Raw genomic sequence first — 57,671 nt, forward strand, 5'->3', positions numbered from 1 at the left:
GCAAAGTCAACAATCAACCTTACATGCTTGCTTGCTCCAAACGCATCTGCGCACGAGCATGAGATGACTCCAGCGCAATCCAAAGCGCTTTCTAAAGCAGATTTAATGCTTGTTTCTGGAGTAGATCTTGAGCACTTCTTAGATCAGGCTGTAAAAGCTACTGGATTTAAGGGCACGATGGGAGTAACTTCGGGCATTCTTACCGCAGACGAAATCAAGGATTCAAAGGCAGAAGCTGCTAAAGAAAAGAATCTTCCTTACAAGATTGACCGCGGTATTGAAAAGGTTCATGCCGAAAAGTGGCCATTCCCACCAGAAGAAGGCGAGAAGGAGCCTGAATTCCAGTATGATCCACATATTTGGACCAGCACCAAGAACACTATGATTCAAGTCAAGAATATTGGTAACTTCCTTGGCAAAGCTCTTCCAGAAAGCAAGTCAATCTTCGATGAGCATGTTGAAAAGTTCGTTAAGTCGCTTACTGATTTGGACTCTTGGGCAACTGAAGCTTTGAACAGCGTACCGCAGGAACATCGCGTTCTATTTACTTCGCACGACGCATTCGGATACTTCTCACGCGACTACAATGTTAAGTTTATTGGAGCAGCGCTTTCCGACTTCAACAGTCAGCAAGATGCAACTGCAGACCATATTAAGGAGGCTGCAGAAGCTGTTAAAAAGTCTGGTGCCGTAGCAATCTTCGCCGAAAATTCCAACAATTCAAAGTCTATTAAGGCTGTGGCTGCTGCTGCAGGCGTAAAGGCGATTATTGGCGACGATGCGCTTTATGGCGATTCCCTTGGTCCTGTTGGCTCTGCTGGCGAGACTTATATTGGTTCCATTGTTCACAATGTTCAGACTCTTGTTAAGGCTTGGGATGGCAAAGTTCCAGACCTTCCAGAATCTGTAAAAACTGCTTTGAAAAAGTAGTTAATAGGTAGCTACATAAGTAGCTGAAAATAATAAATCACTACAAAAGTAGTTACAAGAAGGTTAATTTATAGTGAATAAGAGCGTCCTAGCAATGAAAGATTGCGACCTAGCATACGGTTATAAAACTGTTGTGACTGGGCTTAACGGAAGTGTAGAAGCTGGAGAGGCTTTAGCTTTAATAGGACCTAATGGTTCTGGAAAAACAACGTTTTTGCAGGCGATTATTGGTATTGTGCGCGTAAGCCATGGAAGCTTAACAATGCCAAAAACGGTTTCTATAGGCTACGTTCCTCAACAAGTTGATTTGGATTTGACTTTTCCAATCACCGCTCGTCAGGTTGTAGCAATGGGCTTAAGCAGGCAAACTGGATTCCTCGGTTTGCTTAAAAAAAGCCAGAAAAAATCTGTTGAGGACGCTCTTAATCATGTTGGTTTGCTAAATAGAGCAGATGTGCGATTTGGTGATCTTTCTGGAGGTCAGCGCCAGCGAATATTGCTTGCTAGAGCTATTGTTGCGCGCCCTACGTTAATTCTTTTAGACGAGCCTTTTAACGGATTAGACGAGCCGAATCGAAAAGAACTGCTCAATATTATGAAGTCCGCAAAAGAAGATGGGATTTCGTTTGTTGTCTCTACTCACGACTTGGTAATCGCGGACGCGATTTGCGAAAAAGCCTTGCTTTTGGCTGGTCGTCAAGTAGCTTTTGGGCCTCTTAGAAAAGTCATGACTAAAGAAAACATATCTTTGGCTTATGGTGGAAGTATGCCAGCTGCAAGTGCGGGTATTACTTTGAATCAATTAGCAAACAAAGATGATTCGTTAAATGCGGCGAGTGTCACAAGCACTTTTAGTGATTCAAGTATTTCGGGCACTGCTTTAGGAGACGAATCCAATGCTAGCTGAATTGGTTGAGTCTTTGCGCAAAATCCTCGAGCCTATACCAGGATTTGACTTTATTGCATCCGCTCCATACATTTTCAGACCTTTCTGTCTTCTTATTGTTCTTGCGATTGCTAGCGGAATAGTTGGCGTGTTTGTTAACTTAAGATGCGCCGAGTTTAATGCGGAGGCTTTGGTTCACGGGATTTTTCCTGGAATCGTAGTCGGAGCGTTATATGGTGGAATTGGGCAAATTATTCCAGGAGCTTCGATTTGCGCAATTTTTCTGGTTGCCGCTCTTGTGTGGGCATCTAGGTCTCAAAAAATCAACGAGTCAATAATAGCAACAGTTTTAACAACATTTTTTGCGCTTGGAATCGTAATATCTCTTAAAAAGGGAGATATGTCTGGTCAGCTTGAAGCACTTATGTTTGGACGTTTGCTAGATGTTACAGATGATAGAATGACTCAAGCAATGCTTATTTGTTTATTTGCAATCGCATTACTTGTTCTAACTTGGAAGAAGCAAATTGTTGTTGCGTTTGACCGCGCTAGTGCTCCTTTAATGGGTGTTAATACTTTACTTGTAGATATTGTGCTAAACGTTGCAATTGCGTCTGTTGTAGTTTCTGCATCTTCGGCTGTTGGCGTACTTCTTGTTATTGGATACCTTGTTATTCCTGGAGCTAGCGCAAGATTGGTTTCTCGCACTGTTGGGCGTATGGCGTTTGTTGGCGTTGCGGTTGGTATTTTTGGCGTTTTATTAGGCATGTACGCTATGAACTTGGAACTTGATCATCCAGTTTCTCCGCAAGCTGCAGTGGCACTAAGTATTTGCGCAATGTTCGTAGTCGTTTTGATTTTAAGATTCTTATACAGATTTACATACGCACTAGTGTTTTCTAAAAAGAAAAAGTCTAGCGCAATAGATGGTGGTGGAAAGTAATAATGGTAAGTATTTGGCAAATTATTGCTCTTCCGATTGTAGAAGCAATCGCTGTTGGAGCATTATGCGGTTTTGTTGGATCCTTGGCTTTGCTTAATCAGCGTATTTTCTTCACCGAGTCTATAACTCACGCTGCTTTTCCAGGAGCTGTTATTGGAGTTGTAGTTACATCTGTTTATACGATTGACCAAAACGTTTTGTCTATTGGTCTTTTTATTGGTGCTGCTTTGGCTTGTATTGTTTTGTCTTTTATGATGCATGTGCTTTCTAAACTAAAGGGCATATCTTCTCAAGCATCTGCTGGAATAACTCTTACTGTTGGTTTTGCAAGCGGCTACTTTTTAAACAAGTGGTTTGCTCCTCTTCCATTGCGAATTGAGGGTTTTTTAACAGGATCTTTGCTTAATTGCACTCCTGCAGACGTGATTTTTGCGATTATTGCATTCGCTCTTGCACTAGGATTGTGGAGTTTTAATAGTGCTAATTTGATTCACTGCTCTTTTGACTCCACTAATTACAAAGCTTTAGGAGGCAGAAGCGGATTAATGCAAGGAATTGTTCTTGCGCTAATAATCATTACAGTTTCGGTAATTATTCCAGCTGTTGGAACTGTTGTTTCGGTATCTTTAATCGCAGCTCCTGCAGCAGCACTAAAGAGCAGAATGCGTTCCATTAACAAATTTGTGTTTGCGTGCGTATTGTCTTCTATTTTTATAGCGCTTTTAGGACTTGCCTTAGCTGTGATTTTAAGACTTTCTGCTGGCGGAACTATTGCGATTTGCGCTGGATGCTTCTATTTAGTTGTAAAGCTTAGTGAAAGCATCTTTTTGAAAATACATGAGATTTATTCTGGTTTTTGCAAAAAATCATTGTTAAAAAGTCGCTCTGTTGTTCTAGAGTAACAGAGAATTGCGCGTGAAAAATGCGTGCGATTGACGTCGTTTTTTGCGCGTTTTATTTATGTTTTAATCGCGTAAGTTTATCGACGCCACACAAGTCCAGGTCTGCACATTAGTAACGCAAGACCCCGATAGAAAAGGACAATTATGGCTGAAAATACCATCTCCATCACAGTAAACAATGAGCGCAAGGAGGTGGATGCAAGCTTCACTGGCGTTGAACTTTTCGCGGAAGATAAGAATATTATTGCCGTGCGTTTAAATGGCGAGTTGCGTGATTTGTACACGCATCTTCATAACGGCGATACCGTGGAATCAGTAGCACTTGATAGTGAAGATGGCATCGCAATCATGCGTCATTCCGCTACACACGTGATGGCTCAAGCTGTTCAAGAAATTCGACCAGACGCAAAGTTGGGCGTAGGTCCTGTAATTAAAGACGGCTTCTACTACGATTTTGATGTTGATACTCCATTTACGCCAGACGATTTGAAGCAAATCGAAAAGCATATGCAGCGCATTATTAAAGAGTCTCAAAGCTTCCGCCGCCGCGTTGTAACAGAGGATGAAGCGCGCGAAGAAGAAGCAAATCAACCTTATAAGTTGGAGTTGATTGGGGATAAGGAAGCGGCTCTTGATCCGGCTGCTGCTGGCGAAATCAGCAAGCATGAGCTTAGCATGTACGACAATTTGGATCGCGAAGGCAATAAGGTCTGGAGTGATTTGTGCCGTGGACCTCATTTGCCAAATACGCGCTATATTAAGGCTTTTAAGCTTGAGCGTGTTGCTGCAGCTTACTGGCGCGGTTCGGAGCATAATCCTATGCTTCAGCGCATTTACGGAACTGCATGGCCTAGCAAAGAAGAGCTTAAAGCTTATACAACTCGCATGGAAGAAGCTGCTAAGCGCGATCATCGTAAGCTTGGCCAAGAAATGGATTTGTTCTCATTCCCAGACGAGATTGGTCCAGGCTTAGCAGTGTTCCATCCAAAGGGTGCTGCAATCATTAACGCAATGGAAGATTATTCGCGCGAACAGCACAGAAAGCATCACTACAGCTTCGTACAAACTCCGCATATTACTAAGGGCGGCTTGTATGAGACTTCCGGCCATTTGCAGTGGTACAAGGATGGCATGTATCCTCCAATGAAGCTTGACGAAGAGCGCGACGAGAATGGCAATGTAACCCGCCAGGGTGCTGACTACTACTTGAAGCCAATGAACTGCCCAATGCATAATTTGATCTTCAAGTCTCGCCAGCGTTCGTACCGCGAGCTTCCTTTGCGCTTGTTTGAGTTTGGTACTGTGTATCGCTACGAAAAGTCTGGCGTTGTGCATGGCTTAACTCGCGTTCGCGGATTGACTCAGGATGATTCGCATATTTACTGCACTCGCGAGCAGATGCGCGATGAGTTAAAGAGCTTGCTTAACTTTGTGCTTGGTCTTCTTAAAGACTTCGGTTTGAACGACTTCTACTTGGAGCTTTCCACTAAGGATGAGCACAAGTTCGTTGGTTCCGACGAGATTTGGGAAGAAGCAACTAACACTTTGGCAGAGGTTGCTAAAGAGTCTGGTTTGGAACTCGTGGACGATCCAGGTGGAGCTGCATTCTACGGCCCGAAGATTTCTGTGCAAGCTCGCGATGCAATCGGCCGCACTTGGCAGGTTTCTACTATTCAGCTTGACTTCAATTTGCCTGAGCGCTTTAAGTTGGAGTATATTGCAGCTGATGGTAGCCACCAGCGCCCAGTTATGATTCACCGCGCACTCTTCGGCTCTATTGAGCGCTTCTTTGCTATTTTGCTTGAGCATTATGCCGGCGCGTTCCCAGCATGGTTGGCTCCAGTTCAGGTGACTGGCGTTCCTGTTGCAGACGAGTTTGCTCCGCACTTGCAAAAGTTTATTAGCGATTTGGAAGAGAATATGGTTCGTTGCGAAATGGACAGCTCCGACGATCGCTTTGGCAAGAAGATTCGTAACGCTTCTAAGTCTAAGGTGCCTTTCACTTTGATTGCTGGCGAAGAGGATGTGAACAACAATGCTGTGAGCTTCCGCTTCCGCGATGGTAGCCAATTGAATGGTGTTCCAGTTGAGCAAGCTAAAGAGTGGATTTTGTCCATTATTAAGCAGCGCGTTCAAGTGAATACTGCAGAAGATTTTGAGCGCTACACAAAGTAGCATTCGCGATGCAACTTACGTAGCATAAATCAACGTAAGTCAATACAAAACAAACCCGCACTTCTTAACGTTGTGCGGGTTTATTCCTTTTATTCTTGATTTATTACGAGTGACTTAGTTACTTAAGCAGCGCACGAATTGCTTCGATTTGCTCGCTATTAACTTGACTTGCAGGCTCGCGAACAAGCGTGCTAATCGGCAATCCCTTAAGATTTACAGCAGCTTTAATAGCAGAAATAAACAAGTCGGTAGTGTTGTAAACTGCCATCAAATGGCTGATTCTTTTAGCACATTCAATAAGATGTGCAAAATCGCCAGCCTCATACGCCTTATGCAAAGATGCAAAAGTTTCTGGCTCTACATTTGTAAGACCACAAATTACGCCGTTTCCTCCAGCAATCCTGTTAGGAGTGTAATACTCATCAAAGCCAGAGAAAACAACGAAATCTGGGTTTACGCGTCTAGTGGCTTCAATCATTGCGCGAGTATGGCTTATAGTATCTACCGTATCTTTAATACCAACAATATTCGGGTATTTTTCAGCAAGACTTGCAACTAAGCTTGGTGTTAAATCGCTGCCAGTTCGAGCAGGGAAGTTGTATAGAATAACGGGCAAGCTAGTTGCGTTAGCAATTGCGCCAAAGTAGCGTTCTGCGGTTTGTTCGGTTGGTCCAAAGTAGTATGGAGATACAGCTACAACAGCGTCTGCTCCGCAATTTTCCGCAAACTTAGTAAAGTCAAGTACTTCGTTAAGATTTGTGTTTCCAACGCCTATAAGAACTGGAACTCTGTGATTAACGTGTTCAATAGCAAACTTAGCAGCTTCCTTTTTTACGCTAAGTGGATATGCGTAGAATTCGCCGATGCTGCCAAAAATCAATATGCCATTAATCCCAGCATCAATCAGATGGTCTAAGTGCTTTGCCCATAAGTTGTAGTCAATGCTTCCGTCATCTTTGCTTACAGTTATTGATGGGCAGAAAACGCCCTTAAAAGCATGCAAATCAAGCTTTGCGCTACTAGAAGTAGTCATAAAATTCGTCCTTTTATTTAATTATTTTGTGTATTGAATTATTTTGTGTATTGAATTATGGGGTATAAGACTTTAACTGGCAAAATCTTACACCCCATAAGCAATGATTATTCAAATCGATTATTCAAATAACTTAATTAATTACAGTTTAATACCATACGCCTTCTTTGCATTATTCATAAAGAAATCTTCGTCGTCGCCGAAAAGCTCAACCATTAAGTCAAGATGCTGCTTAAGTGAAGAATTCAACTTAACAACTGGCCAATTGGAGCTAAAGAGTAGGCGATCAGGGCTAAAGGTGTCTTTTACAAACTTAACAATATCTGGATTTACTGGATTATCTCCCGAAATCTTAATATAGCTGTGTGGAAGCTTTGCAAACGCACGCAAAGCATTGCAAGAATCGTCGTCTAATCCTGGAACATTGCCCAAATGGTTTAGAACAACAGTAACTTCTGGAACTTGCTCAAAAGCTTTAGCCATATCTCCAAGTTCTTCGCCACGATTGCAAAGCTCGAAAGGCATGCCCTTCTTCGCCATTGCCTTAAGACCACCAATAAACGAAGGCTCTAGGCAACGTCCGCGTGGCTCGCTTGGAATATGAAGAGGCTCGCGAATACCGGTTGCGTGAATTGGAACGCGCATAAACGGATCCAACGTGACTCTAAGCATTTTAGCTAGAATTTTAGGATTAGGATTTTCGCCAATAAGCCTATCTTCTAGCTCGTGGTCTGCAGCATCAACCTCAACGTATACGCCGCCGAGGAAGTCAACTCCTAAATCTGCATACTCTTTTTCTAGCTGCTCTAGAGTAAAAGTGTGGTTTAACTTGTCTAAGCCATCAAGCCAAGGCAAGACTTGCTTTGTTGGATCCCAAATATGAAAATGTGAATCCAAAATACGAAGTTGAGACATAATAAATTTTCCTTTCTAAAGACTTTCAAATAAAAACTTTGTAAAGACTTTGTAGTTATTCGCGAATTATTTAGCTTCTACAAGACCAATCTTTGAGCCCCAAAGAGCGTACCAAGCAACATACAAGAATCCTGGAACTGTGAGCAATACGGCGGCTTCGATTCCAGCAAAATCTTGTACCAAACCGAAAACTAACGGAATGATTGCAGCGCCAACAATGCTCATAACGAGTGCAGAAGAACCAGTCTTTGCTGCTGCTCCATGAATTCCCTTAAGAGTAAGAGAGAAGATTGTTGGGAAGCCAATGGAGATAAACAAGTACGCTACAATGTAGGCGATTACAGAAATCTGACCAAGTCCAAGGAATGCAACAAACATAAGCACTGCGCTTAAAGTCATGTACAATCCAAGAATCTTGCCACCATCAAACTTTGCCATCAAAGGAGTTGTAACAAAGCGGCCGATTGTAAACATTAAGGAAACGATTGCAAGCATAGAAGCAGCAACACCAGTGGTGATTCCAGTACCCCAATGCTTTAGAGCAAAGTCGGAGAACATTGCCATTCCAGCAACTTGAAGTCCAATAAAGATGAATTCTGCAATAATTCCAAGAGTAAAGTATGGCTTGCTCATAAGATGAATGAAGGAAGAATCACCCTTGCTTTCCTGGTCTGCCTCAACGTCTCCTGGAGGAGTAGGGAGTTTAAAGCAGAAGAAGATTGCAATAATCGCAATAAGAACAATGCCAATAACAATGTAAATCAAGCGAGTATCGCCAAGGAACTTTAGCTTAGCAACGTCGAAGCCTGGCTCGTTCTTTGCAACAGTTTTGCCTAAAATTTGACCAAGAATAAGAGGTCCAACAATGTTTCCAACTCCGTTGAAGCTCTGTGCCATGTTGATTCTAAAGGATTCGCCCTTCTCATCGCCAAGCTTAGTAATGTAAGGGTTGCAATTCGTTTCCAAAGTTGCTGCGCCCAACGCTATAACAAACATTGCAACTAGGAACATTGCGTAGCTTGCAGTAGATGTTGCAGGGATTACCGCAAATGCGCCAAGAGCAAAGAGTGCAAGACCGCTTATAACGCCGCCCTTGTATCCAAAACGCTTTGCGATTAAGCCTGCAGGAATTGCCATAACAAAGTATGCGCCAAAATATGCTACCTGCAGCAATGCTTTTTGAGTGTTATTCAGTTCAAGATAATTGCCAAATGGTGAATTCAGTGCATTGACCAAATTCATGGTCAAGCCCCATACAAAGAACAAGGATGTTACCAATACAATGGCAATCATAGCTTTTGAGCTACTTTTGTTATTGTTAACGACCACGTTGTCGTTCTCGTTTGTAATCATCGTCACTCCAATGTGAGAATAATTTTGAGAATAGTCTATAGAATACTTATGGAATTTTTTTAATATTGCTGTGCTAATGGTGCGTAAGCTTATTAATTCAGATTACGCACCATTAAACAGGTGATTTATTGCACTAGATCTTTAAATCTTAAAGCTGAAGTTTAGAACTTAAGACAAAGCGCGATCAAGATGCACGTAGCCGCCATCAACGAATACCCACTGACCTGTGGTGTGCGAAGAGCGATCCGAAAGCAGGAATGCAGCTTCGTTTCCAATCTCTTCCGTAGTAGTCATGCGGTTTTCCAGAGGAATCTTGTCGGTAATAACCTTCAAGCGAGCTTGCTGAGCAGCTTCGTCGCCAAATGTCTTAATCCAATCGGCATATAGTGGAGTCCAGCATTCCGAAACAACAATTGCGTTTACGCGCACGCGATCATGAACAAGAGCTGCAGCCCATTCACGAGTCAAGCCTAAGATTCCGCCCTTTGCAGCAGCATAAGCGCTAGTCTTACCCTGACCAGTTAGAGCAGTCTTAGAAGAAATATTCACAACAGCTCCGTGGCTTTCCTTCAAGTACTTTACAGCAGCATGAACAGTTTCGTAGTAGTGAGTGAGGTTTCCGTGAATCGACTTCTCGAAGTCGCGCCAAGAAGTGGATTCCAAATCCTTGTTGTCGTTAACGCCAGCGTTATTTACAATGCCGTCAATATGACCATACTTCTTATAGGTTTCTTCAATAATTGGTGCAATCTCGTCCGTGTCGTTCAAGTCGAGAAGATAAACATCGTAGTTCTTTGTGTATTGCTCAATATCTTTGCGGAATGTTTCTTCTGCAGCGTCCGCTCGGTTAATAACTACTGGAATTGCGCCTTCTCGAGCAAGTTGAAGCGTAATGCCTTTACCAATTCCCTTGAATCCACCTGTTACAATGAAAACCTTGCCTTCCAAATGCAAATCCATAATGAACTCCTTTGTTAAATGATGTGGTTTGCTTTTAGTTAATTTTTAAATTATAAAATTTTATGATTTATTTTTTACAAGTGGCTAATCGTTAATCACTATGCGACTAGCCACTTGTTTTTTTTACTATTTTTAGCCGCGATAAAGGTACTTTTCGGCTGTTTCCAGCGTCATCTCAGTGCCATTACCTGGTGCAGTTGGTGCAACGTAATTGCCATTCTTGATTTGTGTTGGATGTACAAAGTGCTCGTGCTGATTGTCTACGTATTCAATCATGCGACCTTCCTTTGTTCCAGAAACTGCAACATAATCAAACATTGCAAAGTGGCATACGGCTTCGCACAATCCAACTCCGCCTGCGTGTGGGCAAACTGGCTTGTTAAACTTACGAGCAAGCAAGTATTCGAGAACAACTTCTTGTGGACCTGCAACTCGAGTTGCGTCGATTTGCATGATTCCAAATGCGTTTGCTTGCAAGTATTGCTTGAACATGATTCTGCTTTGCATTTGCTCGCCAGTTGCAACTGGTATTGGGTTGATTGCGCGAGCGATTGTTGCGTGTCCAATAACGTCGTCTGGGCTTGTTGGCTCTTCTACCCAAGCCAAGTCAAAGTCGTGGAAGCGATTAATCCAAGTAATTGCTGTTGGAACATCCCACACTTGGTTTGCATCTACTGCAAGACGAACATCTGGACCGATTGCTTCGCGCGCGAGTGCGAGTCTTCGCAAATCGTCGTCTACATTTTGACCAACCTTAAGCTTAATTTGCTTAAAGCCTTTAACTTGCGATTCTTCCTTAGCGATTGCAACCATCTTCTCGTCACTGTAACCGAGCCAGCCTGCAGCAGTGGAGTAGCCTGGGTAGCCGTTTACAAGCAAGTCAGCAATTCGATCTTCCTTGCCTTTTTGCCCATCTTGCAAGAACTCGATTGCTTCTTCTGGTCTTAATGCATCGGTCATGTAGCGGAAGTCAAGAGTAGAAACTAATTCCTTTGGATCCATCTCGGCAAGCAAGCGCCACAATGGTTTCCCAGCTCGCTTTGCTTTAATATCCCACAATGCGCTTAAAATCGCGCCAATTGCCATGTGTTCTACGCCTTTTTCAGGACCTAGCCAGCGAAGTTGTGAGTCGTGAACGAAAAGATCCCATGCAAGTCGCATGTTGTCTAGCAATTCTTCCACGTTCCTGCCGATAAGCACTTGAGACATGGAGTCGATTGCTGCGCAAACAACATCGTTTCCGCGACCAATCGTAAATACAAATCCAACGCCTTTAATGCCATCGTCTAGACTTGTTTTGATTTCTACGTATGCGGATGAATAATCTGGATCTTTGTTCATTGCGTCGGACCCAGAGAGCGTTTGCGACGTAGGGAATCTAAAATCATAGGTTTTTACTGATGTAATTGTACTCATAACGATTTGTGCTCCTTTGCTTTAAGATCGTTGTGACCTACTCCTATATTCTATAACTAAATAATAGAAAAATGTTCTAATCATTAGGAAATTTTCGTAAATAATTTTTTGCGAATTTTTCCTAATCTCATATTTTGTGATAAATGTCATATTTCGGATTTTAAGAATATTGAAAAATTGAGCTTTTATCTTTTATAACTGTTAAAAAATGACCACTTTTGGCATCGATGTTATCTGTTAAATTCTGATTATTCGGCGTGTCATAAGAAAATTTCGCGACTTTGCATAGTCTGTAGCGAAATAACATATGATATTATTTCTATTAGGCTTGATATGTCAGGCAATAATGCGGTTTTTCTATTTTTTGAATTTTCGCATTGCTGAGAATTAATGCAAAATTAAGTAAGAAATTTTCTCTGCATTTGTTTGCGACTTAAGAAAATTTTGCGACTTATAAGCATATGAGCATAGGAATATAGGAATTAGGAGAGTGCATATGCCAACTCGTAGTCACGCAACTAGCATTGCTGAAAATGAATCTTCAAAACCTCGCATAACGGAGTTGGCTAAAAAGGCGGGGGTATCGCCTTCTACAATTTCAAAGGTTATTAACGGTAGAACTGGCGTTTCAGATGAGACTCGCAAAAAAGTAGAAGAAGTTCTTTTAAAAAGTGGGCGCGAGTATTCGCTTGTAAGCACTAAGGTATCTCCGACAATTGAATTATTAGTAGATTATGTGGCAAATAATGGCACTATTGAGATGATTACTTACGCATCTCGTTGGGCGCAAAGAGAAGGATTAGCTCTTACAGTCGCTCAAACCGATAATGGTAAGAAACGTGATGAGTGTTTGCGTGGAATTGTAGATAGAAATCCTCTTGGTGTTATATCTCAAATGTCTGATCTTACGCAGAAAGATAAGGAATTTTTGCGTATGCGAAATATTCCGTTGATTATAATTGATCCCGTGTCTCTTTCTAATGGGGAAGATCACACGATTTCAATCGATAATTGGACAGGAGCTTATGAGCTTACAAAACATCTGATTAATCTGGGGCATAAGAGAATAGGAGTTATAACTGGTCCTCTTAATGTTCAATCTGGTGTTGCGAGATTTGCTGGTTATAACGCTGCAATGGAGCAGTCTGGCTTGACGATTGATAAAGATTTGGTTAAAGAGGGGGATTATCTTCCTGAACGTGGCTATGAAATGGCTTGTAAGATTTTGGATTTGCCTGAAGAAAAGCGTCCTACTGCTATTTTCGCTTGCAACGATATTACAGCTGTAAATGTGTATCGCGCTGCTCGCGAACGCGGTATTAAGTTAGGATCTGAGCTTTCTGTAGCTGGGTTTGATGACGTGTATCCTGCACAGTATTTGATGCCATCTTTAACAACTGTTAATCAGCCTTTTGACTCAATAGCAAAGAATGCCATTAGAATGATTCTCGCGATTCGAGAAGGCAAGCAAATTGAAAATCAGCTAGTTCTTCCTGCACATGTTGTTATTCGAGACAGCACTCAGACTGTTGTCGATTGATAGAAGAGTTATTAGATATAGAATTTGACTTATGATTTATGGCTTATGACATAAATCAAATAAATGTGGACGCAGCCTAAATCAAGAGCTTAAATCAAGATAAGTTGCGTCCACAAATATTGCGTATTTATTTATTATTTTATTATTTTAGAAGACTACATCAAGCTTGTGTAAATCTTGCGAATGTCTTCCAAAGTTGCCTTGCGTGGGTTTCCTGGAGTGCAAACATCTGCCAAAGCGTCGTGGCTTAAGCCTTCAATATCTGCCTCACTAGCTCCAACCTCGCTAATCTTAGTAGGATTTCCAAGCTTAACAGTCAAGTCGTGAACAGCCTTTACAGCAGCATTACGCACGGTTTCAAGGTCGTCGGTGTATGCGTTTGGAACGTCGAATGCAGCAGCAATATCGCGATACTTTTCGCCACTGTAATCCTTGTTATATTCCATAACAGGAGCAAGCAAAATTCCGTTTGCAACGCCATGAGCAACGCCAAGGCGACCGCCGAGTGGGTGAGCCATGCCGTGAACCAAGCCCAAACCAACGTTGGAGTATGCCATGCCAGTTATATAGCTTGCGTAAGCCATTTGTTCGCCTGCTGGAACATCTCCATCTGCGCTCTTTGCAAGGTTTTGTGCAATCATGCGGATTGTTTGCAAAGACAAGCAATCCGAAAGGCTCCATGCGCCTGGAGTAATGAAACCTTCGATTGCGTGGGTGAGTGCGTCCAAACCAGTTGCAACTTTAAGCGCGCGTGGCATGGAATCGGTGAGGTCTGGGTCTACGAATGCAACGATTGGAATATCGTGAGGATCTACTGCAACGAACTTGCGAAGCTTTGCTGTATCGGTAACAACATAGTTGATTGTTGTTTCGGATGCGGTTCCTGCTGTTGTTGGTACGCCAAAGATTGGCACAGAAGGATTCTTTGTATCTGCAACGCCTTCTAGAGAAAGAACATCGCCAAACTCTGGGTTGGCTACAATAATTCCAATGCCCTTGCAGGTATCTTGTGGAGAGCCGCCGCCGAGACCAATAAGGAAGTCTGCGCCAGATGTCTTAAACTTTTCTACACCGTCTTGAATGCATTCAACAGGTGGATTTGGCTTTACATTGTCGAATACTTCGTATGGAAGACCAGCGGATTCTAGAACGTCTGTAACTCTTTTAACGGTTCCCGTCTTTACAAGAACTGGATCTGTTACTACAAATGCTTTTTTAAAGCCGTGTGCTTTAGCAACGTTTGGAATCTCTTTGATTGCTCCGCGGCCGAAGTAAGCAGTCTGGTTGAAAATCATTCTATAGACCATGCGAAAATCTCCTTTGAGTTTCATATTGGCATACGCCAAATTTTTGGTAGTCGACTAATATTTTACAATATTGCATGACATTTGGCGAGTGTGTTAAATAAGTGTTTTGTTACTAAAATTAACAAATAAACAATTAAAATGAACATAAACTAACTAATTTTATGCATTTTTATTTATTTTAGATATAAATAAGCACATTTATAAAAATTCGAGCACATGATTTGCAATGAATATGTTGAAAGAAAAATATTAATCACGTTAAGAAAAATTCTTTAATTGATTGGTGTTTTAGTTATCTAATTGATTTATTTTGAATTAAATAATCTATTTGGAATGCAAATTTAGATCTGTAATATTACGCCTGTGAATTTAAGCCTCTCATACTGGCTCTCATACTAAAGTATGACGATTTTATATAAGAGCATTTTTATATCAAAATTTAATATCAAAATTCCTATTATTTCAATGAGAATATCAGCCTTACGCACTATAGAGAATGCGTTTTTAATCCCGTAAATTGTAATTGTAAGGTAATTCCAATACTTGTAAGGAACTGCAAAAGTAAGCGAGGTGCAAAATGAGTGTTGAAAATAGTCAAGATACGCGTTTTACGCAAATGAATTATTCCGCTCAAGAAGGTTTGATTGGCGAGACTGCGGTTGCAGCTTTGCATGTTGTTAAAGATTTTGGCAAGGGTGCAGGCATTGTTCACGCTTTGCGAGATGTAAGCGTTAGTTTCGAGCGCGGCAAGTTTACTGCGATTATGGGTCCTTCGGGTTCTGGAAAGTCAACTTTAATGCATTCTTTGGCTGGTCTTGACAGCGTTAATTCTGGAAAAGTTTTGGTTGACGGCCTAGATATTACAGGCATGAGCGATAAGCAGCTTACGCTTATGCGCCGCGAGATGGTTGGTTTTATTTTCCAAAGTTTTAATCTTCTTCCAATGTTTAGCGCTGAGCAAAATATTCTTATGCCTCTTACTTTGGCAGGCAAAAAGCCAGATAAGCAATGGTTTAATACTTTGGTTAATACTCTTGGCTTGCAAGATCGTTTAAAGCATAGGCCTGCTGAGCTTTCTGGTGGTCAGCGTCAACGCGTTGCAATTGCTCGAGCTTTAATCTCTAAGCCTTCCGTAGTTTTTGCAGACGAGCCTACTGGCAATCTCGACTCTGCTTCCAGCTTGGAAGTTTTGCATTTCTTGAAGAAGTCTGTAACGGAGCTTGGTCAAACTGTGATTATGGTTACTCACGACGCTGTTGCAGCGTCTTACGCGGATCGAGCAATCGTGTTTGCAGATGGTCAAATCGTTGAAGACGTGCAAAATCCTACTGCAGAAGGAATGAGCAAGATGCTTATGGAGCGTAGCGAGGCTGGCGTTAATAATCAGCCTGCTCAATTGCAATAAAAGGTGGTGAACTTAGAATGTGGAAAATCGCACTAAAACTTATGCGTAAAAGCGTGCGCATGCTAATCGCCTCTGGAATTGCAATTCTTATAGGCAGCATGTTTATGAGCGCTACTTTGCTTTTTGCAAACAGCGTTGATGACTTGATGGTTCGAAACGCAACAAATGAATTCGGTAGCGCAAATTATGCAATCTCATTTAGAAATCCTAACAGTTCTCCGAGTAGTGAAATTCATTATAAAGATCTTCATTTAGACGAAATATCGAAGATGCCTGGTGTTAACGGTATTCGTAGTGACGATGCTACTGCGCTTGTAAGAGTAGAAAAAGGTGATAAATCAGTTACGAGTATTGCTTGGTCTAATGGTTTGTATGGAAATCTTCCTGTGTATAAATCAACAGAAGGTAGAGATCCGCAAGAAATAGGCGAAATCACGCTTATTAAAAGTATTGCTAAATCAATACATGCAAATATTGGCGATACTATAACTTTGGTTAAAGTAGATGACACTGGCGGAGATAAAGAAAAATCGTACGATGTTCGTGTGGTTGGTCTTGTTGACGATGGAGAACATTCTCAAATACCATTTTCAAATCGCGGCACGTATCTTGGTGGCATAACGAACGATTTTTGTGCAAAACTCGAAAATATTGAGAATTTTGACAATCAAGTTGTGCAAAGCAAAGTGTACATGAGTATTGATGAATCTAAAATAAACGATTTATCTCCTAAGATTAACGCTTTGCTTCCTTCGAGATTCTCTCTTATGTCTAGGCACGAAGTTGGTGTGAGATCTGTTCGAAATGTGTCTAACGGCACTAATTTTGTGACTATGTTTTTGCTATCTTTTGGTATTCTAGCGTTGCTTATTTCTTCGCTTGTTATAGCAAACACATTCCAAGTGCTGGTTGCTCAACGCAGACGAACTCTTGCGCTTTTGCGCGTAATTGGCGCACAATCTCACCAGCTTTATGCTGCAGTTTTGCTTGAAGCTGCAATACTTGGAGTTATTTCCGCGGCTGTTGGTGTGCTTTGCGCAATCGGATTTATGGGCGCAATTAGTAACGTGAATATTAATTCTGGACCGTTATCTAAGATTCCTTTGATTGTTTCACTTCCGGCAATTGTGTGGCCAATAGCAATTGGCACGATTGTAACAGTTCTTGCGTCTATGAGTGCTGCGCGATCTGCTACAAAAGTAACGCCTATGGAAGCGCTACGACCAATGGATTTGATTAAAGATAAGCGTGCAAGCATTATTCGCGCTGTTTTTGGCGTTCTGTTTATTGTTGTAGGTATTTTAGCTACTGCTTTAAGTGCTACTTCTTTAGCGAGTATGATTGCTGGGAAGTCACCTAATGCTGGTTCTGACTCTTGGATGACTTTGCTTGGAGCAATGTTTGGTTGTGCGCTTGTTTTCATCGGAATTATTATTACAGCAACATTCTGGATGCCGTTCGCTATGAAGGCAACTGGCGCGATCATGGCACTTTGTGGGCCTGCTTCTAAAGTTGCCAACGCAAACGTGCAACGAAACCCTAGAAGAGTTGCAGCAACTGGAACGGCTTTGCTTATTGGCGTAACGCTTGTTTCAACGGTAGTAACTGGCGCAATTTGCGGTAAAGCAACTCTTAAAGGTGTTGTTGATGACCGTTACAGTGTTGACATTATTATTCAAGGCAAGAATGTTGATGAATCTCTAGCTGCCGATATTTCAAAGATTAGTGGAATAAAGCATACTGAGTTGCTTCCTGCAGTTCCTATGACTTTTAAGAACGCTAAGGGCAAAACTGAGTATGCTATGGCAGTTGGAGTTGATAATGTAAATCAACTTAAAAATGTAATGCACACTGACCTTGATGGCGTTAATATAAACAAAGATTCTATACTTTTGCCTAAGTTTAATGAAGAAGGTGGAGAACCTTTTGAGCTTAAAAAAGGAAACCTTGATCTGCAAGCTTACGTAGAAAAGTACAGTTCTGGTGAAACAGACAGTGATAATATTACGCCATTTACTGGCACGAATACAGACTCTAGTAATAACGATAAGAGCATTACTGTAAAGCAAGTTCAGTTTAAGAAGTATAGAAATGTTAATATATATTCAAGGAATACTGCTTTTGTTAGCAAATCTTACTTCAATAACTACCTTAAGCCTACAACGCATATTCTGCTCATTTCGGTAGATTCTAGCAAAGCTAATCTTGTAGATATTGTTAAAAATATTAGAAATATTACATCTAGCTATGCGGAGGTTATGGCTGCTGGAAGCGTGTTTGAGCGAGCGCAGTGGGAGAGTGCTATCGACGTAATGATGATGTTGCTTGTTGGCTTAATAGCAGTAGCTGTTGTGATTGCTTTAATAGGCGTTGCAAACACATTAAGCTTGTCTGTTATTGAGAGAACCAAAGAATCTGCAACTTTGCGCGCAATAGGCATGACAAGAGGCCAGGTTAGAAGATCTCTTGCGTTGGAAGCAACGTTGATTTCCTTAACAAGCACCGTTTCTGGCTTGATTGTTGGAACAGTGTTTGGGTGGATTGGATCCTACATGGTGTTTAGCGTAATTGGCAAAGTTCCGTTTGTAGTTGATTGGGCTATTTACGCGGTTCTTGCTCTAATCGCTTTGCTTGCAGCGCTTCTTTCTAGCGTTCTTCCGGCTCGTAGAGCAGTGAAGTCTTCGCCAGTAGTTGCGCTCGCAGAAGAATAAACTATATGTTGTTATAACATATATTAAGTTAATTATAAAAACAGAAATAATGCTGGTGTAGTTGTGCATCAGCATTATTTTTTTCTACATAACGTGCGACACGCAGAAAAAATAATGTGATGTACATCAAAAAAATAAATAAATTTTATGCATAAAATACAATTGTTTAGATATTATTAATATGGATTTATATTTTTATCGGGAAAATCGAAAAAATTAAGTATTAAATATTTGTTATAACAAGTTAATCGAAAAATTTTTCGATTATTTGACGTTGGAATCTTATTTATTTCTCTGTTATGCTCTTTGGTTGACTGCTGACATAAGCATAAATTAAATATGAGGCCGCTACGAGCAAGGAGTAGAAGAATATGGTAACGGTCAATAAAAAATCTGCCGCAGTGATTGCAGGAATCGTGTTGTTATTAATGCAAAGCCCAATGCCAGCGTGGGCACAAGAAGCTGTAAGTGGATCAGAACCAAATAATGTTGTCGATGCTTCTGATAACAAATTCGGTAAATTAGAAGATTTAGATTTGGGTGCTAAAGATCCAGAGACACAAGATGAATTACTTTCTAGTCGTAAAAGTGCAAAAAATAATTTAAAGATTTATGAAAACAAGTTAAAAGAATTAGAAATAAAAGTTAAGACTTTAAATGAACTTGTAAAAAAAGAATTGGAAGATAGTAATAATAAAACTGATAAAATTGAAGAATTAGAACGCAGAATGGAATCTGCTTCTGAATCTGATTTTGATCGTCTTAATGGAGAGAAAATCAAGCTAGATGAAGATAGAAAAAATATAGAAAACAATCTTAGAGACAATACTAAAAAGTTGAATTCTGCTGAAGAGGATTTGAGAAAATATAATATATATTCACAAAATGCAAGGCAACAAGTAGCAGAATATGAACGAAAACTTAAGGATAATTTTGGTGTAGATATCAATGATCTTAATAAGGAAGAAAATAAGGTTCAAGAAGAAACAATGAAGCCGGATTCTCCTACACCAGCTCCACGTACAGAGTCAGATACTACAGTTGATACGTCAAATGACTCTACTAAGTCGAAGAAAGAAGTTGAGAAGTCCATTCCAGAAGTAAAATCTCCAGATACTAAAGTTATTGAAGAAAAAGCTGCACAAGAAAAAGATTCTGTGCAGACTCAGCCGAAGGATTCTAAAGTTGATTCGCGGTCTTCAGATAATAAATTTGCATCTTCTGAATATAGATCTTCGCAAGTAGAATCATTAGAATCTAAGAAATCTAAAGCGAAGAGTGTTGAAGTTGAATCGACTACTTCTTCATCTGTAGCAGCACGCCCAGCAGAATCCTCTGTAACACCATTTGCTCCAGTTTCTGAATCAAAGGTTATCCCACAGAATGCTACATCCAAGGAAATTCCTGCGGCTTCTGTTGGAAACTCACAAAATGCATCTGCTGTTTCTCCTGCGTCAGATGTTTCTGCTGCTTCCGCAAATGTGAGCACTACTGCATCAGTTGCAGCGCAGACAGCATCGCCAGTATCTCATCCAGCAGAATCCGAAGCAAATAACGCTTCTAGTAGCGAAAAAAGCGATTCTCAAAATACTGAAGAAGATAAAAAAGATGAAAATACGGAAAATGAAGAGGTAAAAGAAGATTCCAAAGCTGTTGAAGAAGCCGATAAGTTATCTGAAGCTAAAAGCGATAACGCAAAAGCACCATCGAACAACAATAATCTTGTAGTTGCTGGCGCTGTTGTAGGAACAATGGCAATAGGTGGTTCTGCAGCTGCAGGTATTTATATGAGTCGCGGTGGCAAAATTCGCTTTTCTAAATAAAACTTAGGATTGCTGATAATCAAATACAGATAGCTAAAATAGCTTAATGCGAATATAAATAGCACAAATAATATAAAAAAATTAAAATGCGGTTGCAATTCGATCGTTCAATGAAGAATAGATTAATTTTGCAGCCGCATTATTTTATAGAAAAGATTTATTGTTTATAAGAACAGCCGCATTATTTTTTATTTTTATAAGAATAATTAAACAAGACCATTTTCGTAAGCGAACACAACAGCTTGAACTCTGTCTCTTGCGTCGATTTTTCCCAAAATATGAGCAACATGCGTTTTAACTGTTGGCAAGCTAATAAACAGTTTATCAGCAATCTCTTGGTTAGACAGTCCGTGAGCAATTTCAATGAGTACTTCGCGCTCGCGATCTGTTAAATCATTTAAGTAAGAATTGTAAGCGTTTGCGTTTTGTTTGCTTCTAGACGCATTTTCTGTATTTTCTTCTTCCGATGCAATACTTTCGTTGCTCGGCTTAGAAATCATCGACTCAATTAAGCGCTTTGTAGCAGTTGGAGCAATAATTGCGTTTCCTTGATACACAGTTCGTATTGAATTAAGCAATGTTTCTGGCTCTGTATCTTTAAGCAAGAATCCAGATGCGCCCGTATGAATTGCAGCCATAACGTATTCGTCTAAATCAAAAGTTGTTAAAATAATAATGTGCGTGTTGCTATTAGCATCTTCTTGCAAAATTTTGCGAGTTGCTTCCAAGCCGTCCATGTTAGGCATGCGCACGTCCATCAAAATAACGTCTGGATTTTCCTTTGACGCAACTTCTACAATTTCATTGCCATTTGAAGCTTGCGCAACAACTTGCATGTCTTTTTGCGAGTTGATTACCATAGCAAATCCTGCGCGCACAAGCTCCTGATCGTCTGCTATTGCTACGCGAATTACTTCATTGTTTTCCATATGTTCCATAGTATCAACTTACTGTTGCTTATTTAATGTGTTGTGTTTAATGCGTTGTGTTGAATTTGCTCATCAAGTGGTGCAGCAGGGCGAACCGCAATCTCAGAAACATTTGCACTATTATTTGCTGAATTAACGCTTGATCCTGTTTCTCGCAAAATTCCAAGCAATTTTCGCATATATTTTAGTGCTGAACGACCTTCGTCACTAATATTTTTGAAAGCTTTACTAATTGCTTCACTTTGTTCTTGTAGTTGCTCAGGTTCTTTTGACTTTTGATTTTCTGCATTACTATTTGTTTTTTCGTATTTATTAAGCATATCAATTCCGCTATTTGCGGCATCAATTACTTTATGCAATGTAACTGCAACTTTTTGCTGAATATTTGCGCTAATACGCTGCCTTTCGGCATTTGCTGCAAGTACTTCTAGCTGTTTTTGTTCTTGTTCTAATTCTGTTCTGCGCGCTTTTAGAATCAGCAAATTATTGTCATCGTTTCTGCGGTAATAAGCAAATGCAATAGCAGCAAAACAAATTAATGCAACTATAAAACCAAAAATTAATCCTACGGACGCCATTTGCATAATGTCATAAAAATTAGTTGTGTACGCATTAGATGCAAAAAATCGTATTGGAGTTTCATTTTGTGGAATATTTTTTGATGCAACACCAATTTTTACAGCAAAAATAGCAGATTCGGCGAGCACTACTGCGCTAACCCATTGCCATGCGTGCTTTTTGCCATAGAGCACAGCCGCATAAACAATGGTTGGTATAAAGAAATTAGCAAATAAAATATTAGGCAAGCATATAAGTTGTATTGCAGAAAATGCTGCTGCAACAATTGCGCACGTAGTCGGAGCTTTTCTACGAAACATAAATGGAATCATAGTAGTAAGCGTAAGTATTCTATAAAGTATTTGTAATGAAAGCGAGCTTGAATATTGTGAAGTCATTCCAGTTCCAACAGTAAAATCGTAAGTTGGTATAAAAAGCATTAGAACAGTCCAAGGTGATGCATAAATAACATCGCCAATAAGCCAATGTTGTTCAAACCATTGTGATACTTTCTCAATCCTATTTTGTGAATTATTTGTCGCTGGCAAAACTTTTGATGAGGTTTTATCGCTTGTATTTTCTGGTTTTTCTTGCGTTGATAATGGATTATTAACTTTTACGTTTTTATAACTAACATTAGGAATACTATTTAGTGCAGAAGCAGTAGTGTTTGATTGGTCTGTGCTGTAAGAATATGGAATAAAAGCAACAATACTAAATGTTCCATCATTGAGTTTTCCATAATCAAGCGTTCCGTGAAGATTTTCAATGCGCTCTTTCATGCCAATCAAACCATAACCATTTTTATGTGGCACACCACTATTTTGCTCTTGATTAGCTTCAAGCTTGTGTACTTCGTTTGTGATTTTTAGTGTTAATCCTTGTTCGTTCCACTGTTCGTGAATGTTTATTTTAATGCCATTTCCTGCGTGCTTCCGAATATTAGTAAGAGATTCTTGAATAATGCGGTATGCAACGGTTTGTGCGTCCGTGTTAAGTCTATTTTGAGAATTTATGCCATCAACAGTGTGCCAAAAAATGTTATTAGGAGATGCAATTTTTGCTTGCTCAATAAGCGAAGGTATGTGATTAAAATCCAATTGAGCGGATGGAGCGTCTGTTAAAGCCTCTAGCAGTCGACGCATGTCGTGAACGGCGCGCTCTGCTTCGTTTTTAATAATATGCATTGTTTTTTTAGCAAGCGAAATATCTTTGGTTGCTGCATAACGACCACCATCTGCTTGAACAATAATAATAGAAAGCGTGTGAGCAACAATATCGTGCATATCTCTTGCGATTCTAGCGCGCTCTGCAGTAACAGCAATATTTTGAGCTTTCTTTCGGTACGCGCGAATAGCATTATTGTTCTCTTGTAAAAGTTGAATAGTATGCACGTGAGTGCGCTGCCAGTAGCCAATAATAACCGTAATTGTAGTAATAATAATCGCAAAAATTATGGAAGGAATTGCAAAATCAAGTACATTTGAAAAGCAGTTTCTTATGTTGCTGCTATTTATATTTTGTACACTACAAGAATAACTAGCTTTTAAATGATTGATGCCATATATTGGCCCCATTACAATATTCCACGATATTGCTGCGCAAGATAATACTGTTGTTACGTAAGCTGCAATAACAAAAGCTTTTGAATGTTCTGGATTTCCGCGAGCAATAGCATTAACAAGCAGCACAAAACCAAAGAAATCAGCAAAAAGTTGAGTAGGGCCAAATATTACTTGCAAAATGCATGCAACAATAAAAATAACAGCTGTGTGTTCGGGCCATATTCTTCGTACTGAAAGTAATGATGCAACAACAATATTTATAAGATAGGTTGTAATTAGTGAACTTTGCGTCAAGAATCCGTCAACATTGTTTATAGGATACCGATTGCTTGAAAGTGTAAAAAGAATAAGTGGAATAATGCCCCACAATATATCGTTTAGCGTAAGCTCAGTGCGTAAGCGTTGTATAGCTCTGTTAAACGTGTGAGATATTTTCATAATTACTAGGCTAGTACACAGCACTTTATAGAACAATCGAACTTTAGTATTATTTATATAAGAGTGTGTATTTTTGTATGTGATTTGTTATTGCAACGTTGCATGCGAGTGCAGAAAGGAATGTTTACAATGGCACTGCTAGCAAAGTATTACGTACCAGGATTGTATGTAGAAGAGCGCGCAATCGATGTTCCTTTAGACTGGGAGCAAAACACTCCAGGCGATTCTATTAAAGGGGAGACGATTCGCCTATTTTGCAGAGTTATTTGTGCTCCAGAACATGTGCATGACGATTTGCCTTTGCTAGTGTTTTTGCAAGGAGGCCCAGGGGGTCAGTGCCCTCGTCCGCTTTCGCCGTCTAGCGATGGTTGGATTCAAGAGGCAATTAAGCATTTTCGTGTTGTTCTTCCAGACCAGCGTGGCGTTGGGCGCTCTTCTAGAGTAGATGCTTCTACGATTAAGCGCATGGCAGACGACGGCGTGAGTGTAGAGAGGCAAGCATGGTATTTAAAGCGATTCTTAGCTGATTCTATTATTCGCGATTTTGAGCATTTGCGCTTAACTGAGTTTAATGCAAAGCCGTGGGTTTCTTTGGGTCAAAGTTATGGTGGATTCTTAACGCTTACGTATTTGTCTCTTTTCCCACAGGGCTTACTTGCAAGCTTTACAACGGGCGGTATTCCTCACATTCCAGCTAATGCTCTAGAAGTTTACGAGCACACGTTCCCGCGTATGGCTAGAAAAACTGAGCAATTCTACGAGCGTTATCCGCAGGATGTTGCGCGCGCTGCAGCTATTGCAGATAGGATTTCTCAAGGAGATGTTTTCTTGCCTAATGGCGAAAAGCTTACGGTTGAGCGCTTTCAGACTCTTGGTTCATCTTTTGGCATGAAGCCAAGTTTTGAAAGAGTTCATTGGCTTATTGACTCTGCATTTTCGGATGGAGATGGCTCTCTTAAGGCGTTTAAACATGGTGGTGGAACAGCAGATGGCTATTTAAGCGATGAGTTTCTTTATGGCGTTATGGATGCAACATCTTCTAGTCCGCTATATTGGCCACTACAAGAGTTCATTTATGCGGATGGCGAATTAGATCATCCAATTCGTTGGGCAGCTCAGCAAGTTCGAGAAACAATGCCAGAGTTTGCTGGCAGTGCGCGTCCGCTTTTGTTTACTGGCGAAGCTGTGTTTCCGTGGATGTTTGATCAGCAAAAAGCTTTGCAACCGTTCTTGCCAGCTGTTGATTGCATGATGAACGATATGCAATTTGGCAAGATTTACGACTTAGATCAACTCGCAAATAATGAAGTTCCTTTGCAAGCAGCGGTTTATTTCGATGACTTGTATGTTGATTCTGGTCTTCAGCTAGACACTTTGTCTCATATTTCTAACTCTCATTATTGGACTACTAACGAGTTTGAGCACGATGGTGTTCATGGCGACTTTGTGTTCCGTCATTTGCTAGAAGAGGCAAAGAATCGTGGAGATTTAGAGACTATATATAAGTGATATAAGTCGTAATATAAGTGATATAAGTCGTATAAGCAACTTTTGATTAAAGTACCTAACAAATGATTAGATATACAAGTTGTATGTACAAATGATTAGATGCTTAATAAAAAGTTAGTGTTTAGTTTATTGTTTACTTATTAGGGAGATTTGTTAATGAGTTCTAACTCAATTGGAACCGTTGGATTTATTGGCTTTGGAAACATGGCTCAAGCGATTGCGCAAGGCTTGATTCGCGCTAATGTTTTGCAAGGAAAAGATATGGTTGCATGCGCAGCCCACTTTGAAAAACTTGTTAATACTACGAGCAAATTTGGAGTAAAAGCGTTAAAAAGCGCGTGTGAAGTTTGTGATGCTAGTGATATTTTAATTCTGGCTGTAAAACCAAATCAGATTGAAGAAGTTCTGCAGCCTATTGCAAAAACTATTGTGGATAGAAAAATAGCAATTATATCCGTTGCAGCGGGCTGGACTATTAAGCATTACCAGAATCTACTTGGAAAAAATGTTCACGTGCAATGCATTATTCCAAACACGCCAATCGCAGTTTGCCAAGGAGTCACTTTAGCAGAAAATGAAAATACGCTAACAGATAGTCAACTAGAAGCTTTTAGCGCGATTTTTGAGCCTATATCTTTAGTTGAACGAGTAGATAGCGAGCACATGAATATTGCAATGTGTGTTTCTAGCTGCGCTCCAGCTTTTACAGCTATGTACATGGAAGCTTTAGCGGATGCTGGCGTAAAGTACGGTCTAAAGCGAGATTGCGCATATCGTTTGGCTGCAAAGATGATTGAGGGAGTCGGTGCTCTGTATATGGATACTCGCATTCATCCAGGCGTTATGAAAGACGCTGTATGTTCTCCTGGCGGCACTACAATTCGAGGTGTTTCAAAGCTAGAATCGTGTGGTTTTAGGGGAGATGTTATTAGCGCGGTTGATGCAATTCAACAAAAATAAAACAATACGAGTATAGTAGAGTCGTCAATTCCTCTAGCTGGTCTAAAGTAGGTAATTATGTCTTTAACAATTGGAATCGTAGGTTTACCTAACGTTGGTAAATCGACTATGTTTAATGCTCTAACAAGAAATAACGTTTTAGCAGAAAATTATCCGTTTGCAACAATCGAACCAAATACTGGTATTGTGCCTTTGCCAGACAAACGTTTGCCTGTTTTAGCGAAGCTTGTTAAAACCGAGAAAATAGTTCCAGCAACCGTTACATTTGTTGATATTGCAGGAATCGTTAAGGGTGCAAGCGAAGGCGAAGGCTTGGGCAACAAGTTTCTTGCTAATATTCGTGAAGCAGATGCCATTTGCGAAGTTGTTCGTGCATTTAACGATGATGACATTGTGCATGTTAATGGCAAGGTAGATCCAGCAGACGATATTGACACAATCAACACGGAGCTTATTCTTGCTGATTTGCAAACAATCGAGAATGCTTTGCCAAAGTTAGAAAAAGATTTACGTGGTAAAAAAGTTACTCAAGAATACGTGAATGCTGTAAATAAAGCTAAGGAAATTCTTGAATCTGGCAAGACAATTGATCAGGCTCATAATGAGAAGTTGATTAATAAAGACGACGTTTACGATTTGCACTTGCTTACTGCTAAGCCTTTTATTTACGTGTTTAACGTTGACGATTCGGAGCTTTCGGATGACTCTTTAAAGTCTAAGCTAGCTGCATCTGTAGCTCCTGCAAAGGCGATTTTCCTTAACGCACAATTTGAGTCGGAGCTTACTGAGCTTGATGAAGAAGATGCTCGAGAAATGTTAGCTGATGCGGGCTTGCAAGAATCTGGATTAGATCAGCTTGCTCGAGTCGGATTTGATATTCTAGGGCTTCAAACCTATTTGACGGCTGGCGTTAAAGAAGTTCATGCATGGCAAATTCATAAGGGTTGGGCAGCTCCGCAAGCTGCAGGCGTTATCCATACTGATTTTGAGCGTGGATTTATTAAAGCAGAAGTTGTTTCATACGATGATTTTGTTGAAGCTCAAGGCTCAATGGCTAAAATTAAGGAAGAAGGAAAGCTTCGTCTTGAAGGCCGCGATTATGTTATGCAAGACGGAGATATTGTTGAATTTAAGTTTAATGTGTGATTAGTTAAACAATTTGTCTAAACAATAATCATATTAATGTGTAACGGCGCTGCTTAGGTACTGTAGTATAGTATCAAAGTAGCGCCTTTTTATTTTGTTTATTTATGGAGATTTTATGAATATATTTTATTCTTTAAGAAGCGTTCTAAGGTCACTTATTGCGCGATTAGTGAAATATATTATTAGCTTAAAATCTCCAGAAAACCGCAAAATTTTCTATAAGCGCGTTTCTACTATTCTAGTTATTTTAATCTTTTTCAGCTTTGTTGGTTTTCAAGTATCTCATGTTATTGAAGAAGTAAATAGTCGAATCTCTAATAACACAAAATCTTATTATTCAAAACGCAAAAACAATAAGAGTAATAAAAACAATAAAAAATCTAAAACAAAGATAGATTATTCAAATAAGTCTTTAGATAATCCATTAATTAAATCTTCTGATTTATGGAAAATTCCTACAGGAGGTCAGTATCCGAATCTTTCTGGGGTTGATGCAAATCATTTACACGTAAAAGTAAATCTTAAAAAACAACGTGTTTATATTTATGCGAATAATAATCTTGTTTATACGATGATTGTTAGTGCTGGAATGGATGAATCAACTCCTAAAGGTGATTATAAAATTGGTGCGCGAGGTGACCATTTTTATAATGATAGAGAAAAGATGGGTGGCGACTACTGGGTTGGCTTTATAGGTTCCGAATATTTATTCCACTCTGTGCCAACCAGGTTTAATTTTGGTGATTATATTGTTCCAGAGGCTCAAAAGCTGGGTGTTCCTGCATCTCATGGATGTGTTCGATTAAGTGTGCCTGACTCTAAGTGGTTCTATTCGTATATTCCAGATGGAACTTCTGTACACATTGAATAACTGAAATATTTATTGATTATATATGCAAAGAGGATTCCCTTAAAGGGAATCCTCTTGTTTCTTTTATGATGTCTGTTCTATTAGAAGAACAAAATACTTGCACCACAAGCTAACACAACTAGCACTATAGAAGCCAAGAAGCTTGCCAAGAACGCTGCTTTTCCTTGCTTAAATATAACTCTAAAGTTTACGTTGATTCCAAGAGCAGCCATAGCCATTCCAAGGAAGACGTATCCTGCGTCAACAAGGAGGGATGCGTAAGACGAAACAAAAGGCACATACGTACCAATAACGGATGCTGCAATAAATCCAAGCATAAACCATGGGAAGTTGATTTTGCGCTTTCCGTTATCTTCTACTTGGCTGTGACGAGCATTCCACCAAATTGCAATAAAGATTGATGTAGGAACAAGCATAAGAACTCGTGTAAGCTTCATGATTGTTGCAACGTCAATACTCCCAAAAGCTCCGCCTGCTGCAACAGCGTGTGCAATTTCGTGAAGGGACGCTCCAGCAGCAATTCCAAGCTGCTGCTTAGTCATTCCAAAATGAGGAAGAATAAAGATTTCTGCCAAAGCATAAATTGTGCCCATTATTGCAACTGTTGCAACAGCCATAACTTCGTTTTGTTCTTTTTCATCCTCTTCTTGTGGAGGTACAGGCATGGAGCCAGAAAGACCCATAACAGCTGCCGCTCCGCAAATACTTGTTCCACCTGCTGTTAGCATTGCAAGCTGAGGACTTACTTTAAGAAGTTTTGCAATGTTATAAGTAACGCAAACCATAACAGCAACGAGTACAGCTGCGATTGGTAGGCACTTTAAACCTTGAGTAAATAGAACGTGCAAATTTAGCTTAAAGCCTAGCAAAATAATACCTAGTCGAAGTAGTTTATTTGCAATTAGACCAGCAGAAGATTTAACTCCAGCTCTTCTAGAATCATTATTCAACTTGTATACGTGCAAAGGCAGCTGCAGGGCCATGCCAATAAGCAACGCAATGATAAGTGCTCCCAAAAGGCTTAAGCCTGGGAACTGCTTGAGCCAGCTACCAATTAAGGAAGCTAGAAGAGTCAACACTGCTATAAGAGCCATGTTGATGGTGCAGATTTTCTTTTTCCATGTATCAAAGAAATTAACCATTTAGCTAAGTATTCTCTCATAATCGGACAAAAATGAACAAAAATTCAAAAAAATTTAAACATTTATTTGCATTTCGGCTTGATTACAAGCAACACGCTAAAAATAAAAATCACATAATAAAACATATTCGATAAAAATCTATCGTAGTTTTGTATTAGTTCCATTCGGATTGTGATTAATTAAATCTTGTTGAAAAAAATCATAATTGTGTAATCATTATATGTAGTTAAAGAGGTAATGAGGTAATTATGTGCAATATTAATATTCAAATTAAACGCATTTATGAATCATCTGATGAACATGATGGCTTGCGAGTATTAGTAGATAGATTGTGGCCTAGAGGGATAAGTAAAGAAAAGGCAAATCTTGATTTGTGGTGTAAAGATATTGCTCCATCAAGTGATTTGCGAAAATGGTTTGGGCATAAGTCTGAGCGTTTCGAAGAATTTGCTAATCGTTATATTGAAGAGTTGGACGAGAATCAAGATTGTGTAAACCAAATCGTAGATATATGTAGAAAAAATAAAAAAGTAACGTTTTTATATGGCGCGAAAGATCTGCGTATAAATCATGCAATTGTGTTAAAAGATTACATTCAAAATGTTTTGCAAAATTAAGATTGTAATAAGCAGATTTAATACGTAAGCAAAAGTTTATAAGTATAAACTTTTATTAGTATTAATTAGTTGTGTTTTATCTGTTTTCGACACACCGATTTTCCTTGATATTTCAATGAAAATCACATGTAAATTTGTTATTTTTAAAATTGCCTCGACACTTTATGATTAGTACATTAGAATGACCATTTGGCTAAGGGGCGGCGGTTGATGGCGACCTCTGCGGAAGCTGCCAAACCTGCGCTCGAGTAGTGCTTGTTTTTTTTTTTTTAAGCTGGCGCTTGTTTTTTGTAGTTGTTCGACTACAAACATATATACGAACTCGTTTTACACAAGGAGAAAACGATGAAATCGTTGTTTACATGGCAGCTTCATGGTGACGGAAAAACTTTGAAGCCAGGAGAAGTAGTAGAGCCAGATGAGCGTCTAACTTGGACTCGTACTGCTGGTATTGGCGCTCAGCATGTTATTGCTATGTTTGGCGCAACATTCTTAGTGCCAATTCTTACAGGCTTTGATCCGTCTACTACTTTAATGTTCACGGCTCTTTCCACAGCACTGTTCTTGTTGATTAACGCAAATAAGCTTCCTAGTTATTTAGGAAGCTCTTTTGGTCTTATAGCACCTGTTATGGCTGTAACTGCTGCGCATAAAGGTATTGCTGTAGCAAGCTTTGGCATTATGTGCACGGGTATTCTTCTTGCTTTAATCGGTGTGCTTGTGCATTTTGCAGGAGCAAAGTGGATCGACATTATTATGCCTCCTGTTGTTAACGGTGCAATCGTTGCAATCATTGGCTTTAACTTGGGTCCAGCTGTTTGGGGTAACTTCCAAAAGGCGCCAGATACTGCTTTAGTAACTTTGGTTGCAGTTATGCTTATTGCAGTAATTTTCCGCGGTCTTCTTGGACGTTTAAACATTTTGCTTGGTGTTCTTGTTGGCTACGCTTACGCATGCTTCCAGGGTCAAGTTGACTTTAGTAAGATTGAGCAAGCTTCTTGGATTGGATTCCCTAAGTTCCACACTCCGCAAGTTGACTTCTCTGTTTTGCTTATGTTCTTGCCAGTTGTGCTCGTTCTTATTGCAGAAAACGTTGGTCACGTTAAGTCTGTAGCTCAGATGACTGGCCGCGACTACGATTCCAAGATTGGTACCGCTTTGTTTGCAGACGGCTTAGGTACTGCAATTGCTGGGTGCTTTGGCGGCTGCGGTACTACAACATATGGCGAAAATATTGGCGTTATGGCTGCAACAAAAGTGTATTCTACTGCCGCTTATTGGTGCGCTGCATTCTTCGCATTCGTATTAAGCCTCTGCCCAAAGTTTGGTGCAATCGTAAACTCCATTCCAGCAGGCGTTTTGGGCGGCGTAACCACTTTGCTTTACGGCATGATTGGCATGATCGGCGTGCGCATTTGGGTAGAAAACAAAGTGAACTTCGATAAGCCAGTTAACATTATGATTGCTGCAATCGTTATGATTATTGGCATTGCCAACTTCCAATTTGCTATTTCTGGAATTCAGTTCAACGGTATTGCAATCGGCACTGTTGTTGTGTTGGTTGTGTACCACATTATGAAAGCAATTGGAAAGCTTACTGGAACAATCGCTAAAGACGATCCAGATGTTGCTTAGCATAAATGCTTCAATATGATTTAATTTAATCAAATTAGGCGCGTTCGCTACTTTGTGAGCGCGCTTTTTTGTAATTATTTTTGATTACACAACAAGTAGATTGGGAATAATTAATATAGTATTATTAACTTTATGTCGAAAGTCATCATAGAAATAATCATTGGCGTTGCACGGGCTGCTTTTGGCGCGTATATGGCTAAAAAACCTGAAAACACTAAGGTGTATAAGCGTTCTGATTATTCAAGCGATGGAAAGAAAAAGAGCAATCAAAATAATGATTTTGCCGATACTTCTGCAGATGATTCTATTGACCAAGATGTAGTTGTAGAAAGCATTGATGAAGATAATAGCAGTGTCAATGTTGTTGATAAAGATGCTTCTAAAGATGAGTCTAATAGTGAAAACAAAGATAAGACTTCTTCAAAGTTTGCAAAAAAAATAAAAGATTTGGCAGACTATTATAGTGACGATGATGACCTTGGTGACCTCTTTAGCGATATATTAGAAGCTAAGAAAAAACTAGAAAACGAAGGTGACTCGCCCAAAAATAGCGATACTAGCGATGCTAGCGAAGATAGTAAAGATAGTAAAAGCAATAAAAGCGATAATAAAAGCTCAAACAGTAAGGAGAATAATCGCTATATGAGAATAGATTTTGATGTAAATAAGTTTGTTGGAAAATCAAGAAAATGGCGTTGGATTATTGTTGCAATAGTAGTAGCAATAGCTTTTATATGCTCAATTATTTTTGGTTTTTCTACTTTTATTACAGATTGCATGTGGTATGCGCAACTTGGATTCGAGAGCGTAATCTGGATTCAACTAGCTGCTAAAATCGGCGTTTGGGCTTTGTACGCTCTGCTTATGGCTGCGTTTGGGTATTTGTCTGCATATATTGCGATTAAAAAACGCCCTGGAAGCGAAGATGGCGTATATGTTAAAGAAAAAGGCAATATTTTAGACACTAAAAAGGGAATAAGTTCTAAGCTTGCAATGCATGTTGCAGGAGTTGTGTCTTTGATTGTAGGCGCTGTGTTTGGAATGCAATTCTACAATCATTGGGTGCAAATTTTGCTTATGTTTAACTACCAATCATTTGGTATTAAAGATCCGCAATTTGGATTTGATAACGGTTTTTACGTGTTTGTTTTGCCAGGATTGCGTCTTTTTACTAGAGCGTTTATTGTTCTTCTTGCTGTTTCTTTGCTATTTAGCGTTATAACAAACGCTTTAATGGGAGCTGTAAGGATTACGCTGCCTGTAGGAGGCAAGGGCATTTTTAACATAACTAAAAGTGCAAGGCGCCAAATTTCTGCATGGTTTATGCTCGTTATTATTTTCTGGTCCGTTTTGCAAATATTAGATGTATTTGCGATTGTAAATTTGGATGGTTCTAAGATTACTGGCGGATCTTACACAGATATGAATGCTGGCGTTCCTTCCAGCATTGCAATGGCTGTAATAACACTAATTGTTGGAATTGTTATAACAGCGTGGTTGCTAAAGTCTCATGCTCTTAATGGAAATGTAAAAATCGGTACGCGTTTTGCTGTAGCTGTTAAAGCTTGGCGCACGCCTGCTATAGCTGTTGCGTCTTTAGTCGTATGCGCTATGGTTTTGTCTTTTGCTTGGCCTGCTCTTTTGCAACGTTTTAAGGTAGCACCGAATGCTCAAGAATTAGAAGCCACTTATATTCAGCGAAATATTGATGCAACTAAGTTTGCGTATGGCTTAAATAATGTTAAAAAAGAATCGTATAACGCTACTTCGGAAGGAAAGTCGGGAGCGCTTGCAAAAGAAGCGGAGTCTACTGCACAAATCAGGCTTTTAGACCCTCAAGTTACTTCTCCAACATTCCGCCAATTGCAGCAATCTAAGCAATACTATACTTTTGCAGATACTCTTTCTGTAGATAAGTATGACATTGATGGCGTGAGTCAAGACACGGTTATTGCTGCAAGAGAGCTTGATTTAGCTGGAAACGATAATCGAAATTGGGTTAATGACCATACTGTTTACACGCACGGATATGGCGTGGTTGCAGCATACGGAAATAAGGTTACTGCAGATGGTCAGCCGCAATTTATGGAGTATGGAATTCCAACTCAAGGAAAGCTTACAAAGTTGAAGAAGTATGAGCCGCGTATTTACTTCTCGCCAAATGCTCCAAAGTATTCTATTGTTGGTTCTCCAAAAGGCACTGCTTCTTGGGAATTTGATTATCCAACTGGTTCAAATGGTGCTTTAACAACGTTTAAGGGAAATGGTGGACCAAGAGTAGGAAACTTCTTCTCTAGGTTGTTGCACGCTATTCGTTTTGAGTCAGATCAGATTCTGTTCTCTGATAGAGTTACTTCTGATTCGCAGATTTTGTATGATCGTGATCCTAAGACTCGCGTTTCTAAAGTTGCTCCATACTTGACTTTAGATGGACGCGTTTATCCAGCGGTTGTTGACGGACGAGTTAAGTGGATTGTTGACGGATACACAACGTCCGATTCTTACCCATATTCGCAAATGACTGATTTTGGTCAGGTGACTCAGGATTCTACAACCACAACATCTCGTTCTATTAAAGGCTTAACGAATCAGCGAGCAAACTATATTCGCAATTCAGTTAAAGCTACTGTTGATGCTTACGACGGTTCGGTTGATTTGTATGTTTGGGATAAAAAGGACCCTGTGATTAAGGCTTGGAGATCAATATTCCCAGGTCATTATCACGATATTTCTAAGATTTCTGGCGATTTGATGAGTCATATTCGATATCCAGAAAGCTTGTTTAAAGTGCAAAGGCATTTGCTTGCAAAGTATCATGTTGACAGCGCAAGTCAGTTCTTCTCGGGAGAAGACTTCTGGCAGACTCCAGTAGATCCTACAGAATCTCAAAGTCTTCAGCGAGAAGATATTTTGCAACCTCCATACTATTTGACTTTGCAAACTAGAGGAGCAAACAAACCAGTATTTTCGCTTGTTTCCACATATATTCCTGCTGGAAAAATCACTCGAGAAATCCTAACTGGATTCTTGTCTGTAGATTCCGATGCTGGAAATGTTGCTGGAAAAGTAAGCGAAAATTATGGCAAACTAAGACTTCAAGAGTTACCTAAAGTTTCAAATGTTCCAGGACCTGGTCAAGCTCAAAACAACTTTAATGCTAATGCAAATGTTTCTAAAGAGTTGAATTTGCTTGAATCTGGCTCAACCAAAGTTAAGCGTGGAAACTTGCTTACATTGCCTCTTGGTGGAGGATTGGTTTACGTAGAGCCTGTTTACGTACAATCTAGCGGTTCTACGAGCTATCCATTGCTTAAGAAAGTATTGGTTGCTTTTGGAGATCAAGTTGGATTTGCTGACACTTTGGATGAAGCGTTAAACCAAGTGTTTGGAGGAAACTCCGGCGCAAACGCTGGCGATGCTTCCAATAATTCTGGCTCAAATGAAAATGTCTCCAATAAAAATAATGCAAATAATTCCAATAAGAGCGATGCTAAAAGTAGTGCAAATGCACCTGCAAAATCTAATTCTATTAGTGAAAAAGCTAGGATTGCACTTAAACGAGCAGCTCAAGCATTGAAGGATTCTGATTCTGCAATGAGATCAGGGAATTGGCAAGCATATGGAAAGGCTCAAAAAGAGCTTAGCGATGCTATTAATGATGCAATGAGTGAAGAAGCTGTTAAGTAGAATTAGAAGACAGTTTTGGAACAATAAAAATTAATGCCGAACATAATCGATTACATTATGCTCGGCATTAATTTTATATATCAGTTTTACAGTTGATTATCTGGATCTTCATCGTCTTCCACAGGACCTAGAAGAAGTTTTTCAGCTGTATTTATAACAAGCATTAGAAGAGCTGTAAGAATTATTATTGCTATAGTTGCTGAAAAAATAAGTGGAGTTCTAAAAGAGTTATATGCGGATTGAAGCCAAATACCTAAGCCGTTTCTAGCTCCTAAATATTCTGCTGTAGCAGCTGTTCCCAAAACATATGCTGCGCTAATTTTAATTCCTCCGAAAATTTGCCTAGCCGCTACGCGCAACTTAACATGCCACAAAGTCCAAGTAGCATTAGCTCCACAAGTTAATGCAACATCGGTATAAAAACTAGGAACTGCGTCTAATCCTCGAACAGTTTGAACAGCAATAGGAAACATACTAAAAATCATTACTATTACTATTTTTCCAGACATTTCAAATCCAAACCAAATCAAGAAAATTGGTGCAATAGAAATTAAAGGCATAGTTTGAGCCGCGCACAGTAGTGGGAATAAAGCAGACTTAACTAGCTTAGAAACATGGAAAAATACGCCCAGAAGAATTCCGCATATTATTGCTAGTGCAAAGCCAATAACTGTTTCTTGAGTTGTTATTAGTGCAGCAGGCAATAAAGTAGGGAATGATTCAATTGTGTCTTGAGCAATAGAAGTTGGTGCAGGAATAAGATTTGGCGATATCTTATAGTGTTGGCAAGCAAATTGCCATAGAATCAGCACAATTGCTATTGATATTACAGTTGGCAGACACTTTGCAAGCGTAGTCTTTAAACGCGATTGCGTCATTTATTTTCAATCCTTTTCTTGAATATTAAACTAGTGATATAAAAATAGCGACTGCTGCCCCAATCGCATAAATTCAGAAATAAGAATAGCACGTGTATTCTATCAGAATCTTATGTTTGTAACATGATTATTAATTTGTCGATTGAATCGTGCATAATCAAAATGTTTCGTGAGTCAATGTGTGGCAAACCTAGTCAAACTCTTAGCTTGATAGGGGGCATTGAACGGCGCGGGCTAGGCCCTTGATACCGTTTTCTGCCAAGTCTGTGCTGCATTTCCCAGAAAATGGTAAGTAAAAACAAAGTAGGGAACTCATGAATATGCGTGTTTTAAAGCGTGGTCTTGCGTTTATTCTTTCTGCATTTTGTGTATTATCTCTTTCTGCATGTGGATTTGAGGATAATAATCAAAATTCGAATCTTCGTAAAGTATCTTTTATGCTTTTTTGGGCACCAGATACTAATCATATTGGTGTCTATGTTGCAAAACATAAAGGTTGGTTTAAGGATGCAGGATTAGATGTGGATATGCTTGCTGTTGCTCCAACTGGTTCTGAACATGCTGTAGACAGTGGTGCAGCTGATTTTGCCCTTACTACATTAACTAATGTTGCTGATTCTTCTACAAAGGGAGCTAATCTTGAGCAGGTTATGCAAGTGCAGCAAAAACCAAGTGCAATTTGGTGTGCTCTTGCTAAAAACAATAAGATTCATTCTCCTAAAGATTTTGATGGAAAAACTTACGCGTCTTTTGGTGCTGCAGAAAGTGATGTTGTAATTAACAGAATGATTCAGCATGATGGTGGCAAGGGTAAATTCGATAAAGTTACTGTTGGAACCTCAACTTTCCGTACTCTTGAATCTGGAAAAGCAGATTTTGGTGGGTTTTATGCGACTTGGGAAGGTGTCCAAGCAGATATGTTCGGTCCTAAGCTTCGTTGTTTTAGGTCTAGAGATTATGGAGTTCCTGGTCAGCCAGATACGATTGGTATTATTACTAATAAGCGAACAATTAAACGTGATCCTAAGCTTGTTCGCGCATTCGTTAAAGCTGCAAAGCGTGGGTATGAATACGCGTATTCGCACCCAGATGAAGCATCTGACATTTTGGTTAAAGAAGCTAAAGACGCAAATCTTAATCCAAAATTTGTTAAACGCAGCATGAAACTGATCGTCGATGGTCAGTATTGGGGAAACCACGCAGATATTAAAAGTGGCAAGTTTGTGTTTGGCACAAGTGATGTTAAAGGTGCTCAAGACTACTTTAACTTCTTAAGCCAAGGAGGAGCTTACACTGATGCAAAAGGTAAGGTAACTCATAAAACTCCTCAAGCTAAAGAATTATCCACCGACGAATTCTTAAAGTAGTTTTTGCGAAAATTTTAAACAATAACCGCATTATTTAAACAATGACCGTCTTATTGGTAGAATAGTGCGCAGTATATGAGGGCGTATCGAGAGCCTACGTATTTAAGTAGTATTCAATCGGTACGCCCATTTTGTTGTTGAGTTTATGAGTTGGAGTGTGCGCTATGGCATCGGATTTTTGGCTGATTGTAGGACTTGGAAATCCTGGATCGAAGTATGAAGGTACACGTCATAATATGGGATTTATGGTTGCAGACGTGCTAAGTGAGCGTTGGTCAATATCTTTTTCCGACCATAAGGGCTTGTCAAAATTAGGCAAGGGAGTAATGAATTTAGACGGTAAATCGGCGAAGTTTTTCCTCGCTAAGCCGCTCACATTTATGAACGATTCTGGTGCTGCTGTTTCGTCAATAAGCTCGTATTATCAGATTGAAACTGACCATATTGTGATTATTCATGACGATATGGATTTGGATTTTGGTCGGATTAAAGTAAAATCTGGCGGTTCTGCTGGAGGTCATAATGGTATTCGTTCTATTGATCGCAGTCTTGGAACTCCGCAATATGCTCGTGTGAGAATGGGTGTGGGGCACGCTCAACGCGGAGCGCACGCGCATGATAATACTGTTAATTGGGTTTTGGGTGGTTTTGCTGGTGCGCAAAAATCTGAACTTCCTAATTTTTTGGCAGATGGTGCTGATGCAGTAGAAAGTGTGATCTTCCGCGGACTTAGCGCCACTCAGGAGCATTTCAATGGCAAATAAATCTGATTTTTTTGCTAACAATATGTCAGATTCTAAAGATTTTATAAATTCTAACGTTTCTTTTGAAAATATACTTAAAGATATTTTAGATAAAAATGAAGCGTTTAAATCTTTAGTTTCTAACGTGCTAGATTTTCCGAATCCGCTTACTGTAGCATCTCCTTTAGGTTCTAGACCTGCTATAGCAGCTGCAATATCAAAGAGTAGTCCTGTTGTTCTAATTACTCCATCTGGTAGAGATGCTAGTGACGCTGTTTCTTCAATACGCGATTGGTATGATGGAGATCCTCAGGATATTGCCGAACTCGAGGCTTGGGAGACTCTTCCTCATGAGCGTCTTTCTCCTAGAGCAGACACTGTGGCAAGTAGAATGTCGGTTTTTAGAAGATTAAAACATCCTCAAAGTGGCAAAAATAGAATGTTTAGCCAAATTCGTGTGCTTGTTATGCCAGTTCGTTCTATTATTCAGCCAGTTGTTGAAAATATTTCAGACGTGGAGCCTCTTGTTTTTGAATGTGGTAAAGAAGTTCCTATAGATTCTGCTGTAAAACGTCTTGTTGAAAACTCTTATAATCGCGTTGAGTTGGTTATGAATCGTGGAGAATTTGCGGTTAGAGGTGGAATAATAGATGTTTTTTCTCCAACGATGAATCATCCTGTTAGAATCGAATTTTTTGGAGACGAAATCGACACGATTAAGCAGTTTCATGCATCTGATCAGCGCACATACGGTGAGAATATTAATAGTATTTGGGCTACTGCTTGTAGAGAATTACAGCTTACAAAAGATATTCAAAATCGTGCAAAATCTTTGATTGGTAAAATTCAAAATGCTGACGAAATGTTGGAATCCATATCGAATGCAATACCTGTAGAAGGTATGGAGTCGTTGCTTCCAGCATTAGTTGACAAAATGGAACCAGTAGAAAATCTGCTTCCAAAAAATTCTATAATATTGATCTCTGACCCAGAAAAATGTAGGCGCGCAGCTCAAGATTTAAGTAGAACTGCTAATGAATTTTTGGCAGCAAGCTGGCATGTAGCTGCATCTGGTAGAGGAGCAGGTGCTCCAATCACATTCGATCAGGCGAGTTTTCTTGATTTTGATGAAACTTTAGCAAGCTTAGAAAATAAGAATCATCAGGTAATAAATTTAACGAGTTTTGGATCTGATAAGTCGCAAGCAACCGTAGGTCTTAAAGAATCTGACGAAAATAAAATTGTAAAAAATAGCCGTCTAGGATTGAGCATTAAATCTCCTCAAGAATTTAGAGGAGACAATGAAAAGATTTCTAGTGGAATATCTGGTCTTATAGCAAACGGATTTAAAGTTTACATAATTGCATCCGCATATGGAACCTTATCTAGACTAAGTCGCGCAATACAATCAACTGGAATTTTTGATTTTGTACCGATTCAATCGCAAATAGTGGACGGATTCATAGATGAACAAAGTAAAATCGCTATTCTTACAGAAAGAGATTTGACTGGAAAAACATCTTCTGCAAGCGCGCTTAAAACTCCTAGGAGAAGACGAAAATCAATAGACCTTCTAGATCTTAAACCAGGCGATTTTGTTGTTCACGATCAGCATGGAATCGGCAAATTTATAGGCATGAGGCAGCGAAATATAAAAACCTCAAGTGGAGAAGCTACTCGTGAATACTTGGAAATTGAATACGCACCAAGTAAACGTAATGCGCCTGCCGACAAGCTTTTTATTCCAACCGATCAACTCGACTTGGTTAGCAAATATATTGGGGCTGAAATTCCAAAGTTAAACAAACTTGGAGGATCAGATTGGGCTGCTACAAAGGCAAAAGCTAGAAAGCATGTTCAAGAAGTTGCAGAAGATTTAATCAAGTTATATTCAGCCAGAGCATCTACTAAAGGTTTTGCCTTCAGCTCTGACACTCCGTGGCAAAAAGAGCTGGAAGATGCATTTCCGTATCAAGAAACGCCAGATCAGCTTACTACTATTGACGAAGTTAAACAAGATATGCAGAAGCCAATTCCAATGGATAGGTTGATTTGCGGAGATGTTGGGTTTGGCAAAACGGAAATTGCTGTTCGAGCTGCATTTAAAGCTGTTCAAGACGGTAAACAAGTAGTTGTTCTAGCGCCAACCACTCTTTTGGTTCAGCAGCATTACGAGACTTTTACTAACCGTTTTTCTGGCTTCCCTGTAACAGTTGCCGCAATGAGCAGATTCCAGAGTGCAAAAGAAATAGACGCTACAATGCAAGGAATAGAATCAGGGCAAGTAGATGTTGTTGTTGGAACTCATAAACTTTTAAATCCAAATATAAAATTTAAAGATTTAGGATTAGTGATTATAGACGAAGAACAACGTTTTGGTGTTGAACATAAAGAAACTTTAAAAGCTCTACGAACAAATGTAGATGTGCTTAGCCTTTCTGCAACGCCTATTCCTAGAACGCTTGAAATGGCTGTTACGGGTATTCGTGAAATGTCTACGCTTGCTACGCCTCCAGAAGATCGTCTACCAGTCTTGACTTATGTTGGAGCATATGAAGATGCACAAGTTGCAGCCTGTGTTAAACGTGAATTATTGCGTGGAGGACAAGTATTTTACGTTCATAATCGCGTAGAAGATATTAGTAAAATTGCCTCTAATATTCAAAAACTTGTGCCAGATGCTCGAGTGGCGATTGCGCACGGAAAAATGGGCGAGAAACAACTTGACACTATTATTCGTGATTTTTGGCATAGGGATATTGATGTTCTTGTTTGCACTACGATTATTGAAACAGGATTAGATATTTCTAATGCAAATACGCTTATTGTAGATCACGCTGACAGATTCGGCTTAAGTCAGCTTCATCAATTACGAGGACGAGTTGGCAGAGGTCGTGAGCGCGCATACGCATACTTTTTGTACGATCCTACTAAGCCTATGACTCAGCAGGCTCACGACAGGCTTGCAACAATCGCTCAATATACTGCTCTTGGCTCTGGTTTTGATGTTGCTATGAAGGATTTGGAATTGCGCGGAACTGGCAATTTGCTTGGAGATGCTCAGAGTGGGCATATTGAAGGAGTCGGATTCGATTTATATGTTCGGATGGTATCTGAAGCTGTTGAAAAATATAAGGAACCAGATCATAAAGAGTCCATATCTGTTTCTATTGATTTGCCAATAGAAGCCTCAATTCCAGTATCTTATATTGATTCAGATAAATTACGTTTGGAAGCTTATAGGAAGCTTGCTGAGGCTCAGAATGATGAAGACTTAAAAGAGATTTTCAATGAGTTAAGCGATAGATATGGAAATCCTCCTAAATCCTTACAAACATTATTTGATGTTGCAAGATTACGTTTTAAAGCTAAACAAATGGGTATTAATCAAATAAGCATGCAAGGTAAAACTGTGCGCGTTATTGGCGTAGATCCAGCTCAATCTGTTTGGATGCGTTTGAGTAGGATCTACAGGGGAGCACAGTTTAAGCCTGTAACCCACACAATGATTTTTCCATCTCCTTTTGCGTCTGTTTTAGGGGATTCATCGTCTATGAGTGAAAAAGAGATAGTCGAATGGGCTAAGCAACTTTTAGAAGACATTGATTGGTAAAAATTAATAGGTGAATTTTAAATAGTGGACATGTCACTTTAAGGCAAGTCTTAAATCATCTTCAATAGAAACATGATTTGTAGGTCTTCCTTGCGAATCAACACTGCTCCTATCGATATTCCATTGCCTTGATATTACGCCATTTTGAAGCATTAGAATACGATCTGATAATCTTACAGCTTCCGCAATATCGTGAGTAACCATGATTGTGCTCCAGCCGTTTTGTGTTCTTAGCTTAGCTAGAAGATCTTGCATGTCTAGTCTTGTTAAAGCATCTAATGCGCCGAAAGGTTCGTCTAAAAGCAATAGCTCTGGGTTTCTTACTAATGCTCTAGCTAAAGAGACGCGTTGAGCTTGACCGCCAGAAAGTTGAGAAGGCCATTTATTGGCGTATTCTTCTAATTGCATTTTGCTAAGAGCATTATTTGCAAGTTTTTTAAGATTGTTTTTACTGTCTGAAAGACCAAAAACAACGTTTTCACCAATTTTTAGCCATGGGATTAATCTTGCATCTTGGAATCCTATAGCCTGCATGTCTGTAACGTTTATACTGCCGCTTGTAGGTTTTAATAAACCAGATATTACTTTAAGAAGCGTTGTTTTTCCGCAACCTGATCTGCCAATAAGTGAGACAAACTCGCCTTGCTTAATGTTTAAATTAATATCTTTCAAAACCTTATAAGTGTCGTCAAATGCTACTTCAATATGCGTTAAAGAAACACAGTAGGAATTGTTGACATTATTAGCATTATTTTCATTGTTTTGAATGTTCATATTAACTCCTACTGTGTTTTGATTTTGAAAATTATTTAGCGTATTTTAAAGATTTAGGTTACTTGCTGCAATCCATTACGGAATCATCCAAGTTTGTTGGAGCTTGCTTAATTAAACCATATTTTACGTATTCTTTTGCCTGAACCTTCATCATTTCTAAGCCTTTCTTATCGATTGGCTTAATTGTTGGATTATCGAATTTTTCAATCTGCTTAATGATTGTATCGCTTGCTCCAAGTTGCTTATAAGCATTCCCAATAACATTCTTTTCTTTATGCGACTTATTAGCTTCGCGAACAAGGGCGTTATACATTTTTTTAACGAGCTCAGGATGCTTCTTAGCAAATTTTCTAGAAACAATGTGAATGGTAACATTCATGTTGCCATACTTTTTAGCGTTAACAAGTAATTTTGACCCAGGGGTTGTCATCGCTGCAGCAAGATTCTGATCGAATGAGGAAATTGCATCAATCTGTCCAGATGTAAATGCTGCCTGGAAGTTCTTAGGGCTCATCTCTACTTTATGCACTTTAGAAACGTCTAATCCGCTTTTATCGAATGCGCGGTGAAGCATGTAATCGCCAGTATCACCGTTGTGAATAATAGCAACTTTCTTTCCATATAAGTCTTTTAGTGTTTTTGCGCCGCTTTTTGCGGATGCAACGATTCCTTGAGAATCACCATTGTAATATTCGAGCGCAAATGCAACCCAAGGTTGACCTTCTGCAATCAAATCAATAAATCGTCCAGTTCCAGTAGTTGTTGCATCAGCGCTTCCGCTCATAACTGCGGTAAGACCATCAACTGGAGTGTATGGTCCAGTATAGGTGACTTTTGCTTTTCCAAATTCTTCCTGAAGGAATTTTTCATTTTTTAACGTTGTTAAATAGTTTGCTGTAGAAAGATAAGCAACCCTCATTATTCCCGTATCTTTGCTAGAAGATTGGGAGTTATTTGCAGGTTTTTGAGCTCCGCCGCAAGATGCAAGGGCGATAGTTGCGCAAAAAGCGCATATTGCTGCAATAGAGCGTTTGCTAGCAATTTGTATTTTGAAATTAGCCATGATTTGGCTCCTTTACCTTTATTTTGTGTTTTTCTTATTTGGTTTATTTGGTTGTTGATTAAATTTTGTTGATTAAATTTTTATAAAAATTGACTTATTTTTAAAAGTATCGTTAAAAGTATCTCTAAAATTCACAGAGGATTTTATAAATTCTTTATTTACGTGAATTTCTAAAATCAACTCTTTGTTAAGATTCTCTATTTACTCTGCGTTCTGGCATAAGCCAATATTCGAATATGTTTGCAGTAACTTCTGATCCAAGTCCTGCAATCGCATATAAAATAATGCATGCCATCATTTGATCTGGTCTAAAGAATTGTTGAGCTCTAGAAAGAATATATCCGATTCCTATTGAAGAATTAACTGTTTCACAAGTAACTAAAGCAACCCATGCTACGGAAATTGAAAATCGCAATCCTGTCATAAAATTAGCTAGTGTTCCTCGCATAAAAATTGTTGTAAAAACAGTCGATTTTTTAACGTTATAAGCCTTTGCAAGTTCTATTAGTTTAGGGTCAATGTTCCTTACTCCATCTCGAATATTGACATACATTGGTCCAAAAACACCAAGCGCTATAAGCATTATTTTCATCATTTCGTCCACACCGAGAAAAATGATCAATAAAGGTGCTAATGCTGGGAATGGGATGGATCTGAGCATATGACTTGGTTTATTTATTACTGATTCTCCTATTTTGCTTCCGCCAGAAATGATTCCAGATGGCAAAGCAAAAGCAATTCCTAAAAGAAGACCAGCTACAACTCTAAATATGCTTATTGCAAGAGACGGTAGTAATATTCCTTCGTTGTTTAAGTCAACAAATGCTTTTATTACCTCGCTTGGAGATGGCAAAGCGCGATTTTCGGCAGGAGTTAAGGTTGTTAAAAACCATAAAAAAAGAATCGCTATAGTAGAAAGCCAAGCTTTTAAAGAAATAAAAGCTTTATGATGCAGTTTTGCAATCGCGCTAAAAAGGTTATTCATAACGACATTCCCTTCGATAGTTTTAGCTATATCAGGTTCGACGGGTATAATCTCAGCAATTACAATTAAATAATTGCACCCCGTGTCAGTTTGTTATTATCGTATAAAGGCATGGACAAATCGCGAAACGCTTAGATTATATAGGCTTGTATCTTTAACGACTTACGCTACGAAATAACGTCCATAAAACGCATTAATCTTGAATATGTTACACAACCAACAAAATGAATAAGGAGTAGTTGTGGCAGCTATTGAAAGCGTATATGCACGCGAAATTTTGGATTCTCGTGGAAATCCTACCGTTCAGGTTTATTTGGAGACCGAAGATGGCGCTCAGGGTATTGGCTTAGTGCCTTCTGGTGCTTCGACTGGTGAGGCTGAGGCTTGGGAGCGTCGTGATGGCGACAAGTCCCGTTATCAGGGCAAGGGTACTTTGGAAGCAGTTAAGGCTGTTAATGAAGTAATTGCTCCAAAGGTTATTGGCATGGATGCCTCTGACCAGCGTGCTCTTGATGAAACCATGATTGAGCTTGATGGCACTCCAAACAAGGGTAAGCTTGGCGCAAATGCTATTCTTGGCGTTTCTCTTGCTGCTCTTTATGCAGCTGCTGAATCTGCAGAGCTTCCATTGTATCGTTACATCGGCGGAACTAACGGACATATTCTTCCAGTTCCAAACATGAACATCATGAACGGTGGCGCTCACGCTGATTTTGCAACTGATATTCAGGAATACATGATTTCTCCATACGGTTTCGCAACTTACAGCGATGCTTTGCGCGCTGGTGTTGAGGTTTATCACACCTTAAAGAACGTTTTGAAGAAGGAAGGCTTGGCTACTGGTCTTGGTGACGAAGGTGGCTTCGCTCCAAAGATGAAGTCCAACGAAGATTCCTTGAAGTACATCATGGATGCAATCGAAGCTGCAGGTTACGAGCCAGGAAAGCAGATTGGTATTTCCCTCGATGTTGCTTCTTCTGAGTTCTACAACAAGGAAACTGGCAAGTATCGTTTCGACGGCGAAGAGCGCGAATCTGCTTACATGCTTGATTACTACGAGAAGCTCATCAACGAGTATCCAATCGTTTCCATCGAAGATCCATTCCAGGAAGAAGGCTGGGATGATTGGGCAGCAATCACCAAGCGTCTTGGTGATCGTTTGCAGTTCGTTGGCGATGACTTGCTCGTCACCAATCCAAAGCGTTTGGCTAAGGGTATTGAGCTTGGAGCAGCTAATTCCTTGCTCGTAAAGTTGAACCAGATTGGTTCCGTTACCGAAACCCTCGACGCTATTGAGCTTGCAACCAAGAATGGCTTTACTTCTATGGTTTCCCACCGCTCTGGTGAAACCCCAGATACAACCATTTCTGATCTTGCTGTTGCTAAGAACACTGGTCAGATTAAGACTGGTGCTCCTGCTCGTGGTGAGCGTATCGCTAAGTACAACCGCTTGCTTGAGATTGAGGAAGAGCTTGGCTCTACCGCTCAGTACGCTGGTTACAGCGCATTCAAGGCTTGCAAGAAGTATATGAAGTAATATACTAGGGCTTTTATAAGTTATTCATAAGACTTGTTTAAGCTTTTTAAGCTTTGAGCTGAAGCTTATTTTCGGTCAGTCGCAATAAAATGCGGCTGGCCGTTTTTGTATATTTTCAATGATTTCTTAAAATTTTAAAAAAATTTTTCTAAAATTACTTTCATTATCTCCAGAATAGTGCTATTTTTATGAAAAACTAAAAACAGAAGGAGATGTTTCATATGAGAAAAGTCGCTGTTATAGGCATGGGTAATGTTGGTGCTGCAGTAGCCCATCAGCTCATTATTGGTGGTCACGTTGACGATTTGTATCTTTATGATTCAAATGAAGCAAAAGTTAAGGCTGATGCTCTTGATTTTGAAGATTCAATGGATAATGTGCCTTTTAACGTTAATATTACAGTAAATGATTATGAAGCATTAAAAGACGTAGAAGTAATCGTAAGCGCCTTGGGTCATATAAAACTTTTGGATGTTCCTCATCCAGATCGTTTTGCGGAGCTTAAGTATAACCGTAAAGAGGTTGCAGAAGTTGGTGCAAAAATTAAAGCTTCTGGATTCCATGGCGTTTTGATAGATATCACTAATCCTTGTGATGCTATTTGCCAGCTCTACAAGGAAGCTACTGGACTTCCATACGAAAGAGTTATTGGTACTGGCACTCTTCTTGATTCTGCCCGTTTGCATCGTGCTGTAGGAAAGTTCTTCGGAGTTCATCCTAAGGCAGTTAAGGGTTATAGTTTAGGCGAGCACGGCGATTCACAGTTCGTTGCATGGTCTACGGTAAAAGTGTTAGAGCAGCCAATTACTGATCTTGCTGAGGAAAAGAACATTGACTTGGATGCTGTTGATGATGAAACTCGCGAAGGCGGTTTCACTGTGTTCTATGGAAAGAAATATACCAACTACGGTATTGCTGCAGCAGCTGTTCGTTTAGTGAATGCTGTAATGACGGATTCTAGAGAACAGATGCCTGTATCCAATTATCGTGAAGAATATCATTCTTATCTTTCTTATCCAGCGATTGTTGGTCGAGATGGCATTATTGAGCAGTGCAAGCTTGATTTGACTGAAGAAGAGTTGCAAAAGTTGCAGCATTCTGCAGATACGATTTTGAGCAAGGCTCAAATGGAATAGTTGGGAATCTAAGTTTTAAAAGAATTTTGAGTATGATTTTGTGACCAGCTCCTATATATGGATAGCTGGTCACAATTTTTGTATTTTGGCGTGTATTTTGTTCATATTGTGTAATAATGATTTTTTAGGCTAAAAGTAAATATAAGGTGTATTTACACGTCGAATATTTAAAGTAACTTAGAAGTATGGTTTTGAGAAATCGCCGCACGGCAACAAGTACAGTTGATGAATCAAATCAGCCAAAGAAAAAAAGGCTGTTTTCTGGTTCGTTCGTATTTGTTTTTATGATAGTAGTGGCGTTTCTTTGTTCTATAGAATTTGTTTCAACAATTCGAAATTATGCGTTAAGCTTGGCTGAATTACACGCTTTGCAAAGAGATGAGTCTGCTCTAAAAGACAAAAAACAGGAGTTGGATAATAATATTGATCGTTGGAAAGATAAAGCGTATGTTACTGCACAAGCTAGGGATAGGCTAGGATTCATATTCCCTGGAGAGCAGGCTGTTAGAGTTGAACACCCAGAAGCTGTTACAGGAGTTGTGCCAGAATCATTTAATAAAGATGAATCACAGTATGAGGAAAGAAAAGCTCTTCCTTGGTATAGTGATTTGTTCTATTCACTTCATAAAGCAGATAAGCCAGATGATATGAGTATGAAATCTCAAGACGATGACGTTAACGATTCTAATAAGGATAAGACTTCTAAGCATAATAAAATGGATAAAAGTCGCCAGCAAAATAAACATCAGAAAAATAAATCGTCAAAATCTACAGATAAGAAACAGAGTAATACAAGTAGACAGTAGTAAGAAAATATTAAAGTACTTTATTTTAAAATCATGCAAATGCATAGGGGAGTTAAAAACATGGATTTGAATATACAATCCTTAGTGGATAGTTTGTTGGAAAACCCTGCAAGTGATGCAGATAAAGACATTGTTAAACGTCAATTGGGAAGATTCCCAAGGGGAATGGTTGCAGTTGGAGCTAGATGCGCTTGTGGACGTCCTCTTGCTGTTATTACAAGGCCATGCTTAGAAGATGGAACTCCTTTTCCAACTACATGCTACTTAACAAGTCCAGAAGCGGTTAAAGCGGCTTCGCATCTTGAAGCACAAGGTTTTATGAAGGAATGCAACAATTTATTGAATAATGACAATGATATTGTTAAAAAATATGAGCAGGCACATAAATACTATTTAGAGTTTCGTCACGAATTAGCTATTCGATTAGAAGATAGTGAAGAACATATTAAAGATATGAGTGCTGGGGGTATGCCTGTTCGTGTTAAGTGTTTGCATGCCTTGCTTGCGCAAAGTCTTGTAATGGGCAAAGGTGTGAATCCTATTGGCGATATGGTGTTAAGCAAGGTAAAAAATGAATTTGACCCTAATGTTTGTAAGTGCACTACTCCTTGGAGTGATGATGCTAATGAAATTGAAACTGAGAAATTATTAAATACAAAATCTTTTAACACCAATACAATCGTTGGAACTAATAAATCGGTTTGCGTAGCAGCAATTGACTGTGGCACGAATTCGATTAGATTAAAAATTGCAAAAGTTAATGCTAATGGTATGCGCGATGTTGTTCCTAGAATGCTTAGAGTTGTAAGACTTGGTCAGGGAATTGATGAAACGCATATGTTTGCTGAAGATGCCTTGCAGAGAGTTAAATCTGCTGCCAAAGAATTTGCAAAAGTGCTTAGCGAACACAAAATAGATGCTATTCGTTTTGTAGCAACATCTGCAACTAGGGATGCGCTAAATAGAGACATTTTTGAACAGATGATGTTTGATGAGCTTGGCGTACGCCCTGAAGTTATTAGCGGAACAGAAGAAGCTGCTTTGAGCTTTTTGGGAGCAACAAGTGTTGTTTCTAGAAAAGATTTGCAAGCCCCTTATGTTGTTGTAGATTTAGGTGGTGGGTCTACTGAGATTGTTCTTGGTGGAGACGGCGTGAATATTGCGGAAGATAAAGTGGATTCCGCGTATTCAATGAATATTGGTTCCGTTAGAATGACTGAGAGACACTTGCATACAGACCCTCCAACAGAAGAAGAAATTTCTTGTGCTATAAAAGATATTGACAAAAATATAGACGAAGCTTTTAAGCATGTTAACGCTGGTAAAGCTCGCACGATTATTGGTGTTTCTGGCACTGTTACAACTATGGCAGCCCTTGCTATTGGATTAAAGCATTATGACCATAAGGCTGTTGATGGAGTAAAAATCGCGTTGGATCAGGCGTATACAGTTAATGACAGGTTCTTGCATATGACAAGAGAACGTAGACGTACTTATGCCACTATTCATCCTGGAAGAATTGATGTTGTTGGTGGAGGTGCAGTTGTGTTGAGTCGTGTACTTGAACGACTTGCAAAAGCGGCGTATGAAGACCATGGTGGAGTTCTAGATACTTTTGTTGCTAGTGAGCATGGTTTACTAGATGGAATCACGTTAGATTTGGGTCGTAGAATTCTCGCCACACGCTGAGTTGTTTTTAATTGTATTATATGGCATAATAATTGTCTGTTGCCTCCGTGGCGGAATTGGCATACGCATCAGACTTAAAATCTGACGCCCTTACGGGCTTGTGGGTTCGAGTCCCACCAGAGGCACAAATGTTACGCTGCGAGTTTATTTTTTACGTATTTAATGTTAATTTTTTGTTGCAATTCGTAAGATTTTTGGTTTAATTAGTCTTTTTTCTATAAAAATATCTGTTTACAGTCTTGCGTTAATCGAGAATCGTACTAATCTATACCATTAATTGCAATAAAAGCAATAATAAAAATACAAGTAATATCGCAAATTAGGAAAAGAGACATAATGGCTGATTTAGAGGTTGCTCCAGACTTTAAAAATGCCTATGATTCTTACGATCATAGTGATTCTGATCTGTTGAACAAACTGGCTGGCAATTTTACTGTTTTGCCTAACGATAATCCTGTTTCGGATGCAAAGCGAGCAGAGCTGATTGATAAGCCTGCTTTTGGTCAGATTTTCTCCGACAATATGGTCCATATGTCTTGGACCAAGGGAGAAGGCTGGTCGGATAGACGTGTTGAGCCTTATGGGCCATTAAAAATGGATCCAGGTGCTTCTGTGTTGCATTATGCCCAAGAATGCTTTGAAGGTTTAAAAGCATACAAGCGAACTGATGGATCCATCTGGCTTTTCCGTCCAGATATTAATGCGGCACGATTCCAGAATTCTGCGAAGCGTTTGTATTTGCCAGATCTTTCTATCGACGATTTTATTGGATCTGTTGCAGCCTTAGTTAAGCGAGATAAAGAGTGGGTTCCAAGCCGACGCGAATATACTCTTTATATGCGTCCGTTCATGTTTGCTTCCGAGCCGTTCCTAGGTGTGCGAGAAGCTCATGAGGTTGAATATTGTGTTATTGCTTCTCCGTCAGGACCATATTTTAAAGGTGGCTTGAAGCCAGTTAGTATTTGGGTTGAAGATCAGTGGTTCCGCACTGGCCCTGGTGGTACTGGTTTTGCTAAGTGTGGTGGAAATTATGCGGCTTCCTTGCTCGGTGAATACAAGGGTATTGAACACGGTTGCGAACAGGTTTGCTTCGTTGATGCAGCAACTAAGACCTATTTGGAAGAGCTTGGTGGAATGAACGTGTTTGTTTTGCACAAGGATGGTCATTTGGAAACTCCATCTCTTACTGGTAGCATTCTTCCAGGTGTTACACGTCGTTCTATTATTCAGCTTGCAGAAGAAGCGGGTCACAAGGTTGTTGAAACTATGATTCCACTTCAGGGATTGCTTGACGATATTCGCTCTGGTGAGGTCACTGAAGTCTTTGCCTGCGGAACTGCTGCGATTATTACGCCTATTGGTCGCTTTAAGTCAGATGACTTCGATCTTAAGGTTGCTGATGGTGGAGTTGGTGAGTTGACTCAGGCTTTGCGTGATGAATTGCTTGGTATTCAGCTTGGAGATGTTGAAGATACTCACAACTGGATGTGGAAGGTGTGCGACTAGTTAAAAGCTGTTTAAGAGCTATTTAAAAGTCGTTTTAAATCCGTTAGAGTTTTTAGTATTTGGCGCGTCATTTTTTATATCTTATAAAAGGTGGCGCGCTAATTGTATGCTTAATTGGTTATAGGCTTATTAGGCGGATTTTGTTTTTTAAGTGTTTAACTAACCTTGGAAAGGAAATATTGTGGAAGGGGCTTTAGGAGATAACATTTTCTTCCTTGTTGTTGAATACATTGCTATGGGTTGCTGCGGAATGGTTGGCGGAATGTGGGCTATTCGCAAGAATTATGATATCTTTGCAATAATCACAACGTCATGGCTTACAGCATTGGGTGGCGGAATTGTTAGAGACGTTCTGCTTGGAGCTTTGCCGCCAGTTGGAATTGCAGATAGGGGATTTGTTTTTACTGGTCTTGCTTCGGGTGTTATTGTTGCTTTCGCTCATCTAGAAATTGATGAGTGGAAATGGCTTATGTTAACTCTTGACGCTTTAGCATTGGGGCTTTTTGCTGTAAATGGTACCGCTAAAGGCTTGGATTTTCACATGTCTGGAATGGCGTCTGTGTTTTTAGGCATGGCTACAGCTCTTGGTGGTGGATTAATTCGAGATATGGTTTTGAATCAAGTTCCTGTAATTGTTCGAGATAAGCATTGGTATGCGCTTCCTGCTGCAGTTGGGTGTGTTTTGACGGTATTTGTTGTAAAAGCACAACGTGCAGGATGTTTTGACGTTATTACAGAGATGATTTTAGATACTCTTATTGTTGTGCTAGTAGTTGCGATGCGATTAATGTCTGTAAAGTTTGATTTAACGCTTTTTGGTGCAATGAACCGCAAATCGCCAATAAAAATAAGTAAATATCGCAGACATAATGCATATAGTCGTAAAATTTCCGATAAAGCCATAAAAAATACAGAAAAAAATAATCAAAATAAATAGAAAATATAGTCTAATCTGAATAAATATCGGTTAGTGTCTAGAGTTTGTCTTTGCCTATCTCAATAATGAAACACATCGACCAGAGGTCGCGCTCAACAAGAGTAGCAATCATTAGCCAGAAAGAGGCGTTAAGTGATTTGCAAAAGGGGAGAGCGCCGAAGTTTGTAGGTTATTCTTTCTAGCTTACAAGCTGGGACTTGGCTTAATAAGCCAAGGACTGTCGCAGCAATTTTGGCAATTTGCTGCGGAGTGCTATCGACATGCATACTGTTGCCTGTTTGCCTCTGTTTGAATATTGTCAAAAGGAGGAAACAATGAATAACGACAGTTCATCAACTACTGAATCTCAAACTGTGCATCGCAGTTTAAAAACACGCCACATTTCCATGATTGCTTTGGGTGGAAGCATTGGAACAGGCTTATTTGTAGCTAGTGGCGCAACAATCCACATGGCAGGACCTGGTGGCGCGCTTTTGGCATACGCTGCAATCGGTATCATGGTTTATTTTCTTATGACATCTCTAGGAGAGATGGCAACATATATGCCAATTAGCGGGTCTTTTGCATCATATTCTGGAAAGTTTATTGATCCTGCTTTAGGATTTGCAATGGGTTGGAATTATTGGTTTAACTGGGCAATCACGGTTGCTGTAGATATAAGTACGGCAGCAATTGTTTTGCAATATTGGCTTCCTAATGTTCCAATATGGGTATTTTCGCTAACAGTTCTTGTTGTTATTCTTTTGATTAACATTCTTACGGTTAAGTGCTTTGGAGAAACAGAGTACTGGCTTTCGATTATTAAAGTTGTAACCGTTATTATATTCCTTGCTATTGGTTTGCTTACGATTGTTGGAATTTTAGGCGGAAAAGCGCCATTTCTAAGCAACTTTACACATAAAAATGCTCCATTTGCTGGCGGAATCCCAGCTGTTTTAGGTGCGTTTGCAATTGCAGGATTCTCGTTCCAAGGAACAGAGCTTATTGGCATTACAGCAGGTGAATCTGCAACACCAGATAAGAGTATTCCAAAGGCTGTAAAGCAAGTGTTTTGGCGTATTGTTTTGTTCTACATTCTTGCAATCTTTGTAATCGCATGCATTATTCCATACACAAGCCCAAGTTTGCTTGGATCGGAAGCTAGCGATATTTCTATAAGCCCATTCACTCTTGTGTTCCAGCGTGCAGGATTGGCGATTGCAGCAACAATCATGAATGCCGTTGTGCTTACATCTGTTATCTCGGCAGCAAACTCTGGAATGTATGCTTCTACTAGAATGCTTTACGCTCTTGCAAAAGATAATCACGCTCCAAAGATGTTTGGAAACGTAGATAGAAGAGGTGTTCCAATGCAATCTTTGGTTGCAACGTTTGTTGTAGCTCTTTTAACATTCTTGATGAGTATTTTTGGAACTCAAATTTACATGTTCTTAGTTGCTGCAAGTGGTTTGACTGGATTTATTGCATGGGCAGGAATCGCAGCTGCGCACTACAGGTTCCGCAAAGCGTATATTGCTCAAGGAAAGTCTTTGGACGATCTTGTTTATAAAGCTAAGTGGTATCCATTCGGTCCTATCGTGGCTCTTGTATTGTGCATTTTGGTTATTGTTGGCCAAGATCTTGAATCATTCCACACGCTTAATTGGCAAGCAATTGGCATAACTTATATGTCTGTGCCGCTGTTCATTGTGCTTTATGTTGGATACAAGATTAAGTACCACACTAAGGTTATTCCTTTAGATCAAGTTGATTTAACAAAGTGATTAGAATATAAAAAATGCGCTCAGTGATTTTGCTGAGCGCATTTTTATATTGATTAACAGAGGTTATTATTTGTCTCCGTCGTTAGAAATTTTAGGATCTGGCTGTTCCTTCTTTTTCTCTTCCTCTTCCGTCTGCTTTCTTTCTTCTTCCTTCTTTTTCTCTTCCTCTTCAGCTTGCTTCCTAGCTTGTTCTTCAGCTTGCTTCTTAGCTTGTTCTTCTAGCTGCTTCTGTAGATTTTCGGCAGCATCCCTAATTCGCTTTCTTCTTTCTAATTCTAAACGTCTCTTTTCTGCATCAGCCTTTGCATTTGCTTTAGCTTTAGCAGCTTGCTCGTCAGCTTGACGCTTTGCTTCTTCAATCTTTTTCTGCATGGCGTTATCTGCTTGAACTTTTTCTTCTTGAGTAGGAGGAATATTTTGAATAATAATATTCGGCTTACGCTTTACCTTAGGAGCTATACGAATAACAGGAGCAGTAATCTTCTGCAGTTCCTTCTGGCTTTCTTCAGCCTTCTGCTTCTCCTGTGCATTCGCTGTAGTATCTGTAGATGCTGCAGAAAGCTTATCAATCATTGCAGAAGTCACTCCACGAATACGCTGAGCATTGTCAGAATACCATTGAGTTGCAGCTATAGCTTGAGCTCCCTGAGAGCCTAACTCTTCTGGAGAATTAGCATTGCATACAACCGTTTCTGGCAAACGCTGCTTCAAAAGCTTAGCAAGTAATTTGCCATTTTCTGAGTTATCTTGAGCAAAAGAGATAAGAAGAGAATTTTTAGTAAGTTTTTTCCATGACTGGCTTGCTTTGCTAACTTGTGCAACCTTAATTTCGCACTGTTTTCTAGCTTCTTTCATACGAGACGAGTGCTGAATGCTCCAGCAAATACCACCAACGCCTAATACTAAAGCTAATACAATGACGCCAGCAACGAGAATTATCATCTTCTTTTTATGGCCATTATTTGTGGCTTCGGAGATGTTTTCTAACATGTATCATCCTCTGTTTTATCAATCTTCGCCAAGAATTGCTTTTTGCAAAACAACACTTGTAGTTTACGCCAAACTAAGTACGTGATCCTTGTAGTTTGTAGCATTTTTGATGATTTGCAGGACAAGCAATATTATTTGCGATTCATTAGAATACAATATTCAAATAAATTCAAAACAAAAAACCACCAGGTTCGCTGGTGGTTTTCTTGGCTCCTGCGGCTGGGCTTGAACCAGCGACCATTCGATTAACAGTCGAACGCTCTGCCAACTGAGCTACGCAGGAATATCCTCTGTGCTTGGCTGTGTGCCGTGCACAAGACATTTATATTACACGTAATTTTATAATATGCAAATATAGCGTGTTTGGGCGTGTCGAAAACTCGTAATCGTTGGAATACCAATGATTTGCATGCTTTAACCACATTGATAAAAAAGTGTTCCTAAAAAAAGAATTTTGTGAAAAACTTTCAAATATAAGTAAAAACCTTTAAATAATGCAGATTTTCGCTGTTGAAGCATAAAACAAATTTGATTTATGAAAGGAGAAAAATAAAATATCATGAGAAAAATATTTGATTTAAAAATGCTTAAGCCCAGAATCTTAAAAGTCAAAAAATTTATATTAAAACAAAAATCACAGTTTGTTAGAATACTGATTTTTATGATTCTGATTGTAATCATGTTGATTATTCATAGTTGCATAAATCCTACAATAAACAAAAGTATTGAGTATGAATATTTGCAATCGAATCAAACTGATTATAGTGTGTCTTCATTTGACTCTGGTTGCATAGAAAAATCTTTTGTAGGTAAAAATCAAAAAATAGTCGCGAATACAGTTAGTCAGGCTTCAACAGCTTCAACACTAGAAGAAACTACAAATTGTAAATCAAGGATGGTATGGCCAGTAAAAAATGTAAATATTATTGAAGATTTTGATGCTCCAGCAAAGCCATGGCTCGCTGGTCATAGAGGAGTTGATTTGCGAGCAGAGGAAGGAACTGAGCTATATGCTCCATCAGATGGAATAATAAATTTTGCTGGACTTGTGGCTGGAAAATCTGTTGTAACAATCAAACATGGAGTTTTGTCTTCCACATTTGAGCCAGCATATACAGATTTACCAGTTGGAACAGTTGTTAGAAAAGGTCAATTTTTTGGTTACGTAACAGTTGGATCAGATCATTGTGACAATTTGTGTATTCAATGGGGTTTAAAACGAAGAGACAGGACTTATGCAAATCCAAGGAAAATGGTAGCGAAAAAACGAATAATTTTAAAGCCCAAAGAAGAGACAAAAGAAGAAAAAAATAGTCTGTAAAATGTGTGTCGTATAGTGTAATAAGAGTCTTGGGCTTAAGACATTGACCTAAGATTATTACATAAGATTTTCTTAAACATATTAGGGAGCGAATATGCAAAAGTATTCTCGTAATCTCGATGAGAAAATTGATTACAATGCAAACATTTTTTCGCTTCTTGAAAGTCGCGTAGAACGTAAGCCGAACGATTCATTGGTTGAGTATGTAGGACGCGACGGGGAATGGAATTCCTACAGTGCTAAAGACTTTAAAGATTTGGTTATATCGGTAGCAAAAGGATTCATAGCACACGGTGTGATGCCGGGAGATACTATATCGATAATAGCGCATACTTCATGGCAGTGGACTGTGCTTGATATGGCAATAATGTCTATAGGCGCGTTAACAGTGCCAATTTATGAAACAAGTTCTGCAGTGCAAATAGAAAATATTATTAACGATTCTAGAGTAAGCATGATTTTTGTTGAAGATGAAAATATGCGTGAAACTGTGGAAATATCAAAGAAGTCATGTCCAAGCCTTAACGATGTCTATGTATTAAGCAGAGACGCAATAGATGCGCTAATTGAGTATGGAAAAACAGTTACAGACTCAGAGTTTTATGAAAGAGAAAAAGCTGTTAAAGGCGATGATCTAGCTACAATCGTTTACACATCTGGATCTACAGGAGACCCGAAAGGTATAGAACTTTCGCACGGAAATTTTGTGTTTATAGCGAAATCTGGAATGCTTTCCATGCCAGATATAGCATTAAAAGGCAAACCAAGACTTCTTTTATTCCTTCCTTTAGCACATGTATTTGCAAGATTTATGCAGTTCTTCTGTTTTGCGGGAAATGTAACACTTGGATTGTCAAGCAACCTTAAAACAATACTAAGTGATTTTAAAAGTTTTAAACCAACTTTCATACTTGGTGTACCTAGAATATTTGAAAAAATCTACAATGCTGCCTCTCAAAAAGCTGGTAGAGGAGTAAAAGGATTTATATTTGCTCAAAGCGTAAAAGTGGCAAAAGAATGGTCAAAAGCTCAACAATCGGGGAGAATGATTTCGCCAATGCTGGCTATAAGCCACTCCTTATGTAAAAAGCTCGTTTACAACTCAATTTTGCAAGTTTTTGGAGGAGACGTTGAATATGGTGTTTCAGGAGGAGCACCATTAGACAAATCGATTTCGCATTTCTTCAATGGCATGGGATTGCCAATT

General features: G+C 39.4%; 42 protein-coding genes, 2 tRNA genes and 2 riboswitches (2 of these 46 running past the window's edge). Of the genes, 29 read left to right on the forward strand and 15 right to left on the reverse strand.

Going from position 1 to position 57,671, the window contains the following annotated elements; genetic code table 11:
* The 5 genes from HXT19_RS02645 to thrS all read left to right on the forward strand — a co-directional run.
* Positions 1–930, forward strand: the 3' portion of a protein-coding gene (locus tag HXT19_RS02645) for a metal ABC transporter solute-binding protein, Zn/Mn family (RefSeq protein WP_004117940.1). The gene continues 255 nt to the left of window position 1, outside the view; only the last 930 of its 1,185 coding nucleotides appear in the window; its start codon lies beyond the left edge, outside the window; the stop codon is at positions 928–930.
* Positions 931–1,024: 94 nt separating this feature from the next.
* Entirely contained in the window at positions 1,025–1,837 is an 813-nt protein-coding gene (locus HXT19_RS02650; protein ID WP_013399558.1) for a metal ABC transporter ATP-binding protein, read from the forward strand.
* On the forward strand, positions 1,827–2,759 hold the full coding sequence (locus tag HXT19_RS02655) for a metal ABC transporter permease (RefSeq protein WP_422119744.1): 933 nt from the start codon (positions 1,827–1,829) through the stop codon (positions 2,757–2,759). The genes HXT19_RS02650 and HXT19_RS02655 overlap by 11 nt, the downstream gene beginning before the upstream one ends.
* Before the next feature lie 2 nt (positions 2,760–2,761).
* Positions 2,762–3,661, forward strand: a complete 900-nt coding sequence (locus HXT19_RS02660; protein WP_004111893.1) for a metal ABC transporter permease — start codon at positions 2,762–2,764, stop codon at positions 3,659–3,661.
* A 144-nt stretch (positions 3,662–3,805) separates the two neighbouring features.
* Entirely contained in the window at positions 3,806–5,836 is a 2,031-nt protein-coding gene (thrS, locus tag HXT19_RS02665) for a threonine--tRNA ligase (RefSeq protein ID WP_174191072.1), read from the forward strand.
* 118 nt (positions 5,837–5,954) lie between these two features.
* Here the strand turns inward: thrS and HXT19_RS02670 are convergent, their stop codons facing one another.
* The 5 genes from HXT19_RS02670 to HXT19_RS02690 all read right to left on the reverse strand — a co-directional run bounded on the left by HXT19_RS02670 (position 5,955) and on the right by HXT19_RS02690 (position 11,513).
* A complete protein-coding gene (locus tag HXT19_RS02670; RefSeq protein WP_415681888.1) occupies positions 5,955–6,869 on the reverse strand; it encodes a dihydrodipicolinate synthase family protein in 915 nt (304 codons plus the stop codon).
* A 141-nt stretch (positions 6,870–7,010) separates the two neighbouring features.
* Positions 7,011–7,784 carry an amidohydrolase family protein gene (locus HXT19_RS02675; protein WP_004111888.1) on the reverse strand — a complete coding sequence of 258 codons (774 nt, stop codon included), beginning with the start codon at positions 7,782–7,784 and terminating at the stop codon, positions 7,011–7,013.
* 66 nt (positions 7,785–7,850) lie between these two features.
* Complete coding sequence (locus tag HXT19_RS02680) at positions 7,851–9,137, reverse strand: MFS transporter (protein WP_422119745.1); 1,287 nt, start codon at positions 9,135–9,137, stop codon at positions 7,851–7,853.
* A gap of 168 nt (positions 9,138–9,305) precedes the next feature.
* On the reverse strand, positions 9,306–10,097 hold the full coding sequence (locus HXT19_RS02685) for an SDR family oxidoreductase (protein WP_004138047.1): 792 nt from the start codon (positions 10,095–10,097) through the stop codon (positions 9,306–9,308).
* 132 nt (positions 10,098–10,229) lie between these two features.
* The gene (locus HXT19_RS02690) at positions 10,230–11,513 is read right to left on the reverse strand and encodes an enolase C-terminal domain-like protein (RefSeq protein ID WP_004121554.1); all 1,284 of its coding nucleotides are present in this window, start codon (positions 11,511–11,513) and stop codon (positions 10,230–10,232) included.
* A 496-nt stretch (positions 11,514–12,009) separates the two neighbouring features.
* Between HXT19_RS02690 and HXT19_RS02695 the strand changes: the two genes are divergently transcribed.
* Entirely contained in the window at positions 12,010–13,053 is a 1,044-nt protein-coding gene (locus HXT19_RS02695; protein ID WP_422119746.1) for a LacI family DNA-binding transcriptional regulator, read from the forward strand.
* 155 nt (positions 13,054–13,208) lie between these two features.
* Here the strand turns inward: HXT19_RS02695 and fucO are convergent, their stop codons facing one another.
* Entirely contained in the window at positions 13,209–14,360 is a 1,152-nt protein-coding gene (gene fucO, locus HXT19_RS02700) for a lactaldehyde reductase (protein ID WP_422119747.1), read from the reverse strand.
* 577 nt (positions 14,361–14,937) lie between these two features.
* On the opposite strand from fucO, the gene HXT19_RS02705 reads away from it, so the two are divergent.
* From HXT19_RS02705 to HXT19_RS02715, 3 genes are all read left to right on the forward strand, one after another.
* On the forward strand, positions 14,938–15,765 hold the full coding sequence (locus HXT19_RS02705; RefSeq protein WP_004111879.1) for an ABC transporter ATP-binding protein: 828 nt from the start codon (positions 14,938–14,940) through the stop codon (positions 15,763–15,765).
* Between the two features lie 17 nt (positions 15,766–15,782).
* On the forward strand, positions 15,783–18,476 hold the full coding sequence (locus tag HXT19_RS02710; protein ID WP_101890188.1) for an ABC transporter permease: 2,694 nt from the start codon (positions 15,783–15,785) through the stop codon (positions 18,474–18,476).
* Positions 18,477–18,847: 371 nt separating this feature from the next.
* A complete protein-coding gene (locus HXT19_RS02715) occupies positions 18,848–20,299 on the forward strand; it encodes a conjugal transfer protein (RefSeq protein WP_285064634.1) in 1,452 nt (483 codons plus the stop codon).
* A 206-nt stretch (positions 20,300–20,505) separates the two neighbouring features.
* On the opposite strand, the gene HXT19_RS02720 is transcribed toward HXT19_RS02715, so the two are convergent.
* On the reverse strand, positions 20,506–21,237 hold the full coding sequence (locus tag HXT19_RS02720) for a response regulator (RefSeq protein WP_013399561.1): 732 nt from the start codon (positions 21,235–21,237) through the stop codon (positions 20,506–20,508).
* 23 nt (positions 21,238–21,260) lie between these two features.
* The gene (locus HXT19_RS02725; protein WP_020760264.1) at positions 21,261–23,789 is read right to left on the reverse strand and encodes a sensor histidine kinase; all 2,529 of its coding nucleotides are present in this window, start codon (positions 23,787–23,789) and stop codon (positions 21,261–21,263) included.
* 129 nt (positions 23,790–23,918) lie between these two features.
* On the opposite strand from HXT19_RS02725, the gene HXT19_RS02730 reads away from it, so the two are divergent.
* From HXT19_RS02730 to HXT19_RS02745, 4 genes are all read left to right on the forward strand, one after another.
* The gene (locus HXT19_RS02730; protein WP_004111864.1) at positions 23,919–25,298 is read left to right on the forward strand and encodes an alpha/beta fold hydrolase; all 1,380 of its coding nucleotides are present in this window, start codon (positions 23,919–23,921) and stop codon (positions 25,296–25,298) included.
* 156 nt (positions 25,299–25,454) lie between these two features.
* Positions 25,455–26,258, forward strand: a complete 804-nt coding sequence (gene proC, locus HXT19_RS02735) for a pyrroline-5-carboxylate reductase (RefSeq protein WP_075038630.1) — start codon at positions 25,455–25,457, stop codon at positions 26,256–26,258.
* Between the two features lie 57 nt (positions 26,259–26,315).
* Positions 26,316–27,404, forward strand: coding sequence for a redox-regulated ATPase YchF (gene ychF, locus HXT19_RS02740; protein WP_075038631.1), 1,089 nt, complete (start codon positions 26,316–26,318; stop codon positions 27,402–27,404).
* A 115-nt stretch (positions 27,405–27,519) separates the two neighbouring features.
* Positions 27,520–28,275, forward strand: coding sequence for a L,D-transpeptidase (locus HXT19_RS02745; RefSeq protein ID WP_075038632.1), 756 nt, complete (start codon positions 27,520–27,522; stop codon positions 28,273–28,275).
* 80 nt (positions 28,276–28,355) lie between these two features.
* Here HXT19_RS02745 and HXT19_RS02750 read toward each other — a convergent pair whose 3' ends face one another.
* Entirely contained in the window at positions 28,356–29,417 is a 1,062-nt protein-coding gene (locus HXT19_RS02750) for a YeiH family protein (protein WP_020759525.1), read from the reverse strand.
* Between the two features lie 248 nt (positions 29,418–29,665).
* Here HXT19_RS02750 and HXT19_RS02755 point away from each other — a divergent pair, with 248 nt between their 5' ends.
* From HXT19_RS02755 to HXT19_RS02765, 3 genes are all read left to right on the forward strand, one after another.
* The gene (locus HXT19_RS02755) at positions 29,666–30,034 is read left to right on the forward strand and encodes a DUF488 domain-containing protein (RefSeq protein WP_004115283.1); all 369 of its coding nucleotides are present in this window, start codon (positions 29,666–29,668) and stop codon (positions 30,032–30,034) included.
* A gap of 345 nt (positions 30,035–30,379) precedes the next feature.
* The gene (locus HXT19_RS02760) at positions 30,380–31,669 is read left to right on the forward strand and encodes a uracil-xanthine permease family protein (protein WP_004115278.1); all 1,290 of its coding nucleotides are present in this window, start codon (positions 30,380–30,382) and stop codon (positions 31,667–31,669) included.
* A 132-nt stretch (positions 31,670–31,801) separates the two neighbouring features.
* Complete coding sequence (locus HXT19_RS02765) at positions 31,802–35,356, forward strand: UPF0182 family protein (RefSeq protein ID WP_032842024.1); 3,555 nt, start codon at positions 31,802–31,804, stop codon at positions 35,354–35,356.
* Positions 35,357–35,442: 86 nt separating this feature from the next.
* Here the strand turns inward: HXT19_RS02765 and HXT19_RS02770 are convergent, their stop codons facing one another.
* The gene (locus HXT19_RS02770) at positions 35,443–36,234 is read right to left on the reverse strand and encodes an ABC transporter permease (RefSeq protein ID WP_004111838.1); all 792 of its coding nucleotides are present in this window, start codon (positions 36,232–36,234) and stop codon (positions 35,443–35,445) included.
* 314 nt (positions 36,235–36,548) lie between these two features.
* Between HXT19_RS02770 and HXT19_RS02775 the strand changes: the two genes are divergently transcribed.
* The 3 genes from HXT19_RS02775 (at position 36,549) to mfd (ending at position 41,957) form a co-directional block, all read left to right on the forward strand.
* On the forward strand, positions 36,549–37,601 hold the full coding sequence (locus tag HXT19_RS02775) for an ABC transporter substrate-binding protein (protein WP_064623334.1): 1,053 nt from the start codon (positions 36,549–36,551) through the stop codon (positions 37,599–37,601).
* 164 nt (positions 37,602–37,765) lie between these two features.
* Positions 37,766–38,365, forward strand: a complete 600-nt coding sequence (pth, locus tag HXT19_RS02780; protein ID WP_004111835.1) for an aminoacyl-tRNA hydrolase — start codon at positions 37,766–37,768, stop codon at positions 38,363–38,365.
* Positions 38,355–41,957, forward strand: a complete 3,603-nt coding sequence (gene mfd / locus HXT19_RS02785; RefSeq protein WP_004138191.1) for a transcription-repair coupling factor — start codon at positions 38,355–38,357, stop codon at positions 41,955–41,957. The genes pth and mfd overlap by 11 nt, the downstream gene beginning before the upstream one ends.
* A gap of 33 nt (positions 41,958–41,990) precedes the next feature.
* Here mfd and HXT19_RS02790 read toward each other — a convergent pair whose 3' ends face one another.
* The 3 genes from HXT19_RS02790 to HXT19_RS02800 form a co-directional block, all read right to left on the reverse strand.
* Positions 41,991–42,731: an ABC transporter ATP-binding protein gene (locus tag HXT19_RS02790; protein ID WP_004111829.1), complete on the reverse strand. Its 741-nt coding sequence runs from the start codon at positions 42,729–42,731 to the stop codon at positions 41,991–41,993.
* Between the two features lie 58 nt (positions 42,732–42,789).
* Positions 42,790–43,794 carry an ABC transporter substrate-binding protein gene (locus HXT19_RS02795; protein WP_004111826.1) on the reverse strand — a complete coding sequence of 335 codons (1,005 nt, stop codon included), beginning with the start codon at positions 43,792–43,794 and terminating at the stop codon, positions 42,790–42,792.
* A 187-nt stretch (positions 43,795–43,981) separates the two neighbouring features.
* On the reverse strand, positions 43,982–44,779 hold the full coding sequence (locus HXT19_RS02800) for an ABC transporter permease (RefSeq protein WP_004115260.1): 798 nt from the start codon (positions 44,777–44,779) through the stop codon (positions 43,982–43,984).
* Positions 44,770–44,872, reverse strand: a riboswitch (TPP riboswitch). Its footprint overlaps the gene before it by 10 nt.
* A 148-nt stretch (positions 44,873–45,020) precedes the next feature.
* On the opposite strand from HXT19_RS02800, the gene eno reads away from it, so the two are divergent.
* From eno to HXT19_RS02840, 8 genes are all read left to right on the forward strand, one after another.
* A complete protein-coding gene (gene eno, locus HXT19_RS02805; protein WP_004111823.1) occupies positions 45,021–46,316 on the forward strand; it encodes a phosphopyruvate hydratase in 1,296 nt (431 codons plus the stop codon).
* Between the two features lie 221 nt (positions 46,317–46,537).
* Positions 46,538–47,452, forward strand: coding sequence for an L-lactate dehydrogenase (locus HXT19_RS02810; RefSeq protein WP_004111821.1), 915 nt, complete (start codon positions 46,538–46,540; stop codon positions 47,450–47,452).
* A 185-nt stretch (positions 47,453–47,637) separates the two neighbouring features.
* Positions 47,638–48,258 (forward strand): FtsB family cell division protein, encoded by a 621-nt coding sequence (locus tag HXT19_RS02815; protein WP_101887821.1) that lies wholly within the window; start codon positions 47,638–47,640, stop codon positions 48,256–48,258.
* A 60-nt stretch (positions 48,259–48,318) separates the two neighbouring features.
* Positions 48,319–49,947 carry a DUF501 domain-containing protein gene (locus HXT19_RS02820; protein WP_174191081.1) on the forward strand — a complete coding sequence of 543 codons (1,629 nt, stop codon included), beginning with the start codon at positions 48,319–48,321 and terminating at the stop codon, positions 49,945–49,947.
* A gap of 41 nt (positions 49,948–49,988) precedes the next feature.
* Positions 49,989–50,072, forward strand: a tRNA-Leu gene (locus HXT19_RS02825).
* Between the two features lie 211 nt (positions 50,073–50,283).
* A complete protein-coding gene (locus HXT19_RS02830) occupies positions 50,284–51,453 on the forward strand; it encodes a branched-chain amino acid aminotransferase (RefSeq protein ID WP_004111815.1) in 1,170 nt (389 codons plus the stop codon).
* A 181-nt stretch (positions 51,454–51,634) separates the two neighbouring features.
* Complete coding sequence (locus HXT19_RS02835; protein WP_004111813.1) at positions 51,635–52,390, forward strand: trimeric intracellular cation channel family protein; 756 nt, start codon at positions 51,635–51,637, stop codon at positions 52,388–52,390.
* 71 nt (positions 52,391–52,461) lie between these two features.
* Positions 52,462–52,653: riboswitch (Lysine riboswitch) on the forward strand.
* Positions 52,654–52,704: 51 nt separating this feature from the next.
* Positions 52,705–54,153 (forward strand): amino acid permease, encoded by a 1,449-nt coding sequence (locus HXT19_RS02840; RefSeq protein WP_004117983.1) that lies wholly within the window; start codon positions 52,705–52,707, stop codon positions 54,151–54,153.
* Positions 54,154–54,219: 66 nt separating this feature from the next.
* Here the strand turns inward: HXT19_RS02840 and HXT19_RS02845 are convergent, their stop codons facing one another.
* Together HXT19_RS02845 and HXT19_RS02850 are read right to left on the reverse strand one after the other, a co-directional pair.
* Positions 54,220–55,143 carry a hypothetical protein gene (locus HXT19_RS02845; protein ID WP_004115253.1) on the reverse strand — a complete coding sequence of 308 codons (924 nt, stop codon included), beginning with the start codon at positions 55,141–55,143 and terminating at the stop codon, positions 54,220–54,222.
* A gap of 207 nt (positions 55,144–55,350) precedes the next feature.
* Positions 55,351–55,426 (reverse strand) — tRNA-Asn (locus tag HXT19_RS02850).
* A 276-nt stretch (positions 55,427–55,702) separates the two neighbouring features.
* On the opposite strand from HXT19_RS02850, the gene HXT19_RS02855 reads away from it, so the two are divergent.
* Together HXT19_RS02855 and HXT19_RS02860 are read left to right on the forward strand one after the other, a co-directional pair.
* On the forward strand, positions 55,703–56,464 hold the full coding sequence (locus tag HXT19_RS02855; RefSeq protein WP_192382245.1) for a M23 family metallopeptidase: 762 nt from the start codon (positions 55,703–55,705) through the stop codon (positions 56,462–56,464).
* Between the two features lie 94 nt (positions 56,465–56,558).
* Positions 56,559–57,671 carry the 5' portion of an AMP-dependent synthetase/ligase gene (locus tag HXT19_RS02860; protein WP_004111801.1) on the forward strand. It continues 702 nt past the right edge of the window, so 1,113 of the gene's 1,815 nt are visible here — the first part of the coding sequence; it begins with the start codon at positions 56,559–56,561; its stop codon lies off the right edge, out of view.

It is taken from the genome of Gardnerella sp. DNF00038, from assembly GCF_049262855.1.
GTDB lineage: Bacteria > Actinomycetota > Actinomycetes > Actinomycetales > Bifidobacteriaceae > Bifidobacterium > Bifidobacterium vaginale.

Excerpts from the sequence above, each read along its gene's own strand:
- HXT19_RS02815 (WP_101887821.1), top strand. The coding sequence starts at position 47,638 with ATGGTTTTGAGAAATCGCCGCACGGCAACAAGTACAGTTGATGAATCA.
- HXT19_RS02715 (WP_285064634.1), top strand. The coding sequence starts at position 18,848 with ATGGTAACGGTCAATAAAAAATCTGCCGCAGTGATTGCAGGAATCGTG.
- HXT19_RS02650 (WP_013399558.1), top strand. The coding sequence starts at position 1,025 with ATGAAAGATTGCGACCTAGCATACGGTTATAAAACTGTTGTGACTGGG.
- HXT19_RS02760 (WP_004115278.1), top strand. The coding sequence starts at position 30,380 with ATGAAATCGTTGTTTACATGGCAGCTTCATGGTGACGGAAAAACTTTG.
- HXT19_RS02730 (WP_004111864.1), top strand. The coding sequence starts at position 23,919 with ATGGCACTGCTAGCAAAGTATTACGTACCAGGATTGTATGTAGAAGAG.
- HXT19_RS02755 (WP_004115283.1), top strand. The coding sequence starts at position 29,666 with ATGTGCAATATTAATATTCAAATTAAACGCATTTATGAATCATCTGAT.
- HXT19_RS02710 (WP_101890188.1), top strand. The coding sequence starts at position 15,783 with ATGTGGAAAATCGCACTAAAACTTATGCGTAAAAGCGTGCGCATGCTA.
- pth (WP_004111835.1), top strand. The coding sequence starts at position 37,766 with ATGGCATCGGATTTTTGGCTGATTGTAGGACTTGGAAATCCTGGATCG.
- HXT19_RS02840 (WP_004117983.1), top strand. The coding sequence starts at position 52,705 with ATGAATAACGACAGTTCATCAACTACTGAATCTCAAACTGTGCATCGC.
- thrS (WP_174191072.1), top strand. The coding sequence starts at position 3,806 with ATGGCTGAAAATACCATCTCCATCACAGTAAACAATGAGCGCAAGGAG.
- HXT19_RS02800 (WP_004115260.1), bottom strand. The coding sequence starts at position 44,779 with ATGAATAACCTTTTTAGCGCGATTGCAAAACTGCATCATAAAGCTTTT.
- HXT19_RS02765 (WP_032842024.1), top strand. The coding sequence starts at position 31,802 with ATGTCGAAAGTCATCATAGAAATAATCATTGGCGTTGCACGGGCTGCT.
- HXT19_RS02705 (WP_004111879.1), top strand. The coding sequence starts at position 14,938 with ATGAGTGTTGAAAATAGTCAAGATACGCGTTTTACGCAAATGAATTAT.
- HXT19_RS02685 (WP_004138047.1), bottom strand. The coding sequence starts at position 10,097 with ATGGATTTGCATTTGGAAGGCAAGGTTTTCATTGTAACAGGTGGATTC.
- HXT19_RS02855 (WP_192382245.1), top strand. The coding sequence starts at position 55,703 with ATGAGAAAAATATTTGATTTAAAAATGCTTAAGCCCAGAATCTTAAAA.
- HXT19_RS02660 (WP_004111893.1), top strand. The coding sequence starts at position 2,762 with ATGGTAAGTATTTGGCAAATTATTGCTCTTCCGATTGTAGAAGCAATC.
- proC (WP_075038630.1), top strand. The coding sequence starts at position 25,455 with ATGAGTTCTAACTCAATTGGAACCGTTGGATTTATTGGCTTTGGAAAC.
- HXT19_RS02810 (WP_004111821.1), top strand. The coding sequence starts at position 46,538 with ATGAGAAAAGTCGCTGTTATAGGCATGGGTAATGTTGGTGCTGCAGTA.
- HXT19_RS02655 (WP_422119744.1), top strand. The coding sequence starts at position 1,827 with ATGCTAGCTGAATTGGTTGAGTCTTTGCGCAAAATCCTCGAGCCTATA.
- HXT19_RS02770 (WP_004111838.1), bottom strand. The coding sequence starts at position 36,234 with ATGACGCAATCGCGTTTAAAGACTACGCTTGCAAAGTGTCTGCCAACT.
- HXT19_RS02845 (WP_004115253.1), bottom strand. The coding sequence starts at position 55,143 with ATGTTAGAAAACATCTCCGAAGCCACAAATAATGGCCATAAAAAGAAG.
- ychF (WP_075038631.1), top strand. The coding sequence starts at position 26,316 with ATGTCTTTAACAATTGGAATCGTAGGTTTACCTAACGTTGGTAAATCG.
- HXT19_RS02820 (WP_174191081.1), top strand. The coding sequence starts at position 48,319 with ATGGATTTGAATATACAATCCTTAGTGGATAGTTTGTTGGAAAACCCT.
- HXT19_RS02680 (WP_422119745.1), bottom strand. The coding sequence starts at position 9,137 with ATGATTACAAACGAGAACGACAACGTGGTCGTTAACAATAACAAAAGT.
- HXT19_RS02745 (WP_075038632.1), top strand. The coding sequence starts at position 27,520 with ATGAATATATTTTATTCTTTAAGAAGCGTTCTAAGGTCACTTATTGCG.
- HXT19_RS02720 (WP_013399561.1), bottom strand. The coding sequence starts at position 21,237 with ATGGAACATATGGAAAACAATGAAGTAATTCGCGTAGCAATAGCAGAC.
- mfd (WP_004138191.1), top strand. The coding sequence starts at position 38,355 with ATGGCAAATAAATCTGATTTTTTTGCTAACAATATGTCAGATTCTAAA.
- HXT19_RS02790 (WP_004111829.1), bottom strand. The coding sequence starts at position 42,731 with ATGAACATTCAAAACAATGAAAATAATGCTAATAATGTCAACAATTCC.
- HXT19_RS02795 (WP_004111826.1), bottom strand. The coding sequence starts at position 43,794 with ATGGCTAATTTCAAAATACAAATTGCTAGCAAACGCTCTATTGCAGCA.
- HXT19_RS02725 (WP_020760264.1), bottom strand. The coding sequence starts at position 23,789 with ATGAAAATATCTCACACGTTTAACAGAGCTATACAACGCTTACGCACT.
- HXT19_RS02750 (WP_020759525.1), bottom strand. The coding sequence starts at position 29,417 with ATGGTTAATTTCTTTGATACATGGAAAAAGAAAATCTGCACCATCAAC.
- fucO (WP_422119747.1), bottom strand. The coding sequence starts at position 14,360 with ATGGTCTATAGAATGATTTTCAACCAGACTGCTTACTTCGGCCGCGGA.
- HXT19_RS02690 (WP_004121554.1), bottom strand. The coding sequence starts at position 11,513 with ATGAGTACAATTACATCAGTAAAAACCTATGATTTTAGATTCCCTACG.
- HXT19_RS02670 (WP_415681888.1), bottom strand. The coding sequence starts at position 6,869 with ATGACTACTTCTAGTAGCGCAAAGCTTGATTTGCATGCTTTTAAGGGC.
- HXT19_RS02695 (WP_422119746.1), top strand. The coding sequence starts at position 12,010 with ATGCCAACTCGTAGTCACGCAACTAGCATTGCTGAAAATGAATCTTCA.
- HXT19_RS02830 (WP_004111815.1), top strand. The coding sequence starts at position 50,284 with ATGGCTGATTTAGAGGTTGCTCCAGACTTTAAAAATGCCTATGATTCT.
- HXT19_RS02775 (WP_064623334.1), top strand. The coding sequence starts at position 36,549 with ATGAATATGCGTGTTTTAAAGCGTGGTCTTGCGTTTATTCTTTCTGCA.
- HXT19_RS02675 (WP_004111888.1), bottom strand. The coding sequence starts at position 7,784 with ATGTCTCAACTTCGTATTTTGGATTCACATTTTCATATTTGGGATCCA.